Annotated in this window: 55 protein-coding genes, 5 tRNA genes, 3 other RNA genes, 1 pseudogene and 1 riboswitch (2 of these 65 only partly in view); of the genes and pseudogenes, 45 read left to right on the top strand and 19 right to left on the bottom strand. The window is 54.0% G+C overall.

Going from position 1 to position 56,515, the window contains the following annotated elements; translation table 11 throughout:
* The 28 genes from sucA to AC2A1E_RS14270 all read left to right on the top strand — a co-directional run.
* Positions 1-1,727, top strand: the 3' portion of a protein-coding gene (sucA, locus tag AC2A1E_RS14405; protein WP_484384324.1) for a 2-oxoglutarate dehydrogenase E1 component. The gene continues 1,081 nt to the left of window position 1, outside the view; the window shows 1,727 of its 2,808 coding nt (coding positions 1,082-2,808); its start codon lies beyond the left edge, outside the window; the stop codon is at positions 1,725-1,727.
* Positions 1,728-1,864: 137 nt separating this feature from the next.
* Positions 1,865-3,088 carry a 2-oxoglutarate dehydrogenase complex dihydrolipoyllysine-residue succinyltransferase gene (odhB, locus tag AC2A1E_RS14400; protein ID WP_484384323.1) on the top strand — a complete coding sequence of 408 codons (1,224 nt, stop codon included), beginning with the start codon at positions 1,865-1,867 and terminating at the stop codon, positions 3,086-3,088.
* A 113-nt stretch (positions 3,089-3,201) separates the two neighbouring features.
* Positions 3,202-4,368: an ADP-forming succinate--CoA ligase subunit beta gene (gene sucC / locus AC2A1E_RS14395; protein ID WP_459399412.1), complete on the top strand. Its 1,167-nt coding sequence runs from the start codon at positions 3,202-3,204 to the stop codon at positions 4,366-4,368.
* Positions 4,368-5,240: a succinate--CoA ligase subunit alpha gene (sucD, locus tag AC2A1E_RS14390; RefSeq protein ID WP_484384322.1), complete on the top strand. Its 873-nt coding sequence runs from the start codon at positions 4,368-4,370 to the stop codon at positions 5,238-5,240. Before sucC ends, sucD begins: the two co-directional genes overlap by 1 nt.
* Positions 5,241-6,018: 778 nt before the next feature.
* Entirely contained in the window at positions 6,019-7,587 is a 1,569-nt protein-coding gene (cydA, locus tag AC2A1E_RS14385) for a cytochrome ubiquinol oxidase subunit I (RefSeq protein WP_484384321.1), read from the top strand.
* A gap of 14 nt (positions 7,588-7,601) precedes the next feature.
* Entirely contained in the window at positions 7,602-8,741 is a 1,140-nt protein-coding gene (gene cydB / locus AC2A1E_RS14380; protein WP_484384320.1) for a cytochrome d ubiquinol oxidase subunit II, read from the top strand.
* A 17-nt stretch (positions 8,742-8,758) separates the two neighbouring features.
* Positions 8,759-8,872, top strand: a complete 114-nt coding sequence (gene cydX, locus AC2A1E_RS14375; RefSeq protein ID WP_459399408.1) for a cytochrome bd-I oxidase subunit CydX — start codon at positions 8,759-8,761, stop codon at positions 8,870-8,872.
* Positions 8,872-9,168, top strand: a complete 297-nt coding sequence (gene ybgE / locus AC2A1E_RS14370; protein WP_484384319.1) for a cyd operon protein YbgE — start codon at positions 8,872-8,874, stop codon at positions 9,166-9,168. Before cydX ends, ybgE begins: the two co-directional genes overlap by 1 nt.
* A 131-nt stretch (positions 9,169-9,299) precedes the next feature.
* The gene (gene ybgC / locus AC2A1E_RS14365) at positions 9,300-9,704 is read left to right on the top strand and encodes a tol-pal system-associated acyl-CoA thioesterase (RefSeq protein ID WP_076940895.1); all 405 of its coding nucleotides are present in this window, start codon (positions 9,300-9,302) and stop codon (positions 9,702-9,704) included.
* Entirely contained in the window at positions 9,701-10,384 is a 684-nt protein-coding gene (gene tolQ / locus AC2A1E_RS14360; RefSeq protein WP_459399406.1) for a Tol-Pal system protein TolQ, read from the top strand. Before ybgC ends, tolQ begins: the two co-directional genes overlap by 4 nt.
* A 12-nt stretch (positions 10,385-10,396) precedes the next feature.
* The gene (gene tolR, locus AC2A1E_RS14355; RefSeq protein ID WP_459399405.1) at positions 10,397-10,825 is read left to right on the top strand and encodes a colicin uptake protein TolR; all 429 of its coding nucleotides are present in this window, start codon (positions 10,397-10,399) and stop codon (positions 10,823-10,825) included.
* Between the two features lie 77 nt (positions 10,826-10,902).
* Complete coding sequence (gene tolA / locus AC2A1E_RS14350; RefSeq protein ID WP_484384318.1) at positions 10,903-12,105, top strand: cell envelope integrity protein TolA; 1,203 nt, start codon at positions 10,903-10,905, stop codon at positions 12,103-12,105.
* A gap of 255 nt (positions 12,106-12,360) precedes the next feature.
* Positions 12,361-13,653, top strand: coding sequence for a Tol-Pal system beta propeller repeat protein TolB (gene tolB, locus AC2A1E_RS14345; protein ID WP_473190484.1), 1,293 nt, complete (start codon positions 12,361-12,363; stop codon positions 13,651-13,653).
* 45 nt (positions 13,654-13,698) lie between these two features.
* The gene (pal, locus tag AC2A1E_RS14340; RefSeq protein WP_459399402.1) at positions 13,699-14,211 is read left to right on the top strand and encodes a peptidoglycan-associated lipoprotein Pal; all 513 of its coding nucleotides are present in this window, start codon (positions 13,699-13,701) and stop codon (positions 14,209-14,211) included.
* A 9-nt stretch (positions 14,212-14,220) separates the two neighbouring features.
* Positions 14,221-15,009 (top strand): cell division protein CpoB, encoded by a 789-nt coding sequence (cpoB, locus tag AC2A1E_RS14335; RefSeq protein ID WP_484384317.1) that lies wholly within the window; start codon positions 14,221-14,223, stop codon positions 15,007-15,009.
* Positions 15,010-15,379: 370 nt separating this feature from the next.
* Positions 15,380-15,455: transfer RNA gene (locus tag AC2A1E_RS14330), tRNA-Lys, on the top strand.
* Between the two features lie 16 nt (positions 15,456-15,471).
* Positions 15,472-15,593: non-coding RNA, RtT sRNA (locus AC2A1E_RS14325), on the top strand.
* Positions 15,594-15,652: 59 nt separating this feature from the next.
* Positions 15,653-15,728 (top strand) — tRNA-Lys (locus tag AC2A1E_RS14320).
* A 97-nt stretch (positions 15,729-15,825) separates the two neighbouring features.
* Positions 15,826-15,901: transfer RNA gene (locus AC2A1E_RS14315), tRNA-Lys, on the top strand.
* A 16-nt stretch (positions 15,902-15,917) separates the two neighbouring features.
* Positions 15,918-16,039: non-coding RNA, RtT sRNA (locus AC2A1E_RS14310), on the top strand.
* 97 nt (positions 16,040-16,136) lie between these two features.
* Positions 16,137-16,212: transfer RNA gene (locus AC2A1E_RS14305), tRNA-Val, on the top strand.
* A gap of 7 nt (positions 16,213-16,219) precedes the next feature.
* Positions 16,220-16,295: transfer RNA gene (locus AC2A1E_RS14300), tRNA-Lys, on the top strand.
* A gap of 73 nt (positions 16,296-16,368) precedes the next feature.
* Positions 16,369-16,493, top strand: a non-coding RNA gene (locus AC2A1E_RS14295) — RtT sRNA.
* A 307-nt stretch (positions 16,494-16,800) separates the two neighbouring features.
* A complete protein-coding gene (gene nadA / locus AC2A1E_RS14290) occupies positions 16,801-17,862 on the top strand; it encodes a quinolinate synthase NadA (RefSeq protein ID WP_484384316.1) in 1,062 nt (353 codons plus the stop codon).
* 32 nt (positions 17,863-17,894) lie between these two features.
* Entirely contained in the window at positions 17,895-18,620 is a 726-nt protein-coding gene (gene pnuC, locus AC2A1E_RS14285; RefSeq protein ID WP_459399399.1) for a nicotinamide riboside transporter PnuC, read from the top strand.
* A 321-nt stretch (positions 18,621-18,941) separates the two neighbouring features.
* The gene (gene aroG, locus AC2A1E_RS14280; RefSeq protein ID WP_484384315.1) at positions 18,942-19,994 is read left to right on the top strand and encodes a 3-deoxy-7-phosphoheptulonate synthase AroG; all 1,053 of its coding nucleotides are present in this window, start codon (positions 18,942-18,944) and stop codon (positions 19,992-19,994) included.
* Between the two features lie 335 nt (positions 19,995-20,329).
* Positions 20,330-21,520 (top strand): YjgN family protein, encoded by a 1,191-nt coding sequence (locus tag AC2A1E_RS14275; protein WP_484384314.1) that lies wholly within the window; start codon positions 20,330-20,332, stop codon positions 21,518-21,520.
* A gap of 10 nt (positions 21,521-21,530) precedes the next feature.
* Positions 21,531-22,568, top strand: coding sequence for a M48 family metallopeptidase (locus AC2A1E_RS14270; protein ID WP_484384313.1), 1,038 nt, complete (start codon positions 21,531-21,533; stop codon positions 22,566-22,568).
* A gap of 56 nt (positions 22,569-22,624) precedes the next feature.
* On the opposite strand, the gene gpmA is transcribed toward AC2A1E_RS14270, so the two are convergent.
* From gpmA to modE, 9 genes are all read right to left on the bottom strand, one after another.
* Positions 22,625-23,377, bottom strand: coding sequence for a 2,3-diphosphoglycerate-dependent phosphoglycerate mutase (gene gpmA, locus AC2A1E_RS14265; RefSeq protein WP_484384312.1), 753 nt, complete (start codon positions 23,375-23,377; stop codon positions 22,625-22,627).
* Positions 23,378-23,601: 224 nt separating this feature from the next.
* A complete protein-coding gene (locus AC2A1E_RS14260) occupies positions 23,602-23,940 on the bottom strand; it encodes a PsiF family protein (RefSeq protein WP_473190490.1) in 339 nt (112 codons plus the stop codon).
* Between the two features lie 188 nt (positions 23,941-24,128).
* Complete coding sequence (gene galM / locus AC2A1E_RS14255) at positions 24,129-25,172, bottom strand: galactose-1-epimerase (protein WP_484384311.1); 1,044 nt, start codon at positions 25,170-25,172, stop codon at positions 24,129-24,131.
* Positions 25,166-26,317, bottom strand: coding sequence for a galactokinase (galK, locus tag AC2A1E_RS14250; protein ID WP_484384310.1), 1,152 nt, complete (start codon positions 26,315-26,317; stop codon positions 25,166-25,168). The genes galM and galK overlap by 7 nt, the downstream gene beginning before the upstream one ends.
* Complete coding sequence (galT, locus tag AC2A1E_RS14245) at positions 26,317-27,366, bottom strand: galactose-1-phosphate uridylyltransferase (RefSeq protein ID WP_484384309.1); 1,050 nt, start codon at positions 27,364-27,366, stop codon at positions 26,317-26,319. The genes galK and galT overlap by 1 nt, the downstream gene beginning before the upstream one ends.
* A 274-nt stretch (positions 27,367-27,640) precedes the next feature.
* On the bottom strand, positions 27,641-28,462 hold the full coding sequence (locus AC2A1E_RS14240) for a lysostaphin resistance A-like protein (RefSeq protein ID WP_484384308.1): 822 nt from the start codon (positions 28,460-28,462) through the stop codon (positions 27,641-27,643).
* 195 nt (positions 28,463-28,657) lie between these two features.
* Positions 28,658-29,230, bottom strand: a complete 573-nt coding sequence (locus tag AC2A1E_RS14235) for a cysteine hydrolase family protein (RefSeq protein ID WP_473190494.1) — start codon at positions 29,228-29,230, stop codon at positions 28,658-28,660.
* Positions 29,231-29,350: 120 nt separating this feature from the next.
* Entirely contained in the window at positions 29,351-30,823 is a 1,473-nt protein-coding gene (modF, locus tag AC2A1E_RS14230) for a molybdate ABC transporter ATP-binding protein ModF (RefSeq protein WP_484384329.1), read from the bottom strand.
* A 215-nt stretch (positions 30,824-31,038) separates the two neighbouring features.
* Positions 31,039-31,830, bottom strand: a complete 792-nt coding sequence (gene modE, locus AC2A1E_RS14225; RefSeq protein ID WP_484384307.1) for a molybdenum-dependent transcriptional regulator — start codon at positions 31,828-31,830, stop codon at positions 31,039-31,041.
* Between the two features lie 179 nt (positions 31,831-32,009).
* Between modE and AC2A1E_RS14220 the strand changes: the two genes are divergently transcribed.
* From AC2A1E_RS14220 to modC, 4 genes and pseudogenes are all read left to right on the top strand, one after another.
* The gene (locus AC2A1E_RS14220; RefSeq protein WP_459399389.1) at positions 32,010-32,153 is read left to right on the top strand and encodes an AcrZ family multidrug efflux pump-associated protein; all 144 of its coding nucleotides are present in this window, start codon (positions 32,010-32,012) and stop codon (positions 32,151-32,153) included.
* 139 nt (positions 32,154-32,292) lie between these two features.
* Positions 32,293-33,060, top strand: a pseudogene (gene modA, locus AC2A1E_RS14215) (molybdate ABC transporter substrate-binding protein); the annotation flags it as partial.
* A gap of 127 nt (positions 33,061-33,187) precedes the next feature.
* Positions 33,188-33,877, top strand: coding sequence for a molybdate ABC transporter permease subunit (gene modB / locus AC2A1E_RS14210; protein ID WP_484384306.1), 690 nt, complete (start codon positions 33,188-33,190; stop codon positions 33,875-33,877).
* Positions 33,878-34,945, top strand: coding sequence for a molybdenum ABC transporter ATP-binding protein ModC (gene modC / locus AC2A1E_RS14205; protein WP_484384305.1), 1,068 nt, complete (start codon positions 33,878-33,880; stop codon positions 34,943-34,945).
* Positions 34,946-34,978: 33 nt separating this feature from the next.
* On the opposite strand, the gene AC2A1E_RS14200 is transcribed toward modC, so the two are convergent.
* Entirely contained in the window at positions 34,979-35,803 is an 825-nt protein-coding gene (locus AC2A1E_RS14200) for a pyridoxal phosphatase (RefSeq protein WP_484384304.1), read from the bottom strand.
* Positions 35,804-35,976: 173 nt separating this feature from the next.
* Between AC2A1E_RS14200 and pgl the strand changes: the two genes are divergently transcribed.
* Positions 35,977-36,972, top strand: a complete 996-nt coding sequence (pgl, locus tag AC2A1E_RS14195; RefSeq protein ID WP_484384303.1) for a 6-phosphogluconolactonase — start codon at positions 35,977-35,979, stop codon at positions 36,970-36,972.
* Positions 36,973-37,147: 175 nt separating this feature from the next.
* On the opposite strand, the gene AC2A1E_RS14190 is transcribed toward pgl, so the two are convergent.
* Together AC2A1E_RS14190 and bioA are read right to left on the bottom strand one after the other, a co-directional pair.
* The gene (locus tag AC2A1E_RS14190; protein ID WP_484384302.1) at positions 37,148-37,630 is read right to left on the bottom strand and encodes a kinase inhibitor; all 483 of its coding nucleotides are present in this window, start codon (positions 37,628-37,630) and stop codon (positions 37,148-37,150) included.
* Positions 37,631-37,709: 79 nt separating this feature from the next.
* Positions 37,710-38,984 carry an adenosylmethionine--8-amino-7-oxononanoate transaminase gene (gene bioA / locus AC2A1E_RS14185; RefSeq protein ID WP_484384301.1) on the bottom strand — a complete coding sequence of 425 codons (1,275 nt, stop codon included), beginning with the start codon at positions 38,982-38,984 and terminating at the stop codon, positions 37,710-37,712.
* A 91-nt stretch (positions 38,985-39,075) separates the two neighbouring features.
* On the opposite strand from bioA, the gene bioB reads away from it, so the two are divergent.
* From bioB to bioD, 4 genes are read left to right on the top strand one after another with little or no spacing between them, the layout of a single operon-like run.
* Positions 39,076-40,113 carry a biotin synthase BioB gene (gene bioB / locus AC2A1E_RS14180; protein WP_484384300.1) on the top strand — a complete coding sequence of 346 codons (1,038 nt, stop codon included), beginning with the start codon at positions 39,076-39,078 and terminating at the stop codon, positions 40,111-40,113.
* Positions 40,113-41,264, top strand: coding sequence for an 8-amino-7-oxononanoate synthase (bioF, locus tag AC2A1E_RS14175; RefSeq protein WP_484384299.1), 1,152 nt, complete (start codon positions 40,113-40,115; stop codon positions 41,262-41,264). Before bioB ends, bioF begins: the two co-directional genes overlap by 1 nt.
* Positions 41,248-42,015, top strand: coding sequence for a malonyl-ACP O-methyltransferase BioC (gene bioC / locus AC2A1E_RS14170; protein ID WP_484384298.1), 768 nt, complete (start codon positions 41,248-41,250; stop codon positions 42,013-42,015). Before bioF ends, bioC begins: the two co-directional genes overlap by 17 nt.
* Positions 42,008-42,694, top strand: coding sequence for a dethiobiotin synthase (bioD, locus tag AC2A1E_RS14165; protein ID WP_484384297.1), 687 nt, complete (start codon positions 42,008-42,010; stop codon positions 42,692-42,694). Before bioC ends, bioD begins: the two co-directional genes overlap by 8 nt.
* Before the next feature lie 11 nt (positions 42,695-42,705).
* Here bioD and AC2A1E_RS14160 read toward each other — a convergent pair whose 3' ends face one another.
* Together AC2A1E_RS14160 and AC2A1E_RS14155 are read right to left on the bottom strand one after the other, a co-directional pair.
* Positions 42,706-43,416, bottom strand: a complete 711-nt coding sequence (locus tag AC2A1E_RS14160; protein ID WP_484384296.1) for an ATP-binding cassette domain-containing protein — start codon at positions 43,414-43,416, stop codon at positions 42,706-42,708.
* Positions 43,417-43,442: 26 nt separating this feature from the next.
* Positions 43,443-43,769 (bottom strand): hypothetical protein, encoded by a 327-nt coding sequence (locus tag AC2A1E_RS14155; protein WP_484384295.1) that lies wholly within the window; start codon positions 43,767-43,769, stop codon positions 43,443-43,445.
* Positions 43,770-44,328: 559 nt separating this feature from the next.
* On the opposite strand from AC2A1E_RS14155, the gene uvrB reads away from it, so the two are divergent.
* Positions 44,329-46,341 (top strand): excinuclease ABC subunit UvrB, encoded by a 2,013-nt coding sequence (gene uvrB / locus AC2A1E_RS14150; protein ID WP_484384294.1) that lies wholly within the window; start codon positions 44,329-44,331, stop codon positions 46,339-46,341.
* A 97-nt stretch (positions 46,342-46,438) separates the two neighbouring features.
* Positions 46,439-46,684 (top strand): VF530 family protein, encoded by a 246-nt coding sequence (locus tag AC2A1E_RS14145; RefSeq protein ID WP_459399375.1) that lies wholly within the window; start codon positions 46,439-46,441, stop codon positions 46,682-46,684.
* Position 46,685: 1 nt separating this feature from the next.
* Here AC2A1E_RS14145 and AC2A1E_RS14140 read toward each other — a convergent pair whose 3' ends face one another.
* On the bottom strand, positions 46,686-47,603 hold the full coding sequence (locus AC2A1E_RS14140; protein WP_484384293.1) for a gluconeogenesis factor YvcK family protein: 918 nt from the start codon (positions 47,601-47,603) through the stop codon (positions 46,686-46,688).
* A 262-nt stretch (positions 47,604-47,865) separates the two neighbouring features.
* Positions 47,866-48,009: riboswitch (molybdenum cofactor riboswitch) on the top strand.
* Between AC2A1E_RS14140 and moaA the strand changes: the two genes are divergently transcribed.
* The 6 genes from moaA to AC2A1E_RS14110 all read left to right on the top strand — a co-directional run bounded on the left by moaA (position 47,996) and on the right by AC2A1E_RS14110 (position 51,846).
* The gene (gene moaA / locus AC2A1E_RS14135; RefSeq protein ID WP_484384292.1) at positions 47,996-48,982 is read left to right on the top strand and encodes a GTP 3',8-cyclase MoaA; all 987 of its coding nucleotides are present in this window, start codon (positions 47,996-47,998) and stop codon (positions 48,980-48,982) included. (Overlaps the previous riboswitch by 14 nt.)
* A 140-nt stretch (positions 48,983-49,122) precedes the next feature.
* Complete coding sequence (gene moaB, locus AC2A1E_RS14130; RefSeq protein ID WP_484384291.1) at positions 49,123-49,635, top strand: molybdenum cofactor biosynthesis protein B; 513 nt, start codon at positions 49,123-49,125, stop codon at positions 49,633-49,635.
* A 3-nt stretch (positions 49,636-49,638) separates the two neighbouring features.
* On the top strand, positions 49,639-50,118 hold the full coding sequence (moaC, locus tag AC2A1E_RS14125) for a cyclic pyranopterin monophosphate synthase MoaC (RefSeq protein ID WP_484384290.1): 480 nt from the start codon (positions 49,639-49,641) through the stop codon (positions 50,116-50,118).
* On the top strand, positions 50,115-50,360 hold the full coding sequence (moaD, locus tag AC2A1E_RS14120; protein WP_484384289.1) for a molybdopterin synthase sulfur carrier subunit: 246 nt from the start codon (positions 50,115-50,117) through the stop codon (positions 50,358-50,360). The genes moaC and moaD overlap by 4 nt, the downstream gene beginning before the upstream one ends.
* A gap of 2 nt (positions 50,361-50,362) precedes the next feature.
* Positions 50,363-50,815, top strand: coding sequence for a molybdopterin synthase catalytic subunit MoaE (gene moaE, locus AC2A1E_RS14115; RefSeq protein ID WP_484384288.1), 453 nt, complete (start codon positions 50,363-50,365; stop codon positions 50,813-50,815).
* 323 nt (positions 50,816-51,138) lie between these two features.
* Positions 51,139-51,846 carry a Bax inhibitor-1/YccA family protein gene (locus AC2A1E_RS14110; protein ID WP_459399368.1) on the top strand — a complete coding sequence of 236 codons (708 nt, stop codon included), beginning with the start codon at positions 51,139-51,141 and terminating at the stop codon, positions 51,844-51,846.
* A 149-nt stretch (positions 51,847-51,995) separates the two neighbouring features.
* Here the strand turns inward: AC2A1E_RS14110 and AC2A1E_RS14105 are convergent, their stop codons facing one another.
* The 4 genes in view from AC2A1E_RS14105 to hlyD are tightly spaced (at most 9 nt apart) and all read right to left on the bottom strand, a layout consistent with a single transcriptional unit that may run on beyond the window.
* Complete coding sequence (locus tag AC2A1E_RS14105) at positions 51,996-53,102, bottom strand: ABC transporter permease (protein ID WP_459399367.1); 1,107 nt, start codon at positions 53,100-53,102, stop codon at positions 51,996-51,998.
* A gap of 9 nt (positions 53,103-53,111) precedes the next feature.
* A complete protein-coding gene (locus AC2A1E_RS14100; protein ID WP_484384287.1) occupies positions 53,112-54,248 on the bottom strand; it encodes an ABC transporter permease in 1,137 nt (378 codons plus the stop codon).
* Complete coding sequence (locus tag AC2A1E_RS14095; RefSeq protein WP_484384286.1) at positions 54,245-55,981, bottom strand: ATP-binding cassette domain-containing protein; 1,737 nt, start codon at positions 55,979-55,981, stop codon at positions 54,245-54,247. The genes AC2A1E_RS14100 and AC2A1E_RS14095 overlap by 4 nt, the downstream gene beginning before the upstream one ends.
* A gap of 9 nt (positions 55,982-55,990) precedes the next feature.
* Positions 55,991-56,515 carry the 3' portion of a secretion protein HlyD gene (gene hlyD / locus AC2A1E_RS14090; RefSeq protein WP_484384285.1) on the bottom strand. Its footprint extends 456 nt past the window's final position, so only the last 525 of its 981 coding nucleotides appear in the window; the start codon falls outside the window, past its right edge — the gene reads right to left on this strand; its stop codon occupies positions 55,991-55,993.

Here is a 56,515-nt window from a genome sequence, read left to right as displayed (position 1 = left end):
CTATTACCGGCCAGGGTGTAGTTCAGGAAACCCTGAACATGTCTCAGGCACGTGGCTATGAAGTCGGTGGTACGGTACGTATCGTCATTAACAACCAGGTTGGTTTCACTACTTCCAATCCGTTGGATGCACGTTCCACCCAATACTGTACTGACATTGCCAAGATGGTACAGGCACCGATCTTCCATGTGAATGCTGACGATCCAGAAGCCGTGGCGTTTGTTACCCGCCTGGCGTTGGATTTCCGTAACACCTTTAAACGTGACGTTATGATCGATTTGGTCTGTTACCGTCGCCATGGGCATAACGAGGCCGATGAGCCAAGTGCAACCCAGCCGGTGATGTACCAGAAGATCAAAAAACACCCTACGCCACGCAAGATTTACGCTGACGTTCTGACTAGCCAGAACATTGCCAGCCTGGAAGATGCCACGGAAATGGTCAACCTGTATCGCGATGCTCTCGATCGTGGTGATTGTGTGGTTGAAGAATGGCGTCCGATGAACCTGCACTCCTTTACCTGGTCACCGTATCTGAACCATGAGTGGGACGAAGAGTACCCAAGCAAGGTTGATATGAAGCGCCTGCAGGAACTGGCACGTCGTATCAGTACCGTACCTGAAGCGATTGAGATGCAGTCACGCGTAGCGAAAATCTACGGTGATCGTGCCGAGATGGCTGCGGGTAATAAAGCATTCGACTGGGGCGCGGCTGAAACGCTGGCTTATGCCACGATGGCAGACGAAGGCATCCCAATCCGTATCTCTGGTGAAGATGCGGGGCGTGGCACCTTCTTCCATCGCCATGCTGTGGTGCACAACCAGAAAAATGGTTCAGTTTATGTTCCATTGGCTAACATTCATAGCGGGCAGGGTGAGTTCAAAGTTTGGGACTCCGTACTGTCTGAAGAAGCCGTTTTGGCGTTCGAATACGGTTATGCCACTGCTGAGCCACGTACTCTGACCATCTGGGAAGCACAATTCGGCGACTTCGCCAACGGTGCGCAGGTGGTAATCGACCAGTTCATCAGTTCTGGTGAGCAGAAATGGGGTCGGATGTGTGGCCTGGTGATGCTATTACCACACGGTTACGAAGGCCAAGGGCCAGAGCACTCCTCTGCGCGCCTGGAGCGTTATTTGCAACTGTGTGCCGAGCAGAATATGCAGGTATGTATCCCGTCCACGCCTGCACAGGTTTACCATATGCTGCGTCGTCAGGCGTTGCGTGGTATGCGCCGTCCGTTGGTGGTGATGTCACCTAAGTCTCTGCTGCGTCATCCGCTGGCGACTTCTTCTCTTGAGGAACTGGCGAACGGCACTTTCCAACCGGCTATCGGTGAAATCGACGAGCTGGATCCGCAGGCGGTGAAACGCGTAGTACTGTGTTCCGGTAAAGTTTATTACGATCTGCTGGAACAGCGCCGCAAGAATGACCAGAAAGACGTCGCGATCGTCCGTATTGAGCAGCTGTATCCATTCCCGCATCAGGCAGTTCAGGCGGTGCTGGAGCAGTATGCCCATGTGCATGATTTCGTCTGGTGTCAGGAAGAGCCGCTGAACCAGGGCGCTTGGTATTGCAGCCAGCATAACTTCCGTGAAGTGATCCCATTTGGGGCTTCTTTGCGTTACGCCGGACGTCCGGCCTCTGCCTCTCCGGCGGTTGGCTATCTGTCCGTACACCAGAAGCAGCAGCAGGCTCTGGTGAATGACGCGTTGAATATTGATTAGTATCCCTAGATTTCAGGGTGTAGCAAGGCGGTAACTGAATGACTCCCCAGGCGCTTCGAATATAAGTGGCTGGGGAGAGAACAGCCAACCCCGCGACAGCTTGAAAGACGAAGGGTAAAAACTTAAGGGAAAGCTTAATGAGTAGCGTAGATATTCTGGTTCCTGACCTTCCTGAATCGGTTGCTGATGCGGCCGTGGCCACTTGGCATAAAAAACCAGGTGATGTGGTAAACCGTGATGAAGTTCTGGTTGAGATCGAAACCGACAAAGTGGTGTTGGAAGTACCAGCCAGCGAAGCGGGGATCCTCGATGCGATTCTGGAAGATGAGGGCGCAACCGTAACCTCCCGCCAGATAATCGGCCGTATCCGCCCGGGCGATAGCTCTGGTAAACCGACCGAAGAGAAAACGCAGAGCAAAGAAGCTACCCCGGCACAGCGCGCCACCGCTAGCCTGGAAGAAGAAAACAACGACACACTCAGCCCGGCGATCCGCCGCCTGATTGCTGAGCATGAGCTTGATGCTGCGGCGATCAAAGGCAGTGGTGTGGGTGGCCGTATCACTCGTGAAGACGTGGAAGCACATCTGGCTGGTAGCAAGAAAGCAGATAAACCTGCTGCTGTTTCTGCGCCAGACGCTGCACCGCAGCCTGCTCTGAGCAGCCGCAGTGAGAAACGTGTGCCGATGACTCGCCTGCGTAAACGTGTGGCCGAGCGCCTGTTGGAAGCGAAGAACAGCACCGCAATGCTGACCACCTTCAACGAAATCAACATGCAGCCGATCATGGATCTGCGTAAGCAATACGGCGAAGCTTTCGAAAAACGCCATGGTGTACGCTTGGGCTTCATGTCCTTCTACATCAAAGCGGTAGTCGAGGCTCTTAAACGCTTCCCTGAAGTGAATGCTTCTATCGATGGTACCGATGTGGTTTACCACAACTACTTCGACATCAGCATCGCGGTATCTACCCCACGTGGTCTGGTGACTCCAGTGCTGCGTGATGTTGACACCATGAGCATGGCGGACATCGAGAAGAGAATCAAAGAGCTGGCGGTCAAAGGCCGTGACGGTAAATTGACGGTGGAAGAGCTGACCGGCGGTAACTTTACCATTACCAACGGTGGCGTATTTGGTTCACTGATGTCTACCCCGATCATCAACCCACCGCAGAGCGCCATCTTGGGCATGCACGCCATCAAAGATCGCCCGATGGCGGTTAATGGTCAGGTTGTGATTCAGCCGATGATGTATCTGGCACTGTCTTACGATCACCGCTTGATCGATGGCCGCGAGTCCGTGGGTTATCTGGTGACGGTCAAAGAGATGCTGGAAGATCCTGCTCGCCTGCTGTTAGACGTTTAATTCCTGCTAGGGTGCGGTAATTACCGCACCCACACTCTGTGCTATGTGGCCTGCGCTTAGATCGCTTGAAGATGACAGGCTAAAACTTTTCAGACCTGAATGGATAGAACATCATGAATTTACACGAATATCAGGCAAAACAACTGTTTGCTCGGTATGGTATGCCGGCACCAACCGGTTATGCCTGTACCACACCGCGTGAAGCAGAAGAAGCCGCATCTAAAATCGGCTCCGGCCCGTGGGTGGTGAAATGTCAGGTTCATGCTGGCGGCCGCGGTAAAGCTGGCGGCGTTAAAGTTGTTAACAGCAAAGAAGACATTCGTGCTTTTGCTGAAGCCTGGTTGGGCAAGCGTCTGGTGACTTACCAGACGGATGCGCTGGGTCAGCCGGTTCACCAGATCCTGGTGGAAGCGGCAACTGACATCGACAAAGAATTGTATCTGGGTGCCGTGGTTGATCGCGCAAGCCGTCGCGTAGTGTTCATGGCTTCTACTGAAGGTGGTGTTGAGATTGAGAAAGTTGCGGAAGAAACGCCGGAACTGATCCACAAAATGACCATCGATCCACTGGCCGGGCCACAGCCTTACCAAGGCCGTGAACTGGCGTTCAAACTGGGTCTGACCGGTAAGCAAGTCAGCCAGTTCGCCAAGATCTTCATGGGATTGGCAACACTGTTTCTGGAGCGCGATCTGGCGATGGTTGAGATTAACCCGCTGGTGATCACCAAGCAGGGTGATTTGATCTGCCTGGATGGCAAACTGGGCGCTGATGGTAATGCGTTGTTCCGCCAGCCTGAACTGCGTGAAATGCGCGATCCTTCTCAGGAAGATGAGCGTGAGTCCCGTGCGGCTCAGTGGGAGCTTAACTATGTTGCCCTCGACGGTAACATCGGTTGCATGGTGAACGGTGCCGGTTTGGCCATGGGTACCATGGACATCGTAAAACTGCACGGTGGTGAACCAGCCAACTTCCTGGACGTGGGCGGTGGTGCGACCAAAGAGCGCGTAACCGAAGCGTTTAAAATCATTCTGTCTGACGACAAAGTGAAAGCGGTTCTGGTTAACATTTTCGGTGGTATCGTGCGTTGCGACCTGATCGCCGACGGTATCATTGGTGCCGTTGCTGAAGTCGGGGTTAACGTCCCGGTAGTGGTGCGTCTGGAAGGGAACAACGCCGAACTGGGCGCCAAGAAACTGGCGGACAGCGGTTTGAATATCATTGCTGCGACCAGCCTGACTGATGCGGCTCAGCAAGTTGTTGCGGCAGTGGAGGGTAAATAATGTCCATTTTAATTGATAAGAACACCAAAGTCATTTGCCAGGGTTTCACTGGTAGCCAAGGGTCCTTCCACTCCGAACAGGCTATCGCTTATGGCACTAAAATGGTCGGCGGTGTGACGCCGGGTAAAGGCGGTACCGTACATCTGGGTCTGCCGGTGTTCAACACCGTGCGTGAAGCGGTTGAAGCGACCGGTGCAACTGCCTCGGTGATCTATGTTCCAGCTCCGTTCTGCAAAGATTCCATTCTGGAAGCGATCGAGGCAGGCATTAAGCTGATCATCACCATTACTGAAGGTATCCCAACGCTGGATATGCTGACGGTGAAAGTGAAGCTGGATGAAGCTGGTGTACGCATGATCGGCCCTAACTGCCCAGGTGTGATCACCCCGGGCGCATGCAAAATCGGTATCATGCCGGGCCATATCCATCTGCCAGGCAAAGTGGGTATCGTTTCCCGCTCAGGCACACTGACCTATGAAGCGGTGAAGCAAACTACTGATGCGGGTCTGGGCCAATCAACCTGCGTAGGTATTGGTGGTGACCCGATCCCAGGTTCCAACTTTATCGACATTCTGAAGATGTTCCAGCAAGATCCGCAGACTGAAGCGATTGTGATGATCGGCGAGATCGGCGGTAGCGCTGAAGAAGAAGCGGCTGCTTATATCAAAGATCACGTGACCAAGCCGGTTGTCGGTTACATCGCCGGTGTTACCGCGCCTAAAGGCAAGCGTATGGGCCATGCGGGAGCCATCATTGCTGGCGGTAAAGGTACTGCGGATGAGAAGTTCGCGGCGCTGGAAGCGGCAGGGGTCAAAACCGTGCGCAGCCTGGCTGACATCGGTGACGCAGTGAAAGCCGTATTGAATCGCTGATATTTCACGATAAGAATAGTATCTCGACATGTTTGGCCACCCTTTTGGGTGGCTTTTTTATCCCTTGAATTATCGCTCACAACGCACCCAACAATGAGGTTCTTGACGTTAATCGGGGGCTTTTCTGTCGCCAAAACTATGTATTTGCGGGATTTGCGATCCACCTCTCAACATAGTCTCAGATTAATTAACCTGAAGCTGATTTGTGAGTTAACTCACTGCAATTATTTATTGGAAATAAAAAGTTAATATATTTCGAATGAAAATCTTCACTTAATACAATCGTGGTTATTTTAAATTACATTTATTTAACACAAAAATATCAATAAAAAACAATTAAACTATTATGCAACATGCTTCCAGGAAAATTACGCGAAAACATGTGATAGAACCTGGAAATAATATGCAGATAGGCTTAAATTGTTCTAGATCAAAATAAGCTGAAATACCTCTTTTGGCTTCTTTTTGACCTGTCGCCAAAAGTCTAAGCCACGTCACGTAAAAACCTATTTATTGTATGGGATTTGGCGAGTATCATGCCATTGTGTAATTAGGGATGGTTGATCTTGTTGCATTTGTTACCCGCTGTCGGTTTTCATAGGTGCATTTTGCTACCGGCTACTGTGGTCAGGCTGTGAATGTGCGATTGAAAGCAGAGGGGCTGGATCAAATTTGTTGTTTTTAAGGGCATTCACTGCGGGGCGTTACCGGTTACTCTTTACGGAGTCGTACCGATAGCCGCAAGTCGGAGTCTTCCTGCCAGGAGCAAGGAGTCAAGATGTTTGATATTGTCGAACTGTCGCGCTTACAGTTTGCCTTAACGGCGATGTACCATTTTCTATTTGTTCCATTAACGCTTGGTATGGCGTTTTTGTTAGCAATTATGGAAACGGTATATGTGCTGTCTGGCAAACAAATTTATAAAGATATGACCAAATTCTGGGGCAAGTTATTTGCAATTAACTTTGCTCTGGGTGTGGCCACTGGTTTGACCATGGAGTTCCAGTTCGGGACTAACTGGTCATACTTCTCTCACTACGTCGGTGATATCTTCGGGGCCCCGCTGGCCATCGAAGGTCTGATGGCGTTCTTCCTGGAATCAACGCTGGTCGGCCTGTTCTTCTTCGGCTGGGATCGTCTAAGCAAAGTACAGCACCTGACGGTAACCTGGTTTGTGGCTCTTGGTTCAAACCTGTCCGCTCTGTGGATCCTGGTTGCCAACGGCTGGATGCAGAACCCGATTGCTTCTGATTTCAACTTCGAAACCATGCGTATGGAGATGGTCAGCTTCTCCCAACTGGTACTCAACCCGGTTGCACAGGTGAAGTTTGTTCACACCGTGGCTTCAGGTTACACCACGGGTGCCATGTTCATTCTGGGGATCAGCTCTTACTATCTGCTGAAAGGTCGCGATATTGCGTTTGCTAAACGCTCCTTTGCCATTGCTGCCAGCTTTGGTATGGCTGCGATCCTTTCCGTTATCGTACTGGGTGATGAATCTGGCTACGAAATGGGTGACGTGCAGAGAACCAAACTGGCTGCTATCGAAGCCGAATGGGATACTCAACCGGCACCGGCGGCATTTACTCTGTTCGGTATTCCGAATCAGGAGCGAATGGAAAACTCCTTTGCTATTCAGATCCCATGGGCGCTCGGCCTGATTGCTACCCGTTCCATTGATACCCCGGTTATCGGTTTGCGGGATTTGATGGTTCAGCACCAGGTTCGTATCCGTAACGGTATGAAGGCATACCAGTTGCTGGAAAGCCTGCGTAGTGGCAATACCGATCCGGCTGTACGTGCTGAATTCAATAACATCAAGCAGGACTTGGGTTATGGTCTGTTGCTGAAGCGTTATACCGAAAACGTTACCGACGCGACAGAAGCGCAGATCCAGCAGGCAACCAACGATTCAATTCCACGTGTTGCTCCGCTGTATTTCGCCTTCCGTATCATGGTGGCCTGTGGCGTGATCATGCTGTTCATTATCGGCATGTCGTTCTGGAGCGTATTGCGTGGCCGTATCGGTGAGAAGAAATGGCTGCATCGCGCAGCGCTGTACGGCATTCCATTACCTTGGATTGCAGTAGAAGCAGGCTGGTTCGTGGCAGAGTATGGTCGTCAGCCGTGGGCGATAGGTGAGGTACTGCCAACCGCAGTCGCCACCTCTTCGTTGACCGTAGGCGATATACTGTTCTCGATGGGGCTGATTTGCGGCTTGTACACCCTGTTCCTGGTGGCTGAAATGTACCTGATGTTCAAGTTTGCGCGTCTGGGTCCAAGTAGCCTGAAAACTGGCCGCTATCATTTTGAACAACCGACTGCCACCGTGCAGGAAGCGCGCTAAACAGGAGTCCACTTATGTTTGATTATGAAGTACTACGATTTATCTGGTGGGTTCTGGTTGGCGTATTGCTGATCGGCTTCGCAGTCACGGATGGTTTTGACATGGGCGTCGGTATCCTGATGCCTGTCATCACCAAAAACGATACTGAACGCCGGATAATGATCAACTCCATTGCCCCGCATTGGGATGGTAACCAGGTGTGGCTGATCACCGCCGGGGGCGCGCTGTTTGCCGCTTGGCCGATGGTTTACGCCGCTGCGTTCTCGGGCTTTTATATAGCCATGATCCTGGTGTTGGCTGCGTTGTTCTTCCGCCCGGTCGGTTTTGACTACCGTTCGAAGCTGGAAAACAGCCGCTGGCGTAATATGTGGGACTGGGGCATCTTTATTGGCAGTTTCGTGCCTGCCGTGGTATTCGGTGTGGCGTTCGGTAACCTGCTGCAAGGGGTTCCGTTCCACGTTAACGAATATCTGCGCCTGTTCTACACTGGCAACTTCTTCCAACTGCTTAACCCGTTCGCGCTGTTGGCTGGGATTGTCAGCCTGACGATGCTGGTAAGCCAAGGTGCAACCTATCTGCAGATGCGTACCACGGGTGAACTCCACCTGCGTTCACGTGCTGCGGCACAGATTGCGACTCTGGTGATGGCAGTCTGCTTCTTGCTGGCCGGTGTATGGCTGGTGAAAGGTATTGATGGCTTTGTGGTGACCTCAGTTCTGGATACTGCGGCGGAATCCAACCCGTTGCGTAAAGAAGTGGCTCATCAGGCAGGTGCCTGGCTGATCAACTACAACAAGTATCCGATTCTGTGGGCGTTACCGGCGCTTGGCGTGGTCTTGCCATTGTTCACCATCCTGTTCTCCCGTTTGGAGAAAGGGGCTATGGCATTCCTGACTTCATCGCTGACAATTGCTTGTGTGATCTTGACGGCCGGGGTAACCATGTTCCCATTCGTTATGCCTTCGAGCACTATGCCTAACGTCAGCCTGACTATGTGGGATGCGACTTCCAGTCTGCTGACGTTGAAAGTGATGACCATTGTGGCGATTATCTTCGTGCCAATTGTTCTGGCGTACACCTGCTGGTCGTACTACAAAATGTTTGGGCGCTTGGATAAGAAGTTCATCGAAAACAACAAGCATTCACTGTACTAAGCAAAAGGAGCTAACCCATGTGGTATTTTGCCTGGATCCTCGGAACGCTTCTTGCCTGTGCCTTCGGTATCATTACGGCCCTGGCGCTTGAGCACATTGAAGATTCGCAAGCACAGCAAGACAGTAAGTAATGAGTTTATCGCTCACTGATAAGCTGTACGCTATCACTGACAAGGGCCCGATTCGGGCCCTTTCATTGGTGCTGGCGTTGATTTTAGCGGGATGTATATTCTGGGATCCTAGCCGTTTTGCGGCGCGCACCAGTTCGTTGGAGATTTGGCAGGGTATCTTGCTGATATGGGCGGTGTGTGCGGGCATGGTTCACGGCGTCGGTTTCCGGCCTCAGAAGATGTTCTGGCGTGCATTTTTTGCGCCATTACCTGCAATTGTGATCCTGGCCGCAGGATTACTTTACGTTTCTTTATAATCTGCAGCATATCCGCTTGTTATGGGTCATTCAGGCCCATAATTATTTTCATTCCCATCCTGTAACCCATTCCCAACCCGATCTGTCTTGCGTATAGTAGCAACGTTAAATTGCATTGGCTTGGAAGTATCGTGAGTAATACGTTGTTTCGATGGCCGGTTCGTGTCTATTACGAAGACACCGATGCCGGCGGTGTGGTTTACCATGCCCGCTACGTCGCCTTTTACGAAAGAGCGCGCACAGAGATGCTGCGTCAGCATAACTTTCATCAACAGCAGCTGCTCAGTGAACATGTCGCTTTTGCTGTCCGGCGCATGACGGTAGATTATCTGTTACCAGCTCGTCTCGATGATCTGCTGGAAGTACAGAGTGAAATCACCTCAATGCGTGGGGCCTCTCTCACGTTTGCTCAACGCATTGTCAATTCTGACGGTACTCTTTTGAGTCAGGCCGATGTGTTGATTGCATGCATTGATCCACACCAAATGAAGCCGATAGCGCTTCCTAAGTCTATTGTCGCGGAGTTTAAGCAGTGACTGACATGAACATCCTAGATTTATTCTTGAAGGCAAGCCTGCTGGTTAAGCTTATCATGTTGATTCTGATAGGCTTCTCAGTTGCCTCTTGGGCTATTATCATCCAGCGTACCCGCATTTTGAATGCGGCCACGCGGGATGCCGAAGCCTTCGAAGACAAGTTCTGGTCCGGTATTGAGCTTTCCCGTTTGTATCAGGAAAGCCAGGCGCGCCGCGATAGCCTGATGGGCTCGGAACAAATTTTCCATTCTGGTTTTAAAGAGTTTGCCCGTTTGCACCGTGCTAACAGTCACGCACCGGAGTCGGTGATCGAAGGAGCGTCACGTGCGATGCGTATTTCGATGAATCGCGAACTGGAAACTCTGGAAACTCACATTCCTTTCCTCGGCACTGTCGGTTCCATCAGCCCGTATATCGGCCTGTTTGGTACCGTGTGGGGGATTATGCATGCCTTTATTGCCTTGGGCGCAGTCAAACAAGCCACGTTGCAGATGGTGGCGCCGGGTATCGCTGAAGCGTTGATCGCCACCGCGATTGGCCTGTTTGCCGCGATCCCTGCCGTTATGGCTTACAACCGCCTCAACCAGCGTGTTAACAAGCTTGAGCAGAATTACGACAACTTTATGGAAGAGTTCACCGCTATTCTGCATCGTCAGGCCTTCTCCAGCGACAGCAAATAAGTAGGAGGTAGCATGGCGAAAGTTCGTGGTCGTAACCGTCGTGAGCTGAAGTCGGAAATCAATATTGTTCCGCTGTTGGACGTGCTTTTGGTGTTGTTACTGATTTTTATGGCAACCGCACCGATTATCACCCAAAGCGTTGAGGTTGATTTGCCTGACGCCACGGACTCCAAAACGGTGTCCAGCGACGATAATCCGCCGGTGATTCTAGAAGTCTCCGGCGTGGGCCAGTACACCTTGGTGGTGGATCATAATCGCATGGAACTGTTGCCGCCTGAACAGGTTGCGGCTGAAGCGCGGTCGCGTTTGGCGGCGAATCCGAAGACGGTCTTCTTGATCGGTGGGGCAAAGGAAGTACCCTATGATGAGATTATCAAGGCATTGAATATTCTCCATCAGGCGGGCGTAGCTTCCGTGGGGCTGATGACCCAGCCAATCTGACCGTAAGGTGAGAGGCAACCCGGTTTCTGCCGATGGGGCAGAAACCCCGTTTAAGCACCAGTTTTTGGGACTCTATTTTGGTAAAGGCAACTGAGCAAAACGATAAGCTGAACCGCGCCGTTATTGTTTCGGTGGTTCTGCACATCATATTGATTGCCCTGTTGATTTGGGGATCGCTGCAAGAGAACGCCGAAATGAGTGCTGGCGGTGGCGGCGACGGTTCCGTCGTCGGTGCAGTGATGGTCGATCCTGGGGCGGTGGTGGAGCAGTACAATCGCCAGCAGCAGCAGAGCAGCGATGCACAACGTGCCGAAAAGCAACGTCAGAAGAAGGCGGAGCAACAGGCAGAAGAACTGCAGCAGAAACAGGCTGCGGAACAACAGCGCTTGAAAGAGCTTGAACAGGCACGCTTGGCTGCGCAGGAAAAAGCGGCGCAGGATGCCAAAGCGCAGTCAGAACAGCAGAAGAAAGCAGCCGAACAGCAACAACAGGCGGCTGAGCAGCAGAAAGCGGCTGAAGTTGCAGCGGCTAAGGCTAAAGAACAACAGAAAGCGGCTGAACAAGCTGCGGCAAAAGCCAAAGCCGAGGCAGATAAAATAGCCAAGGCCCAGGCAGACGCACAGAAGAAAGCAGAAGCGGAAGCCAAGAAAGAAGCTGCCGCCGCCGCGGCCGCTAAGAAGCAGGCGGAAGAGGCGAAGAAAGAGGCTGCCGCCGCAGCTGAACAGAAAGCGGCTGAAGCCGCCGAGAAAAAAGCTGCTGCTGATGCCGAGAAGAAAGCGGCAGCAGAGGAAGCGAAAAAAGCCGCTGCTGCTGAGAAGGCGGCTGAAGCCAAGAAAGCGGCAGATGCCAAGAAGAAGGCAGCGGCAGAGGCGGCTAAGCAGTCTGCTGACGTGGACAACTTGTTTGGTGATTTGGCGGATGGTAAAAACGCGCCGAAAGGTGGCGGTGCCAAAGCAAAAGGCGACGGCAAACCAGCAGGGCAGGGTAATGCCAAAACTGCGGGGGCAAGTGGTGCAGATTTGGACAGCTATGGTAGCCAGATACAGAATGCCGTAAAGAATAAATTCTATGATTGGGCTTCATATAAGGGGCGTACCTGTACATTGAGAATCAATCTAGCTCCTGATGGCTTAGTGATTGATGCAAAAATTGAGGGGGGTGATCCAGCACTTTGCCAAGCAGCTTTAGTGGCAGCTCGGCAGGCGAAAATACCTAAGCCGCCAAGTAAAGAAGTGTACGAGGCGTTTAAGAATGCACCCATTGACTTTAAACCTCAGTAACTATTTATCAGGACGTGTATGGAGCGTTTAAGAATGCTCCTCTTACATTTAAGCCACAGTAATGGTTGTTATAACTGAGTAAAACGCAAGGATGTACTAAGGTAACCAACAGGGATTTTTACCCATTGTTTCTCAGTTTGCAGTGTTGTTGGCTGAAAGTTCTGGATCCTTTGGGTAAACGTAGTTTTGTTTGCGTTGGTTTGTTAAAATTCTGCTAATTTATCGCGGGCATCCTGCCTGGATAAGGGAGATGAGATGAAGCAGGCATTTCGAGTAATGTTAGGTTTGTTAGTCCTGTGGGCATCCGTGCTGCACGCGGAAGTTCGCATTGAAATCACCCAAGGGGTCGACTCTGCTCGCCCGATTGGTGTGGTGCCATTTAAATGGGCGGGTCCAGGCACGCCTCCAGAAGATATTGGCCAGATTGTTGGCGCAGATTTACGCAACAGCGGCAAATTCAACCCTATTGATGTGGCACGTATGCCGCAGCAACCGAGCACTGCGTCTGAAGTGACGCCAGCGGCTTGGACTGCGTTGGGTATCGATGCTGTCGTTGTCGGTCAGGTGCAACCTGGCGCTGATGGCAGCTATCTGATCTCCTACCAACTGGTAGATACCTCAGGTTCTCCGGGCACCGTTCTGGCACAAAACCAGTATAAAGTGACCAAGCAATGGTTACGTTATTCTGCCCATACCGCCAGTGATGAAGTGTTTGAAAAGCTGACCGGTATCAAAGGTGCGTTCCGTACCCGTATCGCTTATGTGGTGCAGACCAACGGTGGGCAATTCCCGTATGAGGTGCGTGTATCAGACTATGATGGTTTTAATACGTTCGTAGTGCACCGCTCACCAGAGCCATTAATGTCACCAGCCTGGTCACCAGATGGTAGCAAACTGGCTTATGTGACCTTTGAAAGTGGCCGTTCAGCGCTGGTTATCCAGACTCTGGCTAACGGTGCTATCCAACAGGTCGCATCTTTCCCACGTCATAACGGTGCCCCTGCATTCTCACCAGACGGCAGCCGCCTGGCATTTGCTCTCTCCAAGAGCGGTAGCCTGCATCTGTATGTGATGAACCTGGGTTCTGGCCAGATCAGCCAGATCACCGATGGCCGCAGCAACAACACCGAACCTAGTTGGTTCCCTGATGGTCAATCTCTGGCGTATACCTCCGATCAGGGCGGGCGTCCTCAGATTTATAAAATCAGTGCAAGCGGCGGTGCTCCACAACGCCTGACTTGGGAAGGTGCTCAGAATCAGAACTCTGATGTGAGCCCGGATGGCAAGTTCCTGGTGATGGTGAGTTCCAACAGTGGTGCTCAGCATATCGCCAAACAAGATCTTACTTCGGGAGCGGTTCAAGTATTAACGAACACACAACTGGATGAAACACCAAGTATCGCACCAAACGGTACCATGGTGATCTATAGCTCCACGCAAGGTATGGGCTCCGTCCTGCAGTTGGTATCGACTGATGGGCGTTTCAAAGCGCGTCTTCCGGCAACCGATGGACAGGTCAAATCACCTGCCTGGTCGCCGTATCTGTGATGCATGTGTAAAATATGTATAGCAAACTATAAAAGGATCAAAGAAATGCAACTGAACAAAGTGCTGAAAGCTTTACTGCTGGCACTGCCAGTTCTGGCTGTGGCGGCCTGTAGTTCTAACAAAAGCGCAAACAACGACCAATCTGGTATGCTCGGCGCTGGCACGGGTACAGAAAATGGCAGCAGCAACCTGTCTTCTGAAGAACAAGCTCGTTTGCAGATGCAAGAACTGCAGAGGAACAACATTGTTTACTTCGGTCTGGACAAATACGACATCAGCTCTGAGTTCTCTCAGATGCTGGATGCGCACGCTGCATTCCTGCGTAGCAACCCGTCCTATAAAGTGACCGTTGAAGGCCACGCGGATGAGCGCGGCACGCCAGAGTACAACATCGCTCTGGGTGAGCGTCGTGCTAACGCAGTTAAAATGTACCTGCAAGGTAAAGGCGTTTCTGCTGACCAGATCTCTATCGTTTCTTACGGTAAAGAAAAACCAGCAGTACTGGGCCACGACGAAGCGGCTTGGGCTAAAAACCGTCGTGCCGTTCTGGTTTACTAAGAGAATCGCATGAACAGTAACTTCAGACGTCATCTGTTGGGTCTGTCGTTACTGGTTGGCGTAGCGGTCCCATGGGCCGCTACTGCCCAAGCGCCAATCAGTAATGTCGGCTCTGGCTCGGTCGAGGACCGTGTCACTTCTCTTGAGCGTATCAGTAATGCTCAGGGCCAGCTTTTAAACCAACTTCAACAACAACTCTCTGACAATCAACGTGATATTGATACTCTTCGTGGGCAGATCCAGGAAAGCCAATACCAGTTGAATCAGGTGGTTGAACGCCAGAAACAGATCTATCAGCAGATGGATAGTCTCAGCCAGGGTGGCGCACAGAATTCCACGGATGCAGCAGCAAGTGGTGCCACAGCAGCTGCGCCCGCTGACAGTGCCAGTACTGCACCTGCGGCTGCCACACCGGCGAGTACCGGTGATGAAAACAGCGACTACAATGCTGCTGTTTCATTAGCGCTGGAAAAAAAACAGTACGATCAGGCGATCTCCGCTTTCCAAGCTTTCATAAAGCAATACCCAAAGTCTACTTACCAACCTAATGCTAACTATTGGCTCGGTCAGTTGTTCTACAACAAGGGTAAGAAGGAAGATGCGGCTTACTATTATGCGGTGGTGGTGAAGAGTTTTCCCAAGTCACCCAAGTCACCGGACGCTATGTTTAAAGTTGGGGTGATCATGCAGGAAAAAGGCCAGGTTGATAAAGCCAAAGCCGTTTACCAGCAGGTGATCAAATCCTACCCAACCAGCGATGCGGCCAAGCAGGCAAAGAAACGCGCAGCCAGCCTGTAAATAAAAACTGAGCCCAGAACTTAGTCGTTTTGACCGATTTCTGGGCTCATTCGCGTGAAGAACAAGCAGTTGAACCTATTGCGCCAAAATTTAGGTTGCGCTGCCAAGATAAATTAGTAATATATGCCGCCGTTGCCAAGACATCTTGCAAGATGTTAAAGCAGCAAGGAAATTGGGTCGTTAGCTCCGTTAAGTAGAGCAGTTGACTTCAAATCAATTGGCCGCAGGTGCAAGCCAAGCATTAGCGAAAAAGCATCGCGTAAGCGATAGTAAGTAAAGCGATGTGAAGCTGAGTAATCCTGTTTGCCACTCCAGTTTTCTTCGATACGGATTTTCCATTCTGTATTAATCAGCAGTAAACCACGACAGTGGGTCGTTAGCTCAGTTGGTAGAGCAGTTGACTTTTAATCAATTGGTCGCAGGTTCGAATCCTGCACGACCCACCAATTCTTGATGAGTTGGTAAAAAGTGGAATCGTAAAGGATGAGAACCGTAAAGGTTCGAGTCGAGCGAAGCGAGACAACATCGCGCGAGCGATGGCCCGAAGGGCGAGGCGAAGCCGAGTAATCCTGCACGACCCACCAATTCTTAATGGATTGGAAGAAAAAGTTCTTCACGCGGTTCAGTAGTAAACCACAACAGTGGGTCGTTAGCTCAGTTGGTAGAGCAGTTGACTTTTAATCAATTGGTCGCAGGTTCGAATCCTGCACGACCCACCAATTCTTGATGAATTGGTAAAAAGTGGAATCGTAAAGGATGAGAACCGTAAAGGTTCGAGTCGAGCGAAAAAGAAATTCAGTAGTAAACCACAGCAATGGGTCGTTAGCTCAGTTGGTAGAGCAGTTGACTTTTAATCAATTGGTCGCAGGTTCGAATCCTGCACGACCCACCAATTCTTAATGAGTTGGTAAAGAGTGGAATCGTAAAGGATGAGAACCGTAAAGGTTCGAGCCGAGCGAAGCGAGACAACATCGCGCGAGCGATGGCCCGAAGGGCGAGGCGAAGCCGAGTAATCCTGCACGACCCACCAATTCTTAATGAGTTGGTAAAAAGTGGAATCGTAAAGGATGAGAACCGTAAAAGTTCGAGTCGAGCGAAAAAGAAATTCAGTAGTAAACCACAGCAGTGGGTGATTAGCTCAGTTGGTAGAGCATCTCCTTTACACGGAGGGGGTCGGCGGTTCGAGCCCGTCATCACCCACCACTTCTGCGGGTCGTTAGCTCAGTTGGTAGAGCAGTTGACTTTTAATCAATTGGTCGCAGGTTCGAATCCTGCACGACCCACCAAATACAGAAAAAAGCGCCTTTAGGCGCTTTTTTCGCACATGTATCTGACCTAATCTCAAGCGCTGATCTTACATAATGCACGATGTCGTGCGGGTGAGAACCTGCGTTCAGGTTCGAGCCGAGCGAAGCGAGACGACAACGCGCAGCGTTGCCCGTAGGGCGAGGCCGAAGGCCGAGTCAATCCTGTATGAACTCCACGGTGCTCAAATAAGTCTTCCTCACCATCAAGCCTAATGCTGGTCAGGTAAGCAAAAAGTCACATAATCATGTAACCAATGCAAAAGGTGAGGCCCCTTCCTCCTAACTGCCGTTTTATCGACTTAAATATTGTGTTTTACTCTCGAAAAATTTCAATCCATTAAACAAAAATCGCTTTTAATTAAAAACATCAGCGACTTTTCACTTAATTTTAGGTATTTTGTTTAGTATACAAAACGAAGGTGTTTGTGGAAGGCAAAATGTTGCCTGATAAGCAGACGAACAGCCTAGCATAGAGACGACAGCGATGAGTGAAATGTTTGATGTCAACGCGGCGGTGTATCCCTTCCCGCCGAAGCCGGTGCCGTTGGACGTAGCCGAGAAGGCTTTCTATCGGCAGAAAATCAAAACCTTGCTCAAACAGCGTGATGCGGTAATGGTAGCCCATTACTATACCGATCCCGAGATCCAGGCACTGGCCGAAGAGACCGGCGGCTGTGTGGCTGATTCACTCGAGATGGCGCGTTTTGGCAGCAACCATCCGGCTTCAACCCTGTTGGTCGCCGGGGTGCGTTTTATGGGGGAAACCGCCAAGATCCTCAGCCCGGAAAAACAGGTACTGATGCCGACGCTGAACGCCGAATGCTCGCTCGATCTCGGTTGCCCAGAAGCGGAGTTTAACGCGTTTTGCGATAGCCATCCGGATCGGACCGTTGTGGTTTATGCCAACACCTCGGCAGCCGTAAAAGCGCGTGCTGATTGGGTGGTAACATCCAGTATTGCGGTTGAGCTGATAGAGCATCTCGACAGTTTAGGTGAGAAAATCATCTGGGCACCTGACCGCCATCTTGGCCACTATGTACAAAAGCAGACCGGCGCAGATATGCTGTGCTGGCAGGGTGCCTGTATCGTTCATGACGAGTTTAAAACCCAGGCGCTGATACGCATGAAAGCACTCTACCCAGAGGCTGCAATATTGGTGCACCCGGAGTCACCCCAAGCGGTTGTCGATCTGGCCGATGCCGTGGGTTCTACCAGCCAACTGATTCAGGCGGCAACAACTTTGCCAAATCAGCAACTGATTGTCGCTACCGATCGCGGTATTTTCTACAAGATGCAGCAGGCTTGCCCAGGCAAAGAACTGTTTGAGGCCCCGACGGCTGGTGAAGGGGCAACCTGTCGTAGCTGTGCTCACTGCCCGTGGATGGCGATGAACGGCCTGAAAGCGATCGCCGAAGGGTTGGAGCAGGGCGGTGTCCAGCATGAAATTTTTGTTGATGGCGCAGTGCGTGAAAAAGCGCTGATCCCGCTCAACCGTATGCTGGCGTTTGCCGCACAGTTGAAGATGCCGGTGAAAGGGAATGCCTGATTGCCGATTAGTCGTTTGATAAGGATAGCGAGATGAGTTTTTTCAGTACCAGCAATATTTTGGTTCATATTCCGCTTGGCGCAGGGGGTTACGATCTGTCATGGATTGAAGCCATCGGCACGCTGTTTGGCTTGTTGTGCATCTGGTATGCCAGCAAAGAGAAAATCATCAACTACCTGTTTGGTTTGATTAATGTGACGCTGTTTGCCGTGATCTTTTTCCAGATCCAGCTTTATGCCAGCCTGCTGTTGCAACTGTTTTTCTTCGTGGCCAATATTTACGGCTGGTATGCCTGGAGCCGCCAGACGCAGGACAACCAGGCTGAACTGAAGATCCGCTGGCTGTCGTTACCTAAGGCGCTGATGTGGGGCGCGCTATGCATTGTTGGCATTGCCTTGATGACCTTTAATATCGATCGCGTGTTTGCTTATCTGACGCAGATCGCGGTAACGGTGATGCAGGCACTTGGCCTTAGCGTGCAGATGCCAGAACTGCAGCCGGACGCCTTCCCGTTCTGGGATTCAACGATGATGGTGTTGTCGATTGCGGCGATGATCCTGATGACGCGTAAATACGTTGAAAACTGGTTACTGTGGGTGGTGATTGATGTGATCAGCGTGGCAATCTTTGCCTACCAGGGGGTTTACGCGATGGCGCTGGAATACGTCATTCTGACGCTGATTGCGCTCAACGGCTCCTGGTTGTGGATCCGCAGTGCTTCCCGGAATCATTCGCGGCCATTATCTTCCGCAGCATAATGCCGCAATGAGAACTCAGAGGCTGGCCCTCTGAGTTCAAAATACCTGGTAATCACACAAGCTGGAGCGATACAGCCGCCACAAGCCAAGCAGGTTGAGCAGCAAGCTTGCTATGGCGATGAACGGCATTCAGGTATCCACCACTGGCTGCATTTAGCAGAAACGTCATACCGCCTCTCACAGGAAGAATACGGCGATCGCCCCCATTTGCCGCATTTGCCACGCCAAAGGTGATTTACAGCGCCAGTTTCACAGGCTAGATTGTTGGGATCTCATGCTGAATGCTGCGAAATACACCTCTCGATACCGAATGGAAAAGTTATGAATTACCAAAACGACGATTTACGCATTAAAGAAATTAAGGAGCTCCTGCCACCTGTGGCCCTGCTGGAGAAGTTTCCGGCCAGCGAACAGGCAGCGGAGACGGTGTCGCAGGCGCGCAATGCGATTCACAAAATCCTTCGTGGCAATGACGATCGTCTGCTGGTGGTGATCGGCCCTTGCTCGATTCACGATACCAAAGCGGCAAAAGAGTATGCGGCCCGTCTGCTGAAACTGCGGCAGGAACTGAGCGGTGAATTGGAAGTGGTGATGCGTGTTTACTTCGAAAAACCGCGTACCACCATTGGCTGGAAAGGGTTGATCAACGATCCGCAGATGGACAACAGCTTCCAGATCAACGACGGCCTGCGTTTGGCACGTAAACTGCTGCTGGACATCAACGACAGCGGCTTGCCTGCGGCGGGTGAGTTCCTTGATATGATCACCCCGCAATATCTGGCGGATCTGATGAGCTGGGGCGCTATCGGTGCGCGTACCACAGAATCCCAGGTGCACCGCGAACTGGCTTCCGGCCTGTCTTGCCCGGTAGGGTTCAAGAATGGTACCGACGGCACCATCAAAGTGGCAATTGACGCGATCAACGCCGCTGGTGCGCCACACTGCTTCCTGTCTGTCACCAAATGGGGCCATTCGGCGATTGTGAATACCGGTGGTAACGGCGATTGCCATATCATCCTGCGTGGTGGCAAAGAACCAAACTACAGCGCTGCACATGTCAAAGAAGTGAAAGAAGGGCTGGCGAAAGCGGGCCTGCCAGCGCTGGTGATGATCGATTTCAGCCACGCCAACAGCAGTAAACAGTTTAAGAAACAGATGGAGGTCAGTGCAGACGTTTGCAAACAGCTCCGTGGCGGTGAAAAGGCTATTATCGGCGTGATGATCGAAAGCCACTTGGTGGAAGGGAATCAGAACCTGGAAAGCGGCGAACCGCTGGTTTACGGCAAGAGCGTTACCGATGCTTGCATTGGTTGGCAAGATACCGAAACCGTCCTGCGTGAACTGGCCGCAGCGGTGAAGGCACGTCGCGGCTGATTGTCATTTTTTGTCTGGCCCTGTTATGGCAGGGCCAGCATTCAGATGCCGCGTATTTTACTTATTCCCATCCCTAATTGAGAACGGTTTATTAAAATAGAAAGGTGAAAGAATTCTTATCCATCAAGATGAGAGGGGTGCTTTTATCGCACTTACACCAATCTTTTTATCAGTAAAATATTATTTATCATTCTGTTAGCATAGCAAGCGAAAACATTAATTGCGATTTTGAGCTGCTATGATTATGATGGCGAGCTTTTTACTACTGCCGTATTCTGCTTTATTAAATACAAAGAAATAATGGCGAATGATATTACTTTCAGGACGAAAGGTTTATGGAAAATAACAGCTCACAAAATAATATTCGGCATCAGATGCTTTTTCATGGCAAAGGAGGGGAGTATTTCTCAATCTGGCTGGTTAATCTATTGCTGACTGCAATTACATTAGGGATCTACTCTGCCTGGGCTACTGTACGTCGCCGCCGTTATTTTTATGGTAATACCGAATTGAATGGCGATCGCTTTGATTATCACGCACAACCGATGCAAATCCTTAAGGGACGCTTATTGGTTATTGCTGGCATAATCCTGTTTTATATCCTGCTGTTTTTGGCTCCAAATGCAGCTCTGCTGGTTATACTGGCATTTTTAGCACTAACCCCGTGGATTATTATCCGCAGTTGGCGTTATAACGCGATTATGTCCAGTTATCGCGGTGTCCGTTTTAATTATCAGTGTCAGATTGGACGAGCCTATTGGGTTTTGCTGTTCTGTCCGATGTTGCTCATCGTTGGTTTATACATTGCTATCATCGTGCTGGGTATCATTGGCAGTTATGCGGAGAGTACAAGCGGCGCTGCGACGCTGGGGATTGTGTCGGCCGTTATTTTGATACCGATGTTTGCGGTGATCAAAGGTATTGTTGCCACTCTGCAAAACGATCTGTATGTTAATCGCCTGCGTTTTGGCAGCCTGCCGTTTATTGCCGAACTCAAGAAAGCCGCATTTATTAAATTCTCACTGTTCAGCCTACTGATATTCATCCCATTCTTTATCGTCGCTTTGCTGTTGGCAGGATCGTTCTTTGTTAGCTTATTCCAGCTTGCGTTGACGGGGGGCATGTCTGATGAAATGGCTGCCATACTGCTGGAGCGTAATGCTATTCACCTGCTCCTGATGCTAGTGGTGTTGCTGATGGGTACGCTGGTATCCAGTAGCTATAATGTGGTGGCCCAGCGTAATTACCTGTTTAACCAAACCGGCCTGCAAGGTGAAGTTAAACTGCATTCATCGATGCAGACGATGTCGTATATGGGGCTACTGATTACCAACAGCCTTATCACTCTGTTTTCGCTGGGCTTTGCAGCCCCGGTGGCTGAAGTGCGTCATGCTCGTTATCTGGCGCAGTCTACTCAGGTTGAAGGTGATCTGTCGTTGTTATCAGTACAGGCTCACCATGAGACAGCCAATAATGCCATCGCTGAAGAAGCTGTGCAGGTACTCGATCTGGATGCCAGTTTTTGAGTAACGGTCAATGATCCTTGAGGGGTACTACCAATATCCTGGCCGAGCTGCACGCGAAGCAGCTCGGCTAGTGCTCAATGACGCGGGGGAAGGGGTAACGTTGCAATCCGATGAGGAGTGGCGTTATTTCTCTCTGCTCCAGGTCAGCGTTTCGGCATCATTGGGGAGTATCCCGTTGACCTTGACGTTTCCCGACGGTGGGCGCTTCGTGCCCACCGATGATGCACTATTTCGCCAGTGGTTTTATCAACGTCGTTCACCTGGCTTGATACACCGGTTGGAGCGTTACAAGCGAGGTGTGGTGCTGACGCTGCTGTTAAGCATCTTGTGCACCTTATCATATCTTTATCTGGTTCTTCCTTGGGTGAGCAGTGAGATCGCCTTATCCATTCCTACAGCGGCAGAGCAACGATTGGGCAAGCATTCGCTTGAGTTTCTACAGCAAAGTGGTTTCAAGCCTTCGCGATTGCCCGTAGAGAAACAGCAGGCGGTTCAGAAACTGTTTTTGCAGGTGATGCCAACGCAAATGCAGCACGAACGCACCCCGCTTAATGTAAAGCTGATGGCATCACCAATGGGGGCTAACGCGTTTATGCTGCCTGATGGCACTTTGGTGATCAGCGATGACTTGGTAAAGCTGGCCAGTCATGATGATGCTCTCGCCGCCGTGATGTTGCATGAAATGGGTCATCATGCTTACCGGCATCCTATGCGGATGGTGGTGCGTTCCTCGCTAATGACACTGACATTTATGTGGATGACCGGAGACGTCAGCGGCGTTGGTGATACGTTACTGCAATCGGCTTCATTTATGCATGAGATGCAATTTTCCCGCACTATGGAGCGCGAAGCAGACGATTGGGCAATAGCGGAAATGCAGCGGCAACGGCGTTCGCTGTTGGCTATGGAAGATATCTACCGTGGTTTGCAGCAAGCTACAGAGGGCAAAGCGGCTACTTCGCTGGTGATGCCGGAATGGCTAAGTACACATCCTGACATGCAGGCCAGATTGGCGGCCATCGAAGCGGCTAGAATAAAAGCTCAGTAGATAATAGTACAAACCCCCGGACAAAAAACCGGGGGCTTTTTTGCAGCGGCGAAAAATTACTTCGCTTTGCCCTGGTTGGCTACCGCCGCCGCTTTGGCGGCGATCTCGTCGGCATTACCCAGATAGTAACGTTTAACCGGTTTGAAATTCTCGTCGAACTCATACACCAGCGGCACGCCGGTTGGGATGTTCAGCTCAAGGATTTCATCTTCGCTCAGGTTATCCAGGTATTTCACCAGAGCACGCAGCGAGTTGCCGTGTGCCGCCACGATCACACGCTCACCGCTTTTGATGCGCGGCAGGATTTCTGTGTCCCAGTAAGGGATCACGCGATCGATAGTCAGCGCCAGGCTCTCGGTGGTTGGCAGTTCTTTATCGGTCAGTTGCGCATAGCGCGGATCGTGGCCAGGGTAGCGCTCGTCATCTTTGCTCAACTCTGGCGGCGTCACGGCAAAACCACGACGCCATTGTTTAACCTGCTCATCGCCATATTTTTCAGCGGTTTCAGATTTGTTCAGGCCTTGCAACGCGCCGTAATGGCGTTCGTTCAGCTTCCAGGATTTTTCGGTCGGCAGCCAAGCCTGGTCGAGTTCATCCAGAATGTTCCACAGAGTATGGATAGCGCGCTTCAACACGGAGGTATAAGCGAAATCGAAAGCGAAACCTTCATCTTTCAGCAGTTTACCTGCTGCTTTCGCCTCGCTGCGGCCTTTGTCGGACAGATCGACATCATACCAACCGGTGAAGCGGTTTTCATTGTTCCACTGGCTTTCGCCGTGACGCACCAGAACCAGCTTGGTTACAGCCATAGCTTAACTCCTCAATAATCTGATAGTTGAATGATAACGCGAATCATTATATTACTGCGGCCGGTGGCTCGGCAATCGATATACCCGGCTATTGCGCTATTGGGTATCTGGTTTAACCATAGTCAATTTCTTGCCACAAGGCATAGGAAGAAAGCAGGGAAAGTGGGGGGAAGAGGCAACGGCGTGAGTGCGCTCAATGCAAACACGCCGAAGAGTTAATGCTGTTAGGCTGATTTTTTCAGGCAGTTGCTCATAAAGGCTTTACGCTCATCGCTTTTCAGGCTCTTTTGCGAGGCTTCAGCGTTGCAGTTTTTCATTTTCTGCTGCTGAGGGGTGAGGGCTTTTTCTGTTTTGTGTCCTTCGGACTTCAGGCAACTGCTCATGAAGGTGGTACGGTCAGAACCTTTCAGCGATTGGCTGGAGGCCTGTTGATTACAATCGGTCATGCGTTTCTGCTGGGCAGCCTGCGCCGGTGAAGGCGTTTTTGCTGCGGTATCGGCAGCCATCAGATTGGTGCTCAGCATTAAACCTGCCAGTAATGGAAGTGCAGTAATCAGACGCATAGGTGTTCCTTCAGCTATTGACCCGGCCTGGATGGCCGAAAATTGTGACTAAGCACAATATGTTGTGCTTATCACCGCTGTCTGATTCTAGTCCTGGCTTTGGAATAAGGAAAGGGTACTACCGACGGGATAGAAGGGCGATACGATAACGATACCGCCCCTTGCCGCGTGGCGAGGGGCGTGGCGCGTCAAATAGGATTAAACTGATAATGCGTGGCGCTCTGATAACGCTGGCCTGGTTGCAGCCAACAGCTCGGCTGCGGCCATTCTGGGTGATTTGGGCTATCGGGCAAGAACTCGCTTTCCAAGGCCACACCAGCATAGCTGGCGTAAGTACCGCCATCACGCGCTGGTGTGCCAGCCAGATAATTGCCGCTGTACAGTTGCAGCGCTGGCGCACTGGTAAACACCGTCAGCTCGACTTTGCCGTCGGCCGACCACAGACGTGCCGCCGGGTTTTCCAGCGCGCTACAGGTGCGGTACAGCAAGTAGGCATGGTCATAGCCTTTGACCCGCTGCTGATCGCGATCGCGCAGAAAATCCTGCAATAGCGTTTTCGGCTGGCGAAAATCCATCCCGGTGCCTGCAACTTCGGTCAAATCGGCACTGGGGATACCTTCACTGTCTACCGGCAGATAGCGATCGGCAAACAATTGTAACCGCTGCTGGCGCGCATCGTGGCCCGCTCCGTCCAGATTGAAGTAGGCATGATTGGTCAGGTTGACCGGGCAGGCGCGGTCAACCTGAGCCTGATAGCCAATCTCCAGCCGGTTATCGTTGGTCAGCCGATAGGTCAGCGTAACGTACAGATTGCCAGGGAAGCCCTGATCGCCATCTGCGGAATACAACTGATACACCACCTGTTGCTCATTTTGTGCAGCGATCTGCCAGCGGCGGGCGTGGAAACCCTCCGGTCCACCGTGCAACTGGTGCTCCCCCTGATTAGCCACCAGTGGATGCGGTTTGCCGTCGATCAGCAAGCTGGCATAAGCGATGCGGTTGGCATAGCGCCCGACGGTTGCACCCAGATAGGCACGTTGATGCAGATAATCCGCCGGTGTCTTGCAGCCCAGCAGCAACTCACGTTTTTCACCCGATTTGAGCGGCAGCACGGCGGAAAGCCAGGTTGCGCCCCAGTCCATCAGCGTGACCGTCATTCCCCCGGCATTACGCAGGGTGGTGAGAATAAACGGCTGGCCATCGGGGGCGATTGAGGATGAATCTGTCAGCATGGGCCCGCTCCTTGCGATGCTTTACAGACGTAGAAAGTTTCCTGCAAGCCATTGGTCTGCAAAGGATATTCCCGAGCTACCGCTGCGCGTACCGGCTCTACCAAATCCAGCGGCATCAGCGCCACGATACAGCCACCGAAACCGCCGCCGGTCATGCGTACGCCACCGCGATCGCCAATGGTTGTTTTAACGATCTCAACCAACGTATCGATCGGGGGAACGGTAATTTCGAAGTCATCACGCATGGAAGCGTGTGATTCAGCCATCAGTTTCCCCATCAGTTTGAGATCGCCTGCTGCCAGCGCATCGGCAGCGGCCAGTGTGCGTTCATTCTCGCTGATCACATGGCGCGCCCGCTTGGCGACGATAGGATCCAGTTCGTGCTGGATCGGGAAGAACAGCTCCGGGCTGACATCACGCAGCGCTTTAACGCCAAAGAAGCGTGCCGCTTCTTCACACTGCTTGCGGCGGGTATTGTATTCGCTGTCGACCAATCCCCGTTTCACATTGGAGTTGATGATCACCACCGCCACGTTTTTCGGCATCGGCACCGCACGCGTTTCCAGCGAACGGCAATCGATCAGCAGCGCATGATCCTGTTTACCCAGCGCCGATATCAACTGATCCATAATGCCGCAGTTACAGCCGACAAACTGGTTCTCGGCTTCCTGGCCATTCAACGCCAGGGCCACACCGTCGAGCGGCAATTGATAAAGGGCTTGTATTGCCTGACCAACGGCCACTTCTAATGAGGCCGAAGAACTGAGCCCGGCCCCTTGCGGCACATTACCGCTGATCACTAGATCGGCGCCGCCAAAATTTGCATTGCGCAGTTGCAGATGTTTTACCACCCCGCGCACGTAGTCGGCCCAGCGTAGCTCTGGGTGGCTGACGATAGGCGCATCGAGCGAAAACAGATCCTGCTGATTGTCATAGTCGGCTGCCAACACGCGGATCTGGCGATCGTTACGCGGGGCACAGCTAATTACCGTTTGGTAATCAATGGCACAGGGCAGCACAAAACCGTCGTTGTAATCGGTGTGTTCGCCAATCAGGTTGACCCGGCCCGGAGCCTGAATGGTGAGGGTAGGTGCATAGCCAAAGTGTTGAGTAAAGAGGGCTTGGGTATGGTTTTTGAGGCTCATTATTTCACTCCGGCTTCACAGTAATGGATATCACTGACGGCACGCAGACGTTCTGCGGCCTGTTCTGCGGTGAGATCGCGCTGGGTTTCCGCCAGCATTTCGTAGCCCACCATAAATTTGCGTACCGAGGCGGAACGCAGCAGCGGTGGATAGAAATGGGCATGCAGCTGCCAATGGCGATTATCGGCGGCGTTGAATGGCGCGCCGTGCCAGCCCATCGAATAGGGGAAAGAGCACTGGAACAGATTGTCGTAACGGCTGGTGAGCTTCTTCAGGGCGATTGCCAGATCGCTGCTCTGAGCTGGCGTGAGATCGGTGAGGCGTTGCACCGCCGCCTTCGGTAACAGCAGGGTTTCGAACGGCCACGCTGCCCAGTAAGGCACCACCGCCAGCCAGTGCTCAGTCTCCACCACGGTTCGGCTGCCATCTGCCAGTTCACGCTGTGCGTAATCCACCAACAAGGGGGAATGGTGCTGGAGGAAATAGTCCTGTTGCAGGCGATCTTCCCGTTCGGCCTCGTTGGGCAGGAAGCTGTTGGCCCATACCTGACCGTGCGGATGGGGGTTTGAGCAACCCATCGCCGACCCTTTATTTTCAAATACCTGTATCCAGGGATAAGTGCGACCCAGGTCGGCGGTTTGTGCCTGCCAGGTGGCGATCACCTGTTCCAGCGCCGGTAATGAGAGCTGCGGCAGCGTTTTACTGTGATCGGGCGAGAAACAGATCACCCGGCTGACACCGCGTGCGCTTTGGCAGCGCATCAACGGATCGGGGTTTTCTGGTGCCAGCGGTGTATCGGGCATCAGCGCGGCAAAATCATTGGTGAAAACGTAGGTACCTGGATAGTCAGGGTTTTTATCGCCGGTAACGCGTTGATTACCGGGGCACAGAAAGCAGTCGGGATCGTGCGCGGGCAGCATTTCCTGCGCGGGTGCTTCTTGCTGGCCTTGCCATGGGCGCTTTGCCCGGTGCGGAGAAACCAATACCCACTGGCCCGTGAGCGGGTTAAAACGGCGATGTGGGTGATCGATGGGGTTAAAATCGGGCATAGCGCTTCCTTCATCTACCTGTGCGGTGTTATGTAATCGCTTTCACTGTTTGCGTGACCGAGCGTGACTCAACGCATTGCAAAAAATAATGGGGGAAAAGATAACATGCTCGTGGAGAGAAAAAGGTGATCTATCGCCAATAATGGAATCGTTTACATTGGCTGGGGATCTCAATAACAAGCGGATTAGCAGCAGATTGAAGACGAAGAAGAGAGAGTGAGTGGTAACGTTTTCATATTTTTGTTCGGCAGGGAAAACCTGCCGAACAGCAAGGCTATGGATGCTGATACAAAGGATAGGTGAAAAACAGCAGATGGGTCAGATTAAGACCAAAATGGAAAATAATCGGCACCCACAGGCGGCCGCTCCACATCCAGGCCAGACCATAAATCACCCCGGCCAGCGTAGCGAATGCCACCATTAGCATTCCACCGGCAAAGTGCGCGGCACCAAACAGCAGGGCAGTGATAATTAGCGCCGGATAAGCGCCGATCCACTGGCGTATGCGTTGCTGCAAATAGCCACGGAATAGCGCTTCTTCGGCCAGAGAAACAAAAAATAGATTGGCCATCATGAATGCCAGGATCCACGGAGGCATATGCAGCTCAATCCTCAGGCCGCCGAGCGCGACGGCCAGCAGCAACAGTGCTGGAACCGCCAACACCAGAATTACCCAGGCGCTGACACCGACCTGTTTGTCGGCCTTGCCAGCATTAAACAGCGTCGGCAGGCAGGCAAACAGCAGGAAGGGCACTAACGCTTTGTCGAAGTTGTAATACAGAGAATAGGGCGCACTCAGTGGCCCGACTTTTTCCTGGACGACCATTAACGGGTTGTTGAAGCCCGGTATCAGGTGAGAAAACAGCGCCAGAGAACAGGCAACCAGAAAGATTTCCAGAATGAGTGCGACAGCGCGCTGCTCGCGGTATTGGTGATGCAGCCAGACCGCAAGGGCGATCGGTGCCAGGCAAGCCAGGCTGAGCGGCGTGAGAATGTGATGGTAGATCCCCATCCCCACAGCGGCGGCCAAAACGGCCCAGGCAAGCAGCCGATTAAACGGTAAAAAAAACAATGAAGCCGAAAGTACGCCCCACATAGTTGCTATCCCTTTATCTAGAAACACCACACCCAATGCCGAAGGTTCGGCGTGTTAGTGACTTGTGAAATGAGTGCTAAGCGGGATAGTAGCACAGGGAAATTAATGTAATGGCTAGGACAGCGATGAAAACTGCTATTAAATCGAGGCGTTACCCCCTCTTGCTTGTCAATGGTAGCAGGAGCAAACCGGCATTCAGCCCTGCATCCAGGCTTGCGAACGTATGACTCTGCCGAGGTTTTGCAACGTCTCCAGGCTTTGTTGGTGAATATCTTCCGTTGGTGCCGTGCAGAGATCTTGTAATACCGTGACCTGGAAACCATTATCGTGCGCTTGCCGCGCGGTGCTTTCGATCGCCAGTGACGTACTGATGCCGCCCAGCAACAAATGATGGCAGCGGTGTTGCTGTAACCACGCTAACAAATTGTTACCGGCAAAGGCCGAAGTTGCTTTTTTTTCGAACTGCAAATCCTCTGGTTTTACCTCCAGCCCTTTCAGCCAGTGGCAACCCCCGTTGCTTAAACGCAGCGCGCCGATGTGTTTCAGGTGGTTGAACAACGGTGAATGGGGCGGAATATCGTGATAGTCATCGGCAAAACCGACCCGCACCCAGATAACCGGAATTTTGCGTACCCGTGCGTAAGCGGCAGCCGCATTGGTGTGGGCGATAATATCCTGCGTTACCAACTGTTCACGGCAGTGATTGGCCCGCCCTTTCGGGCCGGCCAAGTCTTCAATCAGGTCAATAATAATCAGTGCGGCGGACATATCCTCTCCAGAAAATCACTCTGCATACCTTTATGATAAAAGGCTAAGTGTGATGTGCTGCGGGGAAGTGTTGCCGAATATGTCATCGGATGAGGGGCTAGCCCCTCATCCGTAGGAAGTTTATGCCAGCGTATCGTACTGATAGCGATAACCGTCACCTTCAGCAACAAACGTCAGGCGGTGGGTGATGCATTGCGGCGCATCTTCGGCGTGGTGCGAAACAAACAGCAGTTGGGTAGCACCTTGCTGAATCAGCACATCGATAAAGCGCCGCACCAGTTGGCGGTTCAGCGGATCCAGCCCCTGTAAGGGCTCATCAAGGATCAGTAGCGCCGGGTGCTTAACCAGCGCGCGAGCGATCAGCGCCAACCGCTGTTGACCCCAGGAAAGGCTATGGAATGGTGCATCACCTTGCGCCCCGCCAAGCCCGAGCAGACTCAGCCATTGGGTGGTCAGCTTTTGCTGGCGATCGGAAACCGCCTGATAGATACCGATCGAATCGAAAAAGCCTGACAGGATTACGTTACGCACGCTGGAACTGATGCGATAATCCAGATGCAGGCTGCTGCTGACGTAACCGATATGGCGCTTGATGTCCCAGATGGTTTCACCGCTGCCGCGTCGGCGGCCGAACAGCGTCAGATCGTTGCTGTAGCCCTGTGGATGATCGCCGGTAATCAGGCTTAGCAGCGTGGATTTACCCGCACCGTTCGGGCCGACGATCTGCCAGTGCTCGCCGGGATTCACCTGCCAACTGAGCTGGTTGAGGATCGGGCGATCGTTATAGCTCACCACGCCATCGCGCAGCACGATCAACGGTTGGTCGGCTGGCAGCGTGGTTTTCTGCGTCGGATCCTCGGTTTCTGGCAGCATCAGGCCGCTGAGATTCTCGCTGTGTGCCAACTGAGCGACCAGCGCGTCGGCCATCACTTGCTCACGCGGCCCCTGGCTGGTTAGGGTACAGTCTGCCAAAACGCCGACCTGCTGAATAAAATCCGGGATCTCATCAAAACGGTTGAGCACCAGCACTAGCGTATAGCCTTGCTGTGCAAGTGTTCCCAACAGCGTAGCGAGTTGAGCCCGTGAGTTGACGTCCAGGCCATCGAAGGGTTCATCGAGGATCAACAAGTCCGGCTGCGGCATCAGGGCTTGGCACAGCAGCGTTTTACGCGTTTCGCCGGTGGACAGATACTTGAAACGGCGTGAAAGCAGGGGAGTAATGCAAAACTGTGCGGCTAATTGCTGGCAACGTGCCGGATCCTGCACTTCTTCCTGAATGATTTCTGCGGTGGTACGGCCGGTATCGTCTTCGTCGGGGCTGAGCAGGTCGGTATTGTTGCGTTGCCATTCATCGCTGACCAGCTTTTGCAATTGCTCGAACGAAATCCGTATCACGCGGTGAAAATCGCTGTGACGTTCGCCTTGCAGTAATATCAATTCATCCGCCAACGCGCGCGCCAGAGCCGATTTACCGCTGCCATTGGCGCCGACAAACGCCCAACTGTCGCCGGATTTAATCTCCAGTTGATCGAGCTGCAACGTGCGAGTATCGCTTAAACGAAATGAACCTTGCGAAATGTGCAACAGCGACATCATTTATTCCCTGTTCTGCAATTATTTGCTTTATACCCTTCATACTTCAAGTTGCATGTGCGTTGGCTTTCCTCGCTCACCCCAGTCACTTACTTGAGTAAGCTCCTGGGGATTCTCTGCGTTGCCGCCTTCCTGCAACTCGAATTATTTTGGGTATAGAAATAGGCGCATGGGGAAAAGATGTCAATCGACAATACTGCAACATCATGTTGCGCTTAACACAACGTGGCAACAATCACCCGATCGGCATTGAATAAGGCGTGTACCGCCGAGCCAGCGCTCAGCTTTAGCTGTGCCAATTCTTGATTAGCGACGGTAGCGCACAGGGTTTCGCCTCCTTTCAGCGTTACCAGCACCTCGCTGTGTTCGCTGCCAGGCTGAATGCTGGCCACCGTGCCTTCCAGCGCATTGTCGGCCAGCCCGTTCAGCGCCGGATCGGTGTTGAGTTTGACCCAAGGGGCTTTAATCAGCGCCAGTACCTCTTTCCCAGGGGCCAGGAGCAGCCGATCGGCACTTTGCTGGGTGACGGCGGCGGTCAGGCGGGTATGGCCATCGGCCAGCAGTAGGCTGATATGTTGCTGCACCTGCTGGTGATCGCGCTCAATCACGGTACCGAAGAACTGATTGCGGGCGCTGGTTTGCAATGAGAAACGGGCGATCGCCGCCAGCAGGCTGTCGAGCGGCAGGTTGTCCTGTTGCAGCACGTCAAAGGCTTTTTGCTGGATCTGGCCCAGTAGATCGTAAAGCTGGATCAGCCGCTGGCCGTAATGGGTCACCTGCGCACCGCCGCCGCCTTTACCGCCGGTCGCACGTTCCACCACCGTCTGTTCCGCCAACTGATTCATTTCATTGATGGCATCCCAAGCGCTTTTATAGCTGATGCCTGCCAGTTTAGCCCCTTGGCTGATCGAACCGGTATGCTCAACCTGTTTAAGCAGCGCAATGCGGCGCGGATCGGCGAACAGTTTCTGCTGGAGTTTTAAGGTGAGGAGGATCTCGGCCTGCATGATAGGTTCCATCGGCGGCTAAAAGGTTATTGTCGCCGATTTGGCCGAAAGCACCAAATGAGCACGTTTCGCAGGTGCTAAATTTCTCTCAGTCTTTAAAATAACGGGGTTTTTGCATGCTTTTTGGTTTACAGTGAAACCTGCGCAGCCGTTTAAATAAGCAGTACAGTGAGGCTACTATGTTGGAATTATTGAAAAGTCTGTTGTTTGCCGTGGTCATGGTACCCATCGTGATGGCCGTTATCCTTGGCCTGATCTATGCTCTGGCAGAAGTGTTTAACGTCTTCTCCAAAATCGGCCATTCAAAAGAAAAACGCAGCTAATCCCCATCTCTGACGCCCGCTGGGTCTTTCGGCGGGTGTTTCTCAAGCTATCTCTCGCTTTGCCGATAAACCGCATGACAAGGTTCCGTATTGCGTTATATTATTTTTTATATAACGAGAGTCATTCCCGGAGAAAGTAATGAAACAACAATGGTCCAAGTGGATTGGCGGTATGGCATTGGCTTCTGGTTTGGTGGCACAGGCAACGGCGGCAGAAAAAATTACCGTTTTTGCCGCCGCTTCGCTGACTAACGCGGTGCAGGAGATCGCCACCCAATATCAGCAAAGCAAAGGTGTGCCGGTCGTCTCCTCTTTTGCTTCTTCATCCACCTTGGCACGCCAGATTGAGCAAGGGGCTCCGGCGGATCTGTTTATCTCTGCCGATCAGCAGTGGATGGATTACGTTATAGATAAACAGCAGATGGTGAAAGATACCCGCTATACCCTGTTGGGCAACGAACTGGTGCTGATCGCCGCCAAATCGGCCAAACAGAGCAAAATCGATATCAGCAAAACCACCGATTGGGCCAAGTTACTCAACGGTGGCCGTTTGGCGGTGGGCGATCCGGATCACGTCCCGGCCGGGCTTTACGCCAAGGAAGCGTTGCAGAACCTGGGGGCTTGGGCCGTGCTGGAGCCAAAACTGGCGCGTGCCAACAACGTGCGTAGCGCCATGGCGCTGGTGGAACGTGAAGAAGCGCCATTAGGGATTGTTTATGGTTCCGATGCCGTTGCCAGTGATAAAGTGAAAGTGGTTGGCCTATTCCCTGCAAGCAGCCATAAGCCGGTTGAATACCCGATGGCGATAGTCAAGGATCGCCAAAACCCAAGCGTCAGCGCTTTCTACACCTATCTGCAAGGCCCGGAAGCGGCTGTTATTTTCCAACGTTATGGATTTACCACGCGTATACCCCAAGTACTTGGAGTTGCAGGTAGGCGGCAACTGAGTGAAGCCCCAGGAGCTTACTCAAGTAAGTGACTGGGGTGAGGGAAGGCAGCCAACACTCCTGCAATTTCAAGTAATAAGGGTATAAATGATCTTGAGCGAGTATGAGTGGCAGGCCGTTGAGCTAAGCCTGAAAGTCTCCAGCCTGGCGGTGATCTGCAGTTTGCCGCTGGGCATTCTGATGGCCTGGATCCTGGTGCGTTGCCATTTCCCCGGTAAATCCTTACTGGACAGCATTATTCACCTGCCGCTGGTCCTGCCGCCGGTGGTGGTGGGTTATCTGTTACTGATCGCCATGGGCCGACGCGGTTTTATCGGCGAATGGCTGTATGACTGGTTTGGTTTCAGCTTCAGTTTTAGCTGGCGCGGTGCGGCGCTGGCTTCGGCGGTGGTGGCTTTTCCGTTGATGGTGCGCGCCATTCGATTAGCGCTGGAGGCGGTAGATACTCGCCTGGAACAGGCAGCCCGTACGTTGGGCGCGAATCCGTGGCGGGTGTTTTTCACCATCACGTTGCCGCTTTCGCTGCCCGGTATTATCGTTGGCGTGGTGTTGGCGTTCGCCCGTTCTTTGGGTGAATTTGGCGCAACCATCACCTTTGTTTCCAATATTCCCGGTGAAACCCGCACTATCCCATTGGCGATGTATACCCTGATAGAAACGCCCGGTGCGGAGGCTGCCGCTGCGCGCCTGTGCGTGATTGCTATCGTGCTCGCTTTGGCTGCCCTGATGGTTTCCGAATGGCTGGCCCGCTGGGGCCGCAAGCGTATGGGGCTATAGATGTTAGAACTGGATTTCTCCCAGCAGCTTGGCGATCTCAACCTCAATGTGCAGGCTAACCTGCCCGCGCAAGGCATTACCGCGATCTTCGGCCTTTCCGGTGCGGGTAAAACCACCCTGATCAATGCCATCGGCGGCCTGACGCGTCTGCAACAGGGCCGCATTGTGCTCAACGGCCGCACGCTGGTGGATACTACCAGCGGCATTTTCCTGCCGCCGGAAAAGCGCCGCGTTGGCTACGTTTTTCAGGATGCGCGCCTGTTCCCGCACTATCGCGTGCGCGGCAACCTTCAATACGGTATGGCGGCCAGTATGCGCAGCCAATTTGACAGCATTGTTGAACTGCTGGGGATTGCGCCATTGCTTAACCGTTTGCCATTAACCCTTTCTGGTGGCGAAAAACAGCGGGTGGCAATCGGCCGGGCTTTGCTCACCGCGCCGGAGCTGCTGCTGATGGATGAACCCTTGGCCTCACTCGATCTGCCGCGCAAGCGTGAACTGTTGCCCTATCTGGAACGGTTGGCACAGGACGTCAATATCCCGATCCTTTACGTCAGCCACAGTATGGATGAGATCCTGCGGCTGGCGGAACAGGTGATGGTGCTGGATAACGGCCAGGTGCGTGCATTTGGCGGGCTGGAACAGGTGTGGGCCAGCAGCGCGTTGCGCCCCTGGTTACAGCGCGAAGATCAGAGCAGCGTGCTGCGCGTCAGCGTGCTTGAACATCACCAGCATTACGCCATGACCGCCTTGGCACTGGACGATCAACGCTTGTGGGTGAGCGGTATTGATGCGCCCGTCGGCACGCAATTACGCATCCGCATTAACGCCGCCGATGTTTCGCTGGTGCTGCAACCGCCGCTCAACAGCAGCATCCGTAATATCCTGCCGGCAAAAGTGGTGGAGTGTCTGGATGTTGATGGGCAGGTGGAAGTGAAGCTCGCGGTGGGGGAAAACGTTCTGTGGGCACGCATCACGCCCTGGGCGCGTGACGAATTGCTGATCAGGCCAGGGCTGTGGCTGTATGCGCAGATCAAGAGCGTGTCGATCAGCCGCGAAGGGCGCTGAATCTTCCCTCTTCGGTGAGAAGAGGGAAGCAGCTCACAGTCCAAGCACCCGCGTGCGGATCACTTCCGCGATGCCGGGTTGCAGGTGATCGGCGATCACCAGATCGGCGCGTTGTTTGATCGCATCATCGGCGTTCCCCATCGCGACGCCCAGCCCAGCGGCTTCCAGCATGCTCAAGTCGTTATAGTTATCACCAAATGCCACCACCTGATCCATAGTAAAACCTTGCGATTCTACCCACTGCTGCAAGCGGTTGCCCTTGCTGTTGCCACCTTTGGCGATATCCACCTGATCGTGCCATGACCATTCGCAGGCCAGACCCAGCTCTTTTTCCACTGTGTCGGCAAAGTTGCGCAATGCCGGGATATCGCTGTGCGAGGTAGCGAACTTCCAGATCGCCTGCGCGTCGTCGGCTGCCTGAACCAGGCTGTCGACCTGCAACAGCGTCGGGCGCTGGGCCTGCGGCAAGGTATCCGCCCACGCCAGCGAACGCGTCACATGGCCGCTGGTTTCCTGATACAGCATGGCATCATCCACATACATCAGGCCGTGAATGTTGCTCTGTTTGAGCATCTGTAACACCAGCTTGGCCTGATCTTTGGCTAGCGGATCGGCGGCCAGCACCTTTTTCTGCTGGAAATCGTACAGATAGGTGCCGTTGCAACAGATGGCAGGGGTATTGATTTGCAGTGCCTGATAGAAAGGATGAATGGCAACGTGGTGGCGGCCGGTAACGATTACCACTTGGATGCCAGCGGCGCGGGCTTCCGCCAAAGCAGCCAGCGACCGTGGCAAGATGCGTTTCTGGTTGTCCAGCAGGGTGCCGTCTAAATCAAGGGCAATAACACGGTAGCTCATAGCGATCTCATGGTTGTAGGCAAGGAAATTAGCTGAATGGTACAACGGATAACCGTTCGATAAAACCGCAAGGATTTCCTGCCCATGCTGGGTTGTTATGTGACGGATGTCAGGTAAGCTAGAGCAAACCGCAAAACTGAAACCGGTTACTCTTTCTCACTTAAGGAGCGCAAATGAAGCAAATCGTTTATGTTGCCAGCCCGGAAAGCCAGCAGATCCACGTTTGGCAGTTAGACGACCAAGGGGCGCTGGCGTTGCTGCAAACGGTTGATGCACCTGGGCAGGTGCAACCGATGGCGATCCACCCGGACAGAACCCATCTGTACGTTGGCGTGCGCCCGGCGTTTGGCATTGTCAGCTACCGCATTGAGGCCGACGGCTCGCTGCAGGAGGCGGGTATGGCACCGCTGCCGGGCAGCCCGACCCATATTTCAACTGATTTGCAGGGCCGCTATCTGTTCTCCGCCTCTTACAGCGGCAACTGCGCCAGCGTCAGCCCGATTGGCCGCGATGGCATCGTTACTGCTCCTATCCAGCAGATCGACGATCTAACCGCGCCGCACTCGGCGAATATCGATCCCACCAACCAGTTGCTGCTGGTACCCTGTCTGAAAGAAGATCGCATCCGCCTGTTCAACCTGAGCAAGGAAGGTAAATTAGCGCCACACGCTCAGGAAGCGGTACCGACTGCTGCCGGTGCTGGCCCGCGTCATATGGCGTTCCATCCAAACCATCAGTTTGCCTACTGCGTGAATGAGCTGGACGGCACGGTAGACGTGTTCGCCATCAGTGAAAACGGCGGCAAATATTCATTGGTGCAAACCCTGGACATGATGCCGACTGATTTTACCGGCACCCGCTGGGCGGCTGACATTCATATCACGCCGAACGGCCGCTTCCTGTACGCGAGCGATCGCACCGCCAGTATCCTGACCATTTTCAGCGTTTCCGCGAGCGGGAGCAGCATTGCGGTAGTAGGGCATCATGCAACAGAAGAGCAGCCGCGCGGGTTTAATATCGATCACAGTGGCCGCTTCGTGATTTCTGCTGGTCAGAAATCTGGCCATATTGAAGTGTGTGAAATCGATCAGGCCAGAGGAGTGCTGACCACGCTGGCGCGCTATCCGGTAGGTAAAGGCCCGATGTGGGTGAGCGTGCTGGCTAAATAATCAAACCGGTTGTGAAATTTTCAGGGTTCAGCATGCTGAACCCTAAAGACGACTGACAGAGCCCGGTATTAGGGAGAGCGTGCCGAAGGGGGAGCGGCGTAAGCCGCCGGAGTGCCCCTCGGTGCGCTAGGTCCGGGTATCTCGGGCTAAAAACCATCTATAGAGTTCAGCACTTTTAGCTGTATGTCACGGTCAAGCTGGCGTTGCCCAAGCTGTGGAAGTGAATATTGAATCCCACCATGGCACCGCTCGCGCCTTCATCCACCTCAATAGTCTCTACGTCTAGCGCATGAACTGTGAACTGGTAACGATGGCTTTCGCCCTGCGGTGGTGCAGCACCGCCATAACCGGCCTTGCCAAAATCGGTACGGGTCTGCACGGCACCTGCTGGCAAACCAGCCAGACCAGAGCCAGCACCCTGCGGCAGTTCATGCACGCTAGCCGGAATATTCGCCACTACCCAGTGCCACCAGCCAGAACCGGTCGGGGCATCAGGATCGTACACCGTCACAACAAAGCTTTTGGTGCCCTGTGGTGCGCCATCCCATGCCAGGTGTGGCGAAAGATTATCGCCGTGGTAACCCATGCCGTTAAATACCTGCCGTTCCGGCATTTTTGCGCCGTCTTGCAGATCGTGACTGTACAAACGAAACGCCATAATGACTCCCAGTTGTCGAAGGTGCCGAGCGCTTAAGCTAGATCGTTTTGCCCGAACAATCCAACCCTATCATTGCGGGTTATTCTGCCGCTGCGGCAATCGCCGCCGTCAGACGCGTGAGCTGTTCCGGCGTAATGATGTAAGGCGGCATCAGGTAAATCAGTTTGCCGAAGGGGCGGATCCACACGCCGCGCTCAACAAACCCGCGCTGTAACGCAGCCACATCCACCGGTTCACGCATCTCCACCACGCCAATTGCACCAAGTACCCGCACATCTGCCACTTTCGGCAAGGCTGCCAGTGGCAACAACTGTTGCCTGAGTTGCGACTCGATAGCCGCAACCTGCTGCTGCCAGCGGTTTTCCTCCAGCAATGCCAGGCTGGCACTGGCTACCGCGCAGGCCAGCGGGTTACCCATAAAGGTAGGCCCATGCATAAAGCAGCCTGCCGCACCGTTGCTGATGGTTTCGGCGACCGAACGGGTGGTCAGGGTGGCGGAAAGCGTCATATAGCCGCCGGTCAGCGCTTTGCCCAGGCAGAGAATGTCCGGCACGATGCCCGCATGTTCACAGGCGAACAGCTTGCCGGTACGGCCAAAGCCGGTGGCGATTTCATCGGCGATCAACAGGATTTGATAACGATCGCACAACTCGCGCACCCGTTGCAGATAGGTGGGGTGATAAATCCGCATGCCACCGGCACCTTGCACGATGGGCTCCAGGATCACCGCAGCAATTTCGCCACTGTGCTGCTCCAGCAAAGCGGCGAAGGGGGCGATATCCTGTTCATCCCAGGCTTCATCAAAGCGGCGCTGGGGCGCAGTGGCAAACAGATGCGGTGCAAGATAGCCCTGATACAGGCTGTGCATGGAGTTATCAGGATCGCACACCGACATCGCACCAAAGGTATCACCATGATAGCCGTGGCGCAGGGTCAGCACCCGCTGCCGCCGTTCCCCGCGTGCCTGCCAGTATTGCAGTGCCATTTTCAACGCGACTTCCACCGCGACGGAACCGGAGTCTGCCAGGAAGACGCATTGCAAGGCTTCCGGCGTCATCGCGATCAGCTGGCGGCATAGCGCAATGGCGGTGGGATGGGTAATGCCGCCGAACATCACGTGCGACATTTTCTCCAGTTGCTGCGTTGCTGCCTGATTCAGCTGCGGATGATTGTAGCCGTGGATGGCGGCCCACCAGGATGACATTCCGTCTATCAGCAGGCGGCCATCCGCCAGTTGCAGCTCAACGCCGCGAGCGGCTTCCACCGGATAACAGGGCAGTGGATGGCTCATCGAGGTGTAGGGGTGCCAGATATGGCGTTGATCGAAGGCGAGATCGTCATCAGTGAGGGACATTGTTGTAAACCAAAATAAAACAGAATGGTTGACAGTATATCCGCAATATTTACACTGACGACACTTTTTCCTCTCTTTGGAGACGCCGTCAATGGCCGATCGCATTCACTGGACAGTCGCGCAAGCCCAGGCGCTGTTTGATAAACCCCTGCTTGAACTGCTGTTCGAAGCGCAAACCGTTCACCGCCAGCATTTCGATCCGCAACAGGTTCAGGTCAGCACGCTGCTGTCGATTAAAACCGGGGCCTGCCCGGAGGACTGCAAGTATTGCCCACAAAGTTCACGTTATAAAACGGGGCTGGAATCCGAACGGCTGATGCAGGTGGAACAGGTACTGGAGTCTGCGCGTCAGGCCAAAGCGGCCGGTTCGACCCGTTTTTGCATGGGTGCTGCCTGGAAAAACCCGCACGAGCGCGATATGCCTTATCTGCAACAGATGGTGCAGGGGGTGAAAGCGCTGGGGATGGAAACCTGCATGACGCTGGGTATGTTGGATGGTACTCAGGCCGAGCGCCTGGCCGAGGCGGGTCTGGATTATTACAACCACAATCTGGATACCTCGCCGGAGTTTTACGGCAGCATCATCACCACCCGCACCTATCAGGAACGCTTGGACACGCTGGATAAGGTGCGCGAGGCGGGCATCAAGGTCTGTTCTGGTGGCATCGTCGGGCTGGGGGAAACGGTGAGCGATCGCGCTGGGCTGCTGGTGCAACTGGCCAATTTGCCAACGCCGCCGGAGAGCGTACCGATCAATATGCTGGTGAAAGTTAAAGGCACGCCGCTGGCCGATAACGCTGACGTTGATCCGTTTGATTTTATCCGCACCATCGCTATTGCGCGCATCATGATGCCGTCGTCCTATGTACGCCTGTCTGCGGGCCGTGAGCAGATGAGCGAGCAGACTCAGGCGATGTGTTTTATGGCCGGTGCCAACTCGATCTTCTACGGCTGCAAACTGCTGACCACCCCAAACCCGGACGAAGACAAAGATCTGCAATTGTTCCGCAAACTGGGGCTGAACCCGCAACAGACCGCCACCGCACATGGCGACAATCAACAACAGCAGGTGCTGGCAGAGCAGTTGTTGCATGCCGACACTGCTGAGTTCTACAACGCGGCGCTGTAATGAACTGGCAACTACGCATTGAACAGGCCCTGCGCGAGCGGCAACATGCCGCCGCTTACCGTCAGCGGCAGGTCAATCAGGGCGGCAATGGCCGCTATTTGCAGCTTAACGAACAACGCTATCTCAACTTTTCAGGCAATGATTATCTGGGGCTCAGCCAACATACCGAGGTGATCGCCGCCTGGCAGCAGGGCGCTGCGCGCTATGGCGTTGGCAGCGGCGGTTCGGGCCATGTCACCGGTTTTTGCCAGCCGCACTATGAGCTGGAGCAGCAACTGGCAGATTGGCTTGGCTACCCGCGTGCGTTGCTGTTGATCTCCGGTTATGCCGCCAATCAGGCTTTGTTGGCAGCGCTGATGCAGGCCGACGATCGCATTGTGGCGGATAAACTCAGCCATGCGTCAATCTTGGAAGCTGCCTCCCACTCACCTGCTCAGCTGCGGCGCTTTCGCCACAATCAGCCGCAGGCATTGGCGGCATTGCTGGAAAAACCCTGCGCTGGTCAGCAGTTGGCGATCACCGAAGGCGTTTTCAGCATGGATGGCGACAGCGCGCCGCTGGCTGAACTGCATCGCCTGACGCAACACGCCGGAGCCTGGCTGATGGTGGATGATGCGCACGGTATCGGCGTGCGCGGTGAACAAGGACGTGGCAGTTGTTGGCAGCAGGGAGTGCGCCCAGACGTGCTGGTGGTGACCTTTGGCAAAGCGTTTGGCGTCAGCGGTGCCGCGATCCTGTGCGATGAACCGCTGGCAGAATATCTGCTGCAGTTTGCTCGCCATCTGATTTACAGCACCGCTATGCCACCGGCGCAGGCCTGCGCTTTGCAGGCAGCGTTACGCTGTATCCAGCAAGGGGACGAGTTACGCAGCCAACTGCAACGCCATATTCAGCGTTTTCGTGCCGGGGTGGCGAACTTGCCGTTGACGCTAACCGATTCAGATACCGCCATCCAACCGCTGCTGGTGGGGGATAACCAGCGCGCCCTCGACTTGGCGCAACGCCTGCGCGAGCAGGGGCTGTGGGTTAGCGCCATTCGGCCACCTACGGTGCCGCCGGGCGGTGCACGCTTGCGCATCACTCTCACGGCGGCCCATCAGCCGCAGGACATCGACCGCTTGCTGGAGGTGTTGCATGACGTCAGTGCGTGAGGTGGTAAACAAACCCGCAGTGGCTGCGGCGTTCAGCCGCGCGGCGGAAAGCTACGATGCCGCGGCGGTGTTGCAGCGTGAGGTGGGTGAACGCTTACTGGGGATGGGATTGAACCACCCCGGCCTGCAACTGTTAGATGCCGGTTGCGGCACCGGCTATTTCAGCCGCCGCTGGCGCGATTTGGGCAAACAGGTCACGGCGTTCGATCTGGCACCGGGCATGCTGGCTTTTGCCCGCCAACGGCAGGCGGCAGATGATTATCTGTTGGGGGATATTGAGCATATCCCGCTGCCAGAGGCGGCGGTCGATATCAGTTTCAGCAGCCTGGCGGTGCAATGGTGCAGCGATCTACCGCGTGCGCTGGCCGAGCTGTACCGCGTGACGCGGCCCGGTGGCGTGATTTTGTTTTCCACGCTGGCGGCCGACTCTCTGCACGAGCTAGGGGATGCCTGGCAACAGGTGGACGGCGAACGTCATGTGAATGATTTTCTCTCCCCGTCGCAGATCGCCGCGGCCTGTGGCGATTATCGCCATCATCTGCAAGCGGTGTGGCAAACCCTTGCATACCCGGACGTGATGGCGTTAATGCGTTCACTGAAGGGAATCGGCGCCACGCACTTGCATCAGGGGCGCGAGGCGGGTTTGCTTTCCCGCCAGCGGCTGGCGGCATTGCAGGCGGCTTATCCGCGCCAGCGTGGCCAGTTTCCACTCAGTTATCATCTGATTTATGGAGTGATTTACCGTGATTGAGCGCTTTTTCGTCACCGGAACCGATACCGAAGTCGGTAAAACCGTGGCCAGCAGTGCGCTGTTGCAGGCCGCCGCTGCCGCAGGTTTACGCTGTGCCGGTTATAAGCCGGTGGCGTCCGGCAGCGAGATGACGCCTGATGGCCTGCGTAATACAGATGCGCTGGCGTTGCAGAAAAACAGCAGCGTGCCGTTGGGTTACGCCGAAGTAAACCCTTACACCTTCGCGGAGCCGACGTCGCCACATATCGCCAGCCAGGCAGAAGATCGGCCGATTTCTCTGATCCGGCTTTCTGCTGGTTTACGCCATCTTGAACAGCGTGCCGACTGGCTGCTGGTGGAAGGGGCCGGGGGATGGTTTACCCCGCTTTCTGAGCTGTATACCTTTGCCGATTGGGTACAACTGGAGCAGTTGCCGGTGATCCTGGTGGTGGGCATCAAGCTAGGTTGTATCAACCATGCTTTGCTCACGGCGCAGGCGATTCAGCAGGCGGGGCTGCCCTTGGCTGGCTGGATCGCCAACGATATCACCAAGCCCGGAAAGCGCCACCAGGAGTACCTCGCTACGTTGCTCCGTATGCTGCCAGCGCCGCTGCTGGGGGAGATCCTGCACCTGCCGCAGGTAGAGCAACAGACACTGGGTCAGTATCTCGATCTTACCGCCTTGCAATCCGCTGGCTGAGTGACAAAAGCTTATCCTGCCAGATAGGTATTAATTAATGCCTCATCAAGCTGTGCCAAGGTGCCGTTGGCCACGTTGCGGCCTTGATCCATCAGGAAAAAGCAATCCGCCACGTGGCGCACAAACGGCAATGTATGCTCCACCAGCAAAATGGTCATGCCTAATTCGTGATTCAGCCTGCGGATAATATTGCTGATTTCTTTCGCCTGCGAAGAGGAGATGCCTGCTGTTGGTTCATCGAGGATCAGCAACTCCGGCTCCAGCACCAGTGCGCGGGCGATCGCCAGCTGTTGCTGCTCATCGCCACACAAATCCCCGGCACGATACAGCAACATGGCCCGCAGATGGGGGAACAGACTGTAAATCATCGGCGGAATACGCCGGGTTTTGTCATGCCCGGCCAGCAGCGCTATCTGAAGGTTTTCCTCCACGCTCAGTTGGGAGAAGATTTGCCGCCCCTGCGGCACGTAACTGATACCCAGTGCCGCCCGATTTTCCATCGGCTGCTGCAACAGATTTTGCGGTGGTTCATTGGCCAGTTGCCAGGTCATGCTGCCGCTGACAATCGGCAAATGCCCCATAATGCAATTAACCAGCGTAGTTTTACCCACGCCGTTGCGGCCAAGCAACGTGGTGCATTGCCCACGCGGCAGTTCAAGGCTGACATCCCACAATATATGGTTATGCCCATAATATTGATTTACTGCGCGTAAACTTAGCATTTTGCATTCTCCTCAAAGAGGCGTGTTCACTCGTGGATGGGATGAGCGACTCCGTTTTCAGGTACAGTTATGCGGTGTGTAAAGAATTCAGCAATTCTCAGGCCAACTTTAATGGTATAGCGCAAAACGGGAGGTGTTACCGTTTTGTTAATTGCTGCGGCTGTGCTGGCGGAGGGGGCTGTGGGAGCCGAAAAAATGCCTGTCATTAACGCGGGAGGTTTTTGCACTTTTGTGGTGCGGCGTTGACGGGAAATGGTGCAAGTTCCGGCAGATTGTCGCAACAGGCAGTGACCTGAACGGGGAAGAAAGAAAATGAGATCTGGGCAATGACTGCTTTTAGTATTAATTGTCATAACCAAAGCCAGATTTTTGTGAAAAAATAACTAAAAAATCGCCTTAGACGACATTTTAGCGAGAAAACCGTTCTTTCTGTAACTCCCGGCTCCCATGGGGTAGTGTGAGTTATCCACCATTCCTGTGGATAACCTTGTGCATTATCCCTAGAAAAGCGGCGTAAACAGAGAGCGGACGCGGGTTGTGTTCGCGTTGCCCGTATTCTCGTCTTTTTTATAAAAACAATAATTATCAATAAGTTAATTAAAATCAAGCAAGCCAATAACAACTTGGCGCGCTACGCGTCATTTTTGCTCTGAATGCTATCGAGATGTTAATTATTGCCGGGCTCTGGGGATAAAATGGTGGTTGACAATAAAAATGCCACGCTGCTGTAACCTCCTTGGTGCACAGATGCTTGGTTAACGCACGCTAAAGCGACAAATCCACTTGAAGCTGGTTTTATATCCAGTATTATAAGCGCTGGCGAAGATCGCTAGGGTTTTCCATACTTAGGAGCCGCTGTTCGCAGATGCTATCCTCGTCGCCCGGTTGCCACTCGAATTATTCAGGGTATATATGAGCAAAATTTTCAAACTGCATTCAGAATTTGCACCGGCCGGCGATCAGCCGGAGGCCATTCGCAAGCTGGAAATGGGGCTGGAGGATGGCCTGGCGCACCAGACCTTGCTGGGGGTGACCGGATCGGGCAAGACCTTTACCATCGCTAACGTGATCGCCGATCTCAACCGGCCAACCATGGTGCTGGCACCGAATAAAACCCTGGCGGCACAGCTCTATGGCGAGATGAAAGAGTTCTTTCCCGAGAATGCGGTGGAGTATTTTGTCTCCTATTACGATTACTACCAACCGGAAGCCTACGTCCCTAGCTCCGATACCTTTATCGAGAAAGACGCCTCGATAAACGAACACATTGAACAGATGCGCCTTTCGGCCACCAAAGCGCTGCTTGAGCGGCGTGATGTGGTGGTGGTGGCATCGGTTTCTGCAATCTACGGCCTGGGCGATCCCGATCTTTACCTGAAGATGATGCTGCACCTGACCAAGGGCATGATCATCGATCAGCGCTCGATCCTGCGCCGCCTGGCTGAGCTGCAATATACCCGCAACGATCAGGCATTCCAGCGTGCCACTTTCCGCGTGCGCGGTGAAGTGATCGACATCTTCCCGGCGGAATCAGACGAACTGGCGCTGCGCGTCGAACTGTTTGACGAAGAGGTGGAACGCCTGTCGCTGTTTGATCCGCTCACCGGCCAGGTTGAGCAGGTGGTGCCCCGTTTCACCATCTACCCTAAATCCCACTACGTCACACCACGGGAACGTATCCTGCAGGCGATGGAGGAGATCAAGGTGGAACTGGAACAGCGGCGCAAGGTGTTGCTGGCTAACAATAAGCTGCTGGAAGAGCAACGCTTGGCACAGCGTACCCAGTTTGATCTGGAGATGATGAACGAACTGGGTTATTGCTCGGGCATCGAAAACTACTCGCGCTACCTCTCCGGGCGCGGCGAGGGCGAGCCGCCGCCGACGCTGTTCGACTACTTGCCCGCCGATGGCTTGCTGGTGGTAGACGAATCGCACGTTACCATTCCGCAGATTGGCGGTATGTTCAAAGGCGACCGTTCACGCAAAGAAACGCTGGTGGAATACGGTTTTCGTCTGCCTTCGGCGCTGGACAACCGGCCGATGCGCTTTGAAGAGTTTGAAGCGCTGGCCCCGCAAACCATCTATGTCTCCGCTACGCCGGGTAAATATGAGCTGGAAAAATCCGGTGGCGATATTATCGATCAGGTAGTGCGCCCAACCGGCCTGTTGGATCCTGTGGTGGAAGTCCGCCCGGTGACGACCCAGGTTGACGACCTGCTTTCCGAGATCCGCAAGCGCGTGGCGATCAACGAACGCGTGCTGGTGACTACGCTGACCAAACGCATGGCGGAAGACCTGACGGAATACCTGGAGGAACACGGCGAGCGGGTGCGTTATCTGCACTCGGATATCGACACCGTAGAACGTGTTGAAATCATCCGTGATTTGCGCCTTGGTGAGTTCGACGTGCTGGTGGGGATCAACCTGCTGCGGGAAGGATTGGACATGCCTGAGGTGTCGCTGGTGGCGATCCTGGACGCCGATAAAGAGGGCTTCCTGCGTTCAGAGCGCTCGCTGATCCAGACCATTGGCCGTGCAGCGCGTAACCTCAACGGTAAGGCGATTCTGTACGGCGACAGAATTACCGATTCCATGGCCAAGGCGATCGGTGAAACCGAACGCCGCCGCGCCAAGCAGCAGGCGCATAACGAAGCCAACGGCATTGTACCTAAGGGCCTGAACAAGAAAGTGGCCGATATTATGCAACTGGGGAACCCGAGTTCGCGTAGCAAGCACAAAGGCAGAGGCAAGGCGGCAGAAAGCGCGGCGCAGTACAAACACCTCACGCCAAAAGCATTGGATCAGAAAATCCGCGAGTTGGAAGGCCAGATGTATTCCCATGCGCAAAACCTGGAGTTCGAGCAGGCCGCCGCCGTACGCGACGAAATTCATCAGTTGCGCGAGCAGTTTATTGCGATTTCATAACTGCGCTAACTAGGAAGGCGACGGGTATAAATCCATTGCCGCGTGGGCGTTTACTGATTAAGGTATGCGCCCGAATTATTGATATGAGTTGCCGAGCATGACTGCACATCCATCAAAAGATCCGCTACATGGTATTACGCTGGAACAATTACTGAACAAGTTGGTGGAACAGTATGGCTGGAGCGGGCTGGCTGAACGCATCCGTATCAACTGTTTCAGCAGCGATCCGAGCATCAAGTCCAGCCTGAAGTTTTTGCGCCGCACGCCGTGGGCGCGCAAGCAGGTGGAAGATCTCTATATCGACACCGTCAGCGATAACCCGTGGCACCGTGGCAAGGACTGAACTAAGTACGGGTAGCCAGTTGCACCAGTGCCTGATCGAGCGCCAGACGCAGTAACTGGCGATCATGGCGGTAAGGGATATCGGCGGCTTCCAGCGGTTGTTTTACCACAATGCGATCGTGCATTTCGTCCGTGTTGATATGCGGGCCAACCACCACCGCATCAATCATTTTCCGGCCGATTCTCTCTTCCATCAGTTCCAGCTTTTGTTTGAGCGTCAGTGCTGCGGCAGCAACGCTCAGCTCACGCCCCAGATTACCGATATAGATCATGCTGGCACTGCTGCGGCGCAGGGCTTGAGTCAGATCGTCAAGCAGTAGCAGCGGCATCAGGCTGGTGAGGAAACTGCCTGGCCCAATCAGGATCAGTTCAGCTTGCGCAATGGCTTCCACGGCTTCACGCGTGGTACGCACATGCGGGTAAAGCATCAACTCTTGCGGCATAGTTGCCAGTTGGTCGATATTCACTTCGCCGTAAATCTGATTGCCTTCATGATCGTGCGCTTCCAGGTCCACCGGTTGTTCCGACATCGGGATCAGCGCTGCCTCGACTTTCAGCAGGTTGCGTACCAGATTGATCGCCTCCAACGGGCGCACGCTGAGATGATCCAGCGCTTTCAGCATCAGATTGCCCAGATTATGCCCGGCCAGTTCACCATTACCGCTAAAACGGTATTCAAACATCGCAGAAGCCACGCTGGGTTCGGTAATCAGCTGATTCAGGCAATTACGCGTATCACCCCAGGCGATACCGCCTTCGGAACGGCGGATACGGCCGGTAGAGCCCCCATTATCGGTTGTCGTGATAATACCGGTTAAACGGGATCCTAAAGACGACAGAGACGACATCACGCGGCCAAGACCATGACCACCACCTAATGCCACCACCCGATCGAGATCGGCGAGGGTTCGATTGCGCATAAAATTCCTTAATACACTGGGCGTTGACTGCCTGCATAAAGTAGCGGATTTAACGAGAAAACGCGAAAAAGAGTGTGGTTTGCGTGATTCTGGTCAATTCGCCTGCGTAACAGGTGTTTACTATGGTTAACCAGATTTGGATCCGTAAAATCGCTGTATATAAAATTATATAGCGTAATTGCGCGTTGGCTATCGCATTTGTTTCGCGCTAGAATTCTGCTGAAAACCACGGTTTCATTCGGGTTACCTCAGGTAGCCGGGATTGAAATCCAAACTCCTAGCCTTTGTGCCTACGTTGTTCCACGGGAACGATAGGGTGCCTGGGCCGTGGCGAAGTCAGCCACCAGGGTGCAGAGTGGAAACGCTCGCATCTCCCGTATTTGGAAGGTGTTATGGTACCGCAACTCATTGATGCTTTTGAGCGCAAGTTCTATTACTTGCGCCTGTCGATCACCGACGTGTGTAACTTTCGTTGCACCTATTGTCTGCCGGATGGCTACAAACCGAACGGCAGCCCCAAGACCTTTCTCTCGTTGGACGAAATCCGCCGCGTCAGCCGCGCGTTTGCCGAACTGGGTACTGAAAAAGTACGCCTGACCGGTGGCGAGCCCTCGTTGCGTCGCGACTTTACCGAGATCGTCGCCGCGGTGCGCGAAAACCCGGCGATCCGCACGCTGGCAGTGACCACCAATGGTTACCGCTTGGCGCGTGACGTGGCCCGCTGGCGCGATGCTGGCCTCACGGCGATTAACGTCAGCGTCGACAGCCTCGATCCACGCCAGTTTCACGCCATCACCGGGCAGGACAAATTTCGTCAGGTGATGGCAGGCATCGACGCTGCTTTTGCTGCCGGTTACCGCAAGGTCAAAGTCAACGTGGTGCTGATGCGTGATGTTAACCACCAGCAACTGGCCAGTTTTCTTCATTGGATCAAGGATCGCCCGATCCAACTGCGTTTTATTGAACTGATGGAAACCGGCGAAGGCAGTGAACTGTTCCGCAAACACCATGTTTCCGGCAACGTGATCCGCCAGCAACTGGAACAACAGGGTTGGCAACGTTTGGCGCGTGGTTATAGCGATGGCCCGGCGCAGGTGTTCAGCCACCCGGATTATCAGGGTGAGATTGGGCTGATCATGCCTTATGAGAAAGATTTCTGTGCCAGTTGCAACCGGTTGCGGGTTTCCGCCATTGGTAATCTGCACCTGTGCCTGTTTGGTGAACAAGGTATTACCCTGCGCGATCTGCTGGCGGATGACGCTCAGCTCGAAGAGCTGAAAATGCGTATTCAGGGCGGATTGCTTAGCAAAAAGCAGACGCATTTCTTGCATCAGGGTAATAGTGGCATCACGCAGAACTTATCGTTTATCGGCGGCTGATACCCGTATATTTCAAGCCACAGCGTTGATGCGCTCACCCCAGTCACTTACCTAAGTAAGCTCCTGGGGATTCACGCATTTGCCGCCTAGCTGTAACTTGAAATCTACAGGGTATCCACACTAGGGGAGCATATTTAGCTATGAGCCAGACCAGCAGCGAATTTATTCCAGCAAAAATTGCCATTCTGACCGTTTCGGACAGCCGTGGCGAAGCGGAAGATACCTCCGGCCAATATTTGCAGGAAGCGGCACAAGAAGCCGGGCATCAGGTGGTGGCACGCGCCATCGTTAAAGACAATATTTACCAGATCCGTGCGCAGGTTTCCGCGTGGATTGCCAGCGATAGCGTGCAGGCGGTGTTAATCAACGGTGGCACCGGTTTTACCGCCGGTGATAACACGCCCGAAGCCTTATTGCCGCTGTTTGACCGCGAAGTGGAAGGGTTTGGCGAACTGTTCCGCATGGTGTCGTTTGAAGAGATTGGCACCGCGACCATTCAGTCGCGCGCTCTGGCCGGTATCGCCAATCGGACGGTGATCTTCGCCATGCCGGGTTCCACCCGCGCTTGCCGAACCGCTTGGGAACGCATTATTGAAGAGCAGTTGGATGCGCGCCATCGTCCGTGCAACTTCCTGCCCCATATGAAGAAATAATTTATGACACAGTTAACCCATATCAATGCCGCAGGCGAAGCCCATATGGTGGATGTTTCTGCCAAGGCGGAAACGGTGCGTGAAGCGCGTGCCGAGGCTTTTGTTGAAATGCATGCCACGACGCTGGCGATGATTATTGACGGCAGCCATCACAAAGGGGACGTGTTTGCTACCGCGCGCATTGCCGGTATTCAGGCGGCGAAACGCACCTGGGAACTGATCCCGCTGTGCCACCCGTTGATGCTGAGTAAAGTGGAAGTGCAGCTCGAGGCACAGCCAGAACATAACCGCGTGCGCATCGAAACCTGCTGCCGCCTGACCGGCAAAACCGGAGTGGAAATGGAAGCGCTGACCGCCGCTTCGGTGGCGGCGCTCACCATTTACGATATGTGCAAAGCGGTACAGAAGGACATGGTGATCGGCCCGGTGCGGTTGCTGGCGAAAAGCGGTGGCAAGTCCGGTGATTTCAAGGTGGAGTTATGATCAATATTCTTTTCTTTGCGCAGGTACGTGAACTGGTGGGTACCAGTTCGCTGAGCGTGCCCGCGGAATACCCTACGGTAGAAGAACTGCGTAAAGCGCTGTGTGAACGCGGCGACCGTTGGGCGCTGGCGCTGGAGCCCGGCAAGCTACTGACGGCGGTCAACCAATCGCTGGTGGCGAGCGAGCATCCGCTGCGCGCCGGTGATGAAGTGGCCTTCTTCCCGCCGGTCACCGGGGGTTAAGCGTGGAAAATACCCGTATCCGCGTCGGCGCTGCCCCGTTCAGCGTTGGCGAAGAGTATCAATGGCTGGCGCAGTGTGACGACGACGGCGCAGTCGTCACCTTCACCGGCAAAGTGCGTAACCATAATCTGGGGGATGGCGTCAGCGCCTTATCGCTGGAGCATTATCCCTGTATGACCGAAAAAGCGCTGGCAGAGATTGTGGTCGAAGCGCGTGCCCGTTGGCCGTTGCAGCGGGTCACGGTGATCCACCGCGTCGGCGATCTGTTCCCTGGCGATGAGATTGTGTTTGTCGGCGTTACCAGCGGGCACCGCAGCCAAGCGTTCGACGCCGCGCAGTTCATCATGGATTACCTGAAAACCCGCGCACCTTTCTGGAAGCGTGAAGCTACCGAGCAAGGGGAACGCTGGGTCGAAGCCCGCGATACCGATCGGCAAGCGGCAAAACGCTGGTAAATCCCGCATCAACAGCGGAAGTATACTCTAAATAATTCGAGTTGCAGGACAAAAACGCAACGTGTTTTTGAACAGCACTTGTGCTGGCCCCGTAGGGGCGAGGCCCAGGATTGGGCCGAGTAACGCGGCAAGGGAGTGAAGCCCCAGGAGCATAGAACACTATGTGACTGGGGTGAACGAGCGCAGCTAACGCACATGCAACTTGAAGTATGACGAGTATAAATCAATACCTTTGCCGGTTCCGTGTAACGTTTTCTGTGATACGCTTATTACTGGCAGGGGTGTTTCCCCAAAACTTAGTTCACATGTAAAAGGTAACCGTCATGGACCGATATCCACGTAATGGTTCGATCGTCGAGCGTGCCAACAGCGGCATTCAGGCTTATATGGCGCAGGTTTATGGCTGGATGACCTGTGGTTTGCTGTTGACCGCGTTTGTGGCCTGGTATGCTTCACAAAGTGAAGCGATCATGTCTTTTATTTTCTCCAGCAATATTACGTTCTTTGGCCTGATTATTGCCCAGTTAGGGTTGGTGTTTGTGATTTCCGGCATGGTGAATCGCCTTAGCGGCACGGTGGCCACCGGGCTGTTCATGCTCTATTCGGCGTTAACCGGGCTCACGCTATCCAGTATCCTGTTGGTTTATACTGGCGCGTCGATCGCCAGCACCTTTGTGGTGACCGCCGGGATGTTCGGTGCTATGAGCCTGTACGGTTACACCACCAAGCGCGATCTGAGCGGTCTTGGCAGCATGTTGTTTATGGGGCTGATCGGCATTGTACTGGCTTCGCTGGTGAACATCTGGCTGAAAAGCCCGGCGCTGACCTGGGCGATTACCTACATCGGTGTGGTGGTGTTTGTCGGTTTGACGGCGTATGACACGCAAAAACTGAAAGCCCTGGGCGAGCAGTTGAATGCCGATGACCGAGACGGCTTCCGCAAATACGCCATCGTAGGCGCGCTGACGCTGTATCTTGACTTCATCAACCTGTTCCTGATGCTATTGCGCATTCTGGGCAACCGCCGCTAATACCCGTCGTCTTTCAAGCTGCAGCGTTGTTGGCTGCGCGCGTGGACCCCAGTCACTTACTTGAGTAAGCTCCTGGGGATCCACGCTCTTGCCGCCTAGCTGCAACTCGAAATCCATAGGGTATTCAGTGTGAATACCCTTTTTCTTGGTTAAGCAATCTTCCTTCTGAACATCGCATAAGCCGCGCTGCCGGTGGTAGCGGTGATCGCCAGCAATGGCCACAGGCTGTGCCAGATAATGCTGAAGCTGGCGTCCTTGAGGTAAATTTGTTTGGTAATATCGGTGAAGTGACGAATAGGGTTAGCCCAGGTGAGATGTTGCAGCCACACCGGCATGTTCTCTACTGGTGAAACATAGCCGGAAAGCAGGATCGCTGGCATCATAAACACGAACACGCCGATAAACGCCTGTTGCTGAGTGGCGCACAGCGACGAGATCAACAGCCCGAATCCCACCAGCGAAAGCCCGTAAATCAGCATGGTGGCGTAGAACAGCAACAGCGAACCGGCAAACGGGATCTGATAGGCAAAGATACCGATAAACAGCACGATCGACGCCTGAAAAGTGGCAACCACCAGCGCGGGCACCGCCTTGCCAATAAAGATCTGCCAGGTGGTCAGCGGCGACACCAGCAACTGCTCCAGCGTACCCTGCTCACGTTCACGCGCTACCGAAAGCGAAGTCACAATCAACACGCCGATGGTGGTGATCATCGCAATCAACGAAGGCACCACAAACCATTTGTAATCCAGATTCGGGTTATACCAGTTGCGCACCACCAGTTCGCTGTTGTTGGGCTTGGCGCGCCCGCCGATCAGCTCATTCTGATAATCCTGCACAATCTGCTGCACATAGTTGGCGGCGATCTGCGCGCTGTTGGAGTTGCGGCCATCGAGGATCAACTGCAACGCCGCCGTATTACCACTGGCGATATCGCGCGAAAAGTTGGCCGGGAAGCGGATCAGCAGCAGCGCTTTCTGGTTATCGATGGTGGTTTTGATCTCTTGCGGGCTGCGTAGCAGCAGGACGTGCGAAAACGCTTTGGCTTTGGCAAAGCGCTGGGTCAGCTCGATCGATGCTTGGCCGCTGTCCTCGCTGTACACCGCAATGGTGGCATTGGTCACTTCCAGCGTGGCGGCGAACGGGAATAGCAGCACCTGTAAGATCACCGGCATCACCAGAATGGCGCGGGTTTGCGGATCGCGCAGCAGCGACTGCATTTCTTTGACGATCAGTGTCCAGAGACGGTGAAACATATTCTCTCCTCAATCCAGCCGTCGCGGGGTTTTCCAAGCCGTTAGGCCGATAAACACCACCGCAGAAGCGATCAGAAACAGCAGGTTAACCAGCAGCACGCTGCCGATATTGCCTGCCAAAAACAGCGTTTGCAGCGTGCTGACAAAATAACGCGCCGGAATGACATAGGTCACCGCGCGAACCACGGCGGGCATGCTGTCGATCTGGAAAATAAAGCCGGAAAGCATAATTGACGGCAGAAAAGCGGCGTTCAGCGCCACCATTGCCGCGTTGAACTGGTTGCGGGTGATGGTGGAAATCAGCAGCCCCATGCCGAGCGTGCTGGCCAGGAACAGGCTGCTGATAACAAACAGGATCAGCAATGAACCCCGGTAGGGCACGCCGAGCACAAACACTGAAACCACCATGCACAGCACCATGGCGATCATGCCAAGGAAGTAATAAGGCACCAGCTTGGAGAGCAACAGTTCGCTGCGCGTCACCTGAGTGGACAGCAGTGCCTCCATGGTGCCGCGCTCCCATTCACGGGCGATCACCAGCGAAGTCAGGATCGCGCCAATCACCGTCATAATGATGGTGATCGCCCCAGGGATAATAAAGTGCTGGCTGATCGCCGCTGGGTTAAACCAGTAGCGCATCTGGATCTCAATCAACGGGGTTAATTGCTGCCCTTGATCGGTAGCGCGCTGCTGCTGCCAAATCTGCCAGACCCCTTGGGTATAGCCCTGCACAAAATTGGCGGTATTGGGCTCGCTGCCGTCGGTAATCACCTGCAACGGCGCGCGATCGGACGGCCGTGCCATATGCTCGGCGAAGTCGTTCGGGATCACCACCAGCCCACGGATGCTGCCCGCCTGCATCATTTGTATCAGCTGCTGGCGATTATCGCTGATGGTCGGTTCAATATAGGGTGAACCGGCAAAGGCATTGGCCAGATCGCGGGCTTCTTCACTGTGCTGTTCCAGCAGGATCCCCAAGCGCAGCTTGCTGGAGTCCAGATTGATGCCGTAACCGAAGATAAACAGCAACATCAGCGGGATGACGAAGGCGATCAGGCCGCTGCTCGGATCGCGCAGGATTTGCCGCGTTTCTTTCAGGCACAGCGCGCGCAGGCGCCGCCAGGAAAAGCCGCTGTTATCGCTCATGACGTTTCCTCTCGGTCGTAACCCTGTACCAGCTCGATAAACGCCTGTTCCATTGTAGGATTGGGGTTTTCGGCACTGGCGATCTGCTGTTTGAGTTCGTCCGGCGTACCGGCGGCGATAATCTTGCCGCGATACACCAGCCCGATGCGATCGCAGTATTCCGCCTCATCCATAAAGTGGGTGGTGACCATCACCGTGACGCCTTTATCCACCATACCGTTGATATGCAGCCAGAACTCGCGGCGGGTAAGGGGATCAACCCCCGAGGTGGGCTCATCAAGAAACAGAATATCCGGCTCATGCATCAGCGCGCAGGCCAGCGCCAGCCGCTGTTTGAAACCGAGCGGCAAAGAATCCGGCGCCTGGTTGAGGATCGGGCCGAAGTTGAAAGCGGTAGACATCTCGTTGATCTTATCGCGCTGCGCCTTGCCGCTCAGGCCATACACGCCAGAGAAAAATTTCAGGTTCTGCGCCACCGTCAGGTTGCCGTACAGCGAGAACTTCTGCGCCATATAGCCCAGGTGCTGGCGCGCTTTGCCGGAGCTGGTTTTCAGATCCATCCCCAGCACCAGCGCTTTGCCGTCGCTCGGTACCAGCAAACCGCACATCATCTTGAAGGTGGTGGACTTACCGGCCCCGTTGGGACCGAGCAGGCCGAAGATTTCACCCCGTTGCACCTTGAAATCCACATGATCGGTAGCGGCAAAATGGCCAAACCTTTTCGTTAACCCTTGCGCTTCAATCACCGTTTCCGAACTATCGCCCGCCACGGTGGGCATGATCTCCGCCAGCGCCGATTTGCTGCTTGGCCCGCCGCCGAGCAGATCGATAAACGCATCCTCAAAACGCGGATCTGCTTCAGTCAGTTCGGCAGTGGGTAGCTCCAGATCGCGTAATATCTGCTGATGGTCTTCTCCCGGTTTCAGGATCAAGCGCAGATACTTACCCTGAATCACGCCATCGCTGACGGTAGGCAAACAGATCGCCTGTTGCAGCAGCGCACGGTGGCTACCAGCCGGAACCTCGATCAGCACGGTGCGCCCGGCCATGCGTTGGGTAAGTTCCTGCGGCGCGCCGCTGAACAGCAATTCGCCCTCGTTCATCAGCAGCACTTCGCGGCACTGTTCGGCTTCGTCCAGATACGAGGTGCTCCAGAGGATCAGCATGCCGTCGTTGGCCAGTTCATGCACCATGCGCCACAGTTCGCGGCGCGATATCGGGTCGACCCCAACGCCGGGTTCGTCCAGTAACAATACCTGCGGTTGGCCGAGCAAGGTACAGGCCAGCCCGAGTTTCTGCTTCATGCCGCCGGAAAGTTTGCCCGCCAAGCGTTCGGTAAAACGGGTCAGATCGGTAAAGGTCAGCAGCCGTTCGAAGGTTTGTTTGCGCAGATCGCCGGTGACGCCGCGCAGGTCGGCGTACAGCGTCAGGTTTTCCATCACCGTCAGGTCTTCATACAGGCCGAATTTCTGCGGCATGTAGCCGAGAATGGCGTGCAGTTGGCGATCTTGAACGATCGGATCCAGCCCGGCGACGCGCAGTTGGCCACTGCTGGGTTTCAGCAATCCGGCCAGCATGCGTAACAGGGTGGTTTTGCCCGCGCCGTCGGGGCCGACCAGCCCGGTGACCGCCCCGCTGCGCAACGTCGTCGTCAGGCTGGCAACCGCCGGTTTGGTGAGTGACGGGAAGCGCTTCTCCAGCGCCACCAGTTCAATCGTGTGTGCCTGTTCCATCACCCTTCCTTACGGCTGTGTGAAACGGAGGGTGACCGGCATGCCCTGGCGTAATGCATCGTCGGCATCGGTGACAATCACCCGCAGGCGATACACCAGATCGGTACGCAGATCCGGCGTTTCGACGCTTTTCGGGGTAAATTCGGCGGTAGGTGAAACAAAACCAATCTTGCCGTGATAGGGCTGGCCGGGGCGGCTGTCGGTATAAATGCTCAGTTCCGCCCCTGGAACCGCTTTGCCCAGGCTGGCTTCATTAATATAGGCGCGTACCCATACCGGTTCGGTCAGCGACAGGGTAAACACCGTGCTGCCCGCCGCGAGCATGGTGCCGGGTTCAACCGCCCGCGTCAGGACGGTGCCCGCGGAGGGGGAAATCAGCGTGGTGTCTTGCAGATTCAACTGCGCCTGTGCCAGTACTGCCTCGGTTTGCGCCAGATTGGCTCTGGCTTCGGCGATTTGCTGAGGGCGGTTACCGCTCAGGTATTGCGTCAGTTTATCTTTCGCCGCCTGTAGGTTGGCCTGAGCCTGATTGCG

It is taken from the genome of Serratia sp. HNCC26DJ206 (genome assembly GCF_057180605.1).
Note: the sequence above shows the minus strand (reverse complement) of the source record. Positions and strands in the feature narration are given on the sequence as shown.

Excerpts from the sequence above, each read along its gene's own strand:
- sucC (WP_459399412.1), top strand. The coding sequence starts at position 3,202 with ATGAATTTACACGAATATCAGGCAAAACAACTGTTTGCTCGGTATGGT.
- odhB (WP_484384323.1), top strand. The coding sequence starts at position 1,865 with ATGAGTAGCGTAGATATTCTGGTTCCTGACCTTCCTGAATCGGTTGCT.
- bioC (WP_484384298.1), top strand. The coding sequence starts at position 41,248 with ATGACGTCAGTGCGTGAGGTGGTAAACAAACCCGCAGTGGCTGCGGCG.
- AC2A1E_RS14220 (WP_459399389.1), top strand. The coding sequence starts at position 32,010 with ATGTTGGAATTATTGAAAAGTCTGTTGTTTGCCGTGGTCATGGTACCC.
- moaC (WP_484384290.1), top strand. The coding sequence starts at position 49,639 with ATGACACAGTTAACCCATATCAATGCCGCAGGCGAAGCCCATATGGTG.
- galT (WP_484384309.1), bottom strand. The coding sequence starts at position 27,366 with ATGCCCGATTTTAACCCCATCGATCACCCACATCGCCGTTTTAACCCG.
- pnuC (WP_459399399.1), top strand. The coding sequence starts at position 17,895 with ATGAGTTTTTTCAGTACCAGCAATATTTTGGTTCATATTCCGCTTGGC.
- cydB (WP_484384320.1), top strand. The coding sequence starts at position 7,602 with ATGTTTGATTATGAAGTACTACGATTTATCTGGTGGGTTCTGGTTGGC.
- AC2A1E_RS14105 (WP_459399367.1), bottom strand. The coding sequence starts at position 53,102 with ATGTTTCACCGTCTCTGGACACTGATCGTCAAAGAAATGCAGTCGCTG.
- pal (WP_459399402.1), top strand. The coding sequence starts at position 13,699 with ATGCAACTGAACAAAGTGCTGAAAGCTTTACTGCTGGCACTGCCAGTT.
- bioA (WP_484384301.1), bottom strand. The coding sequence starts at position 38,984 with ATGTCCCTCACTGATGACGATCTCGCCTTCGATCAACGCCATATCTGG.
- bioB (WP_484384300.1), top strand. The coding sequence starts at position 39,076 with ATGGCCGATCGCATTCACTGGACAGTCGCGCAAGCCCAGGCGCTGTTT.
- AC2A1E_RS14260 (WP_473190490.1), bottom strand. The coding sequence starts at position 23,940 with ATGCGTCTGATTACTGCACTTCCATTACTGGCAGGTTTAATGCTGAGC.
- AC2A1E_RS14160 (WP_484384296.1), bottom strand. The coding sequence starts at position 43,416 with ATGCTAAGTTTACGCGCAGTAAATCAATATTATGGGCATAACCATATA.
- modC (WP_484384305.1), top strand. The coding sequence starts at position 33,878 with ATGTTAGAACTGGATTTCTCCCAGCAGCTTGGCGATCTCAACCTCAAT.
- AC2A1E_RS14145 (WP_459399375.1), top strand. The coding sequence starts at position 46,439 with ATGACTGCACATCCATCAAAAGATCCGCTACATGGTATTACGCTGGAA.
- AC2A1E_RS14275 (WP_484384314.1), top strand. The coding sequence starts at position 20,330 with ATGGAAAATAACAGCTCACAAAATAATATTCGGCATCAGATGCTTTTT.
- moaB (WP_484384291.1), top strand. The coding sequence starts at position 49,123 with ATGAGCCAGACCAGCAGCGAATTTATTCCAGCAAAAATTGCCATTCTG.
- AC2A1E_RS14140 (WP_484384293.1), bottom strand. The coding sequence starts at position 47,603 with ATGCGCAATCGAACCCTCGCCGATCTCGATCGGGTGGTGGCATTAGGT.
- moaD (WP_484384289.1), top strand. The coding sequence starts at position 50,115 with ATGATCAATATTCTTTTCTTTGCGCAGGTACGTGAACTGGTGGGTACC.
- modF (WP_484384329.1), bottom strand. The coding sequence starts at position 30,823 with ATGTCGCTGTTGCACATTTCGCAAGGTTCATTTCGTTTAAGCGATACT.
- galK (WP_484384310.1), bottom strand. The coding sequence starts at position 26,317 with ATGAGCCTCAAAAACCATACCCAAGCCCTCTTTACTCAACACTTTGGC.
- AC2A1E_RS14270 (WP_484384313.1), top strand. The coding sequence starts at position 21,531 with ATGATCCTTGAGGGGTACTACCAATATCCTGGCCGAGCTGCACGCGAA.
- gpmA (WP_484384312.1), bottom strand. The coding sequence starts at position 23,377 with ATGGCTGTAACCAAGCTGGTTCTGGTGCGTCACGGCGAAAGCCAGTGG.
- bioF (WP_484384299.1), top strand. The coding sequence starts at position 40,113 with ATGAACTGGCAACTACGCATTGAACAGGCCCTGCGCGAGCGGCAACAT.
- tolR (WP_459399405.1), top strand. The coding sequence starts at position 10,397 with ATGGCGAAAGTTCGTGGTCGTAACCGTCGTGAGCTGAAGTCGGAAATC.
- aroG (WP_484384315.1), top strand. The coding sequence starts at position 18,942 with ATGAATTACCAAAACGACGATTTACGCATTAAAGAAATTAAGGAGCTC.
- sucD (WP_484384322.1), top strand. The coding sequence starts at position 4,368 with ATGTCCATTTTAATTGATAAGAACACCAAAGTCATTTGCCAGGGTTTC.
- tolB (WP_473190484.1), top strand. The coding sequence starts at position 12,361 with ATGAAGCAGGCATTTCGAGTAATGTTAGGTTTGTTAGTCCTGTGGGCA.
- AC2A1E_RS14100 (WP_484384287.1), bottom strand. The coding sequence starts at position 54,248 with ATGAGCGATAACAGCGGCTTTTCCTGGCGGCGCCTGCGCGCGCTGTGC.
- pgl (WP_484384303.1), top strand. The coding sequence starts at position 35,977 with ATGAAGCAAATCGTTTATGTTGCCAGCCCGGAAAGCCAGCAGATCCAC.
- nadA (WP_484384316.1), top strand. The coding sequence starts at position 16,801 with ATGAGTGAAATGTTTGATGTCAACGCGGCGGTGTATCCCTTCCCGCCG.
- galM (WP_484384311.1), bottom strand. The coding sequence starts at position 25,172 with ATGCTGACAGATTCATCCTCAATCGCCCCCGATGGCCAGCCGTTTATT.
- AC2A1E_RS14235 (WP_473190494.1), bottom strand. The coding sequence starts at position 29,230 with ATGTCCGCCGCACTGATTATTATTGACCTGATTGAAGACTTGGCCGGC.
- AC2A1E_RS14200 (WP_484384304.1), bottom strand. The coding sequence starts at position 35,803 with ATGAGCTACCGTGTTATTGCCCTTGATTTAGACGGCACCCTGCTGGAC.
- cydA (WP_484384321.1), top strand. The coding sequence starts at position 6,019 with ATGTTTGATATTGTCGAACTGTCGCGCTTACAGTTTGCCTTAACGGCG.
- AC2A1E_RS14110 (WP_459399368.1), top strand. The coding sequence starts at position 51,139 with ATGGACCGATATCCACGTAATGGTTCGATCGTCGAGCGTGCCAACAGC.
- modB (WP_484384306.1), top strand. The coding sequence starts at position 33,188 with ATGATCTTGAGCGAGTATGAGTGGCAGGCCGTTGAGCTAAGCCTGAAA.
- modE (WP_484384307.1), bottom strand. The coding sequence starts at position 31,830 with ATGCAGGCCGAGATCCTCCTCACCTTAAAACTCCAGCAGAAACTGTTC.
- cpoB (WP_484384317.1), top strand. The coding sequence starts at position 14,221 with ATGAACAGTAACTTCAGACGTCATCTGTTGGGTCTGTCGTTACTGGTT.
- AC2A1E_RS14095 (WP_484384286.1), bottom strand. The coding sequence starts at position 55,981 with ATGGAACAGGCACACACGATTGAACTGGTGGCGCTGGAGAAGCGCTTC.
- cydX (WP_459399408.1), top strand. The coding sequence starts at position 8,759 with ATGTGGTATTTTGCCTGGATCCTCGGAACGCTTCTTGCCTGTGCCTTC.
- uvrB (WP_484384294.1), top strand. The coding sequence starts at position 44,329 with ATGAGCAAAATTTTCAAACTGCATTCAGAATTTGCACCGGCCGGCGAT.
- moaA (WP_484384292.1), top strand. The coding sequence starts at position 47,996 with ATGGTACCGCAACTCATTGATGCTTTTGAGCGCAAGTTCTATTACTTG.
- ybgE (WP_484384319.1), top strand. The coding sequence starts at position 8,872 with ATGAGTTTATCGCTCACTGATAAGCTGTACGCTATCACTGACAAGGGC.
- AC2A1E_RS14240 (WP_484384308.1), bottom strand. The coding sequence starts at position 28,462 with ATGTGGGGCGTACTTTCGGCTTCATTGTTTTTTTTACCGTTTAATCGG.
- AC2A1E_RS14155 (WP_484384295.1), bottom strand. The coding sequence starts at position 43,769 with ATGACAATTAATACTAAAAGCAGTCATTGCCCAGATCTCATTTTCTTT.
- AC2A1E_RS14190 (WP_484384302.1), bottom strand. The coding sequence starts at position 37,630 with ATGGCGTTTCGTTTGTACAGTCACGATCTGCAAGACGGCGCAAAAATG.